The 56,160-nt window shown below is 51.9% G+C and carries 59 protein-coding genes and 2 tRNA genes (1 of these 61 only partly in view); 45 read left to right on the forward strand and 16 right to left on the reverse strand.

What is annotated here, in order from left to right:
* Positions 1 to 618, reverse strand: partial view of an agmatine deiminase family protein gene (locus U6B65_12960; protein ID WRS27225.1) — the 5' portion only. It extends 375 nt beyond the left edge of the window; only the first 618 of its 993 coding nucleotides appear in the window; it begins with the start codon at positions 616 to 618; its stop codon lies off the left edge, out of view.
* 381 nt (positions 619 to 999) lie between these two features.
* Between U6B65_12960 and U6B65_12965 the strand changes: the two genes are divergently transcribed.
* The 7 genes from U6B65_12965 (at position 1,000) to U6B65_12995 (ending at position 8,428) form a co-directional block, all read left to right on the forward strand.
* Positions 1,000 to 1,344, forward strand: coding sequence for a P-II family nitrogen regulator (locus tag U6B65_12965; protein WRS27226.1), 345 nt, complete (start codon positions 1,000 to 1,002; stop codon positions 1,342 to 1,344).
* A 162-nt stretch (positions 1,345 to 1,506) separates the two neighbouring features.
* A complete protein-coding gene (locus U6B65_12970; GenBank protein WRS27227.1) occupies positions 1,507 to 2,640 on the forward strand; it encodes an ABC transporter ATP-binding protein in 1,134 nt (377 codons plus the stop codon).
* Positions 2,641 to 2,657: 17 nt separating this feature from the next.
* Entirely contained in the window at positions 2,658 to 3,536 is an 879-nt protein-coding gene (locus U6B65_12975; protein ID WRS27228.1) for an ABC transporter permease subunit, read from the forward strand.
* A gap of 7 nt (positions 3,537 to 3,543) precedes the next feature.
* A complete protein-coding gene (locus U6B65_12980) occupies positions 3,544 to 4,356 on the forward strand; it encodes an ABC transporter permease subunit (protein ID WRS28957.1) in 813 nt (270 codons plus the stop codon).
* Positions 4,357 to 4,373: 17 nt separating this feature from the next.
* A complete protein-coding gene (locus U6B65_12985; GenBank protein WRS27229.1) occupies positions 4,374 to 5,477 on the forward strand; it encodes a spermidine/putrescine ABC transporter substrate-binding protein in 1,104 nt (367 codons plus the stop codon).
* 31 nt (positions 5,478 to 5,508) lie between these two features.
* Complete coding sequence (locus U6B65_12990) at positions 5,509 to 6,984, forward strand: aldehyde dehydrogenase family protein (protein ID WRS27230.1); 1,476 nt, start codon at positions 5,509 to 5,511, stop codon at positions 6,982 to 6,984.
* Positions 6,985 to 7,072: 88 nt separating this feature from the next.
* Positions 7,073 to 8,428 carry a putrescine aminotransferase gene (locus tag U6B65_12995; protein WRS27231.1) on the forward strand — a complete coding sequence of 452 codons (1,356 nt, stop codon included), beginning with the start codon at positions 7,073 to 7,075 and terminating at the stop codon, positions 8,426 to 8,428.
* Positions 8,429 to 8,600: 172 nt separating this feature from the next.
* Here U6B65_12995 and U6B65_13000 read toward each other — a convergent pair whose 3' ends face one another.
* Entirely contained in the window at positions 8,601 to 8,780 is a 180-nt protein-coding gene (locus tag U6B65_13000; protein ID WRS27232.1) for a hypothetical protein, read from the reverse strand.
* A 348-nt stretch (positions 8,781 to 9,128) separates the two neighbouring features.
* Between U6B65_13000 and U6B65_13005 the strand changes: the two genes are divergently transcribed.
* From U6B65_13005 to U6B65_13015, 3 genes are all read left to right on the forward strand, one after another.
* A complete protein-coding gene (locus U6B65_13005; GenBank protein WRS27233.1) occupies positions 9,129 to 9,578 on the forward strand; it encodes an Lrp/AsnC family transcriptional regulator in 450 nt (149 codons plus the stop codon).
* A gap of 80 nt (positions 9,579 to 9,658) precedes the next feature.
* Positions 9,659 to 10,129 carry a low molecular weight protein-tyrosine-phosphatase gene (locus U6B65_13010; GenBank protein ID WRS27234.1) on the forward strand — a complete coding sequence of 157 codons (471 nt, stop codon included), beginning with the start codon at positions 9,659 to 9,661 and terminating at the stop codon, positions 10,127 to 10,129.
* A 134-nt stretch (positions 10,130 to 10,263) separates the two neighbouring features.
* Positions 10,264 to 11,616 carry an aspartate aminotransferase family protein gene (locus U6B65_13015; GenBank protein ID WRS27235.1) on the forward strand — a complete coding sequence of 451 codons (1,353 nt, stop codon included), beginning with the start codon at positions 10,264 to 10,266 and terminating at the stop codon, positions 11,614 to 11,616.
* 83 nt (positions 11,617 to 11,699) lie between these two features.
* Here the strand turns inward: U6B65_13015 and U6B65_13020 are convergent, their stop codons facing one another.
* Positions 11,700 to 12,365: a rhomboid family intramembrane serine protease gene (locus U6B65_13020; GenBank protein ID WRS27236.1), complete on the reverse strand. Its 666-nt coding sequence runs from the start codon at positions 12,363 to 12,365 to the stop codon at positions 11,700 to 11,702.
* 398 nt (positions 12,366 to 12,763) lie between these two features.
* Here U6B65_13020 and U6B65_13025 point away from each other — a divergent pair, with 398 nt between their 5' ends.
* Positions 12,764 to 14,926, forward strand: coding sequence for a M28 family peptidase (locus U6B65_13025; protein ID WRS27237.1), 2,163 nt, complete (start codon positions 12,764 to 12,766; stop codon positions 14,924 to 14,926).
* Positions 14,927 to 15,288: 362 nt separating this feature from the next.
* Here U6B65_13025 and U6B65_13030 read toward each other — a convergent pair whose 3' ends face one another.
* Positions 15,289 to 16,173, reverse strand: coding sequence for a MurR/RpiR family transcriptional regulator (locus U6B65_13030; GenBank protein WRS27238.1), 885 nt, complete (start codon positions 16,171 to 16,173; stop codon positions 15,289 to 15,291).
* 480 nt (positions 16,174 to 16,653) lie between these two features.
* Here U6B65_13030 and U6B65_13035 point away from each other — a divergent pair, with 480 nt between their 5' ends.
* The 15 genes from U6B65_13035 (at position 16,654) to U6B65_13105 (ending at position 28,922) form a co-directional block, all read left to right on the forward strand.
* The gene (locus U6B65_13035) at positions 16,654 to 17,916 is read left to right on the forward strand and encodes an ABC transporter substrate-binding protein (GenBank protein WRS27239.1); all 1,263 of its coding nucleotides are present in this window, start codon (positions 16,654 to 16,656) and stop codon (positions 17,914 to 17,916) included.
* Between the two features lie 115 nt (positions 17,917 to 18,031).
* Positions 18,032 to 18,928 (forward strand): branched-chain amino acid ABC transporter permease, encoded by an 897-nt coding sequence (locus U6B65_13040; GenBank protein ID WRS27240.1) that lies wholly within the window; start codon positions 18,032 to 18,034, stop codon positions 18,926 to 18,928.
* 11 nt (positions 18,929 to 18,939) lie between these two features.
* Positions 18,940 to 19,950, forward strand: coding sequence for a branched-chain amino acid ABC transporter permease (locus U6B65_13045; protein ID WRS27241.1), 1,011 nt, complete (start codon positions 18,940 to 18,942; stop codon positions 19,948 to 19,950).
* Positions 19,947 to 20,702, forward strand: a complete 756-nt coding sequence (locus tag U6B65_13050) for an ABC transporter ATP-binding protein (protein ID WRS27242.1) — start codon at positions 19,947 to 19,949, stop codon at positions 20,700 to 20,702. Before U6B65_13045 ends, U6B65_13050 begins: the two co-directional genes overlap by 4 nt.
* A complete protein-coding gene (locus U6B65_13055; protein WRS27243.1) occupies positions 20,695 to 21,438 on the forward strand; it encodes an ABC transporter ATP-binding protein in 744 nt (247 codons plus the stop codon). The genes U6B65_13050 and U6B65_13055 overlap by 8 nt, the downstream gene beginning before the upstream one ends.
* A gap of 23 nt (positions 21,439 to 21,461) precedes the next feature.
* The gene (locus tag U6B65_13060; GenBank protein ID WRS27244.1) at positions 21,462 to 22,298 is read left to right on the forward strand and encodes a transketolase; all 837 of its coding nucleotides are present in this window, start codon (positions 21,462 to 21,464) and stop codon (positions 22,296 to 22,298) included.
* A complete protein-coding gene (locus U6B65_13065; protein ID WRS27245.1) occupies positions 22,295 to 23,242 on the forward strand; it encodes a transketolase C-terminal domain-containing protein in 948 nt (315 codons plus the stop codon). The genes U6B65_13060 and U6B65_13065 overlap by 4 nt, the downstream gene beginning before the upstream one ends.
* Before the next feature lie 16 nt (positions 23,243 to 23,258).
* Entirely contained in the window at positions 23,259 to 24,011 is a 753-nt protein-coding gene (gene fabG, locus U6B65_13070; protein ID WRS27246.1) for a 3-oxoacyl-ACP reductase FabG, read from the forward strand.
* 22 nt (positions 24,012 to 24,033) lie between these two features.
* Positions 24,034 to 24,990, forward strand: coding sequence for a D-2-hydroxyacid dehydrogenase (locus U6B65_13075; protein WRS27247.1), 957 nt, complete (start codon positions 24,034 to 24,036; stop codon positions 24,988 to 24,990).
* A gap of 285 nt (positions 24,991 to 25,275) precedes the next feature.
* Entirely contained in the window at positions 25,276 to 26,211 is a 936-nt protein-coding gene (locus U6B65_13080) for a metal ABC transporter substrate-binding protein (GenBank protein ID WRS27248.1), read from the forward strand.
* A gap of 11 nt (positions 26,212 to 26,222) precedes the next feature.
* On the forward strand, positions 26,223 to 26,963 hold the full coding sequence (locus U6B65_13085) for a metal ABC transporter ATP-binding protein (protein WRS27249.1): 741 nt from the start codon (positions 26,223 to 26,225) through the stop codon (positions 26,961 to 26,963).
* Positions 26,956 to 27,765: a metal ABC transporter permease gene (locus U6B65_13090; protein ID WRS27250.1), complete on the forward strand. Its 810-nt coding sequence runs from the start codon at positions 26,956 to 26,958 to the stop codon at positions 27,763 to 27,765. The genes U6B65_13085 and U6B65_13090 overlap by 8 nt, the downstream gene beginning before the upstream one ends.
* 110 nt (positions 27,766 to 27,875) lie before the next feature.
* Positions 27,876 to 27,951: transfer RNA gene (locus U6B65_13095), tRNA-Ala, on the forward strand.
* A 41-nt stretch (positions 27,952 to 27,992) separates the two neighbouring features.
* Positions 27,993 to 28,069, forward strand: a tRNA-Val gene (locus U6B65_13100).
* A 313-nt stretch (positions 28,070 to 28,382) separates the two neighbouring features.
* Entirely contained in the window at positions 28,383 to 28,922 is a 540-nt protein-coding gene (locus U6B65_13105) for a GNAT family protein (GenBank protein WRS28958.1), read from the forward strand.
* Between the two features lie 286 nt (positions 28,923 to 29,208).
* Here U6B65_13105 and larE read toward each other — a convergent pair whose 3' ends face one another.
* The 3 genes from larE to U6B65_13120 form a co-directional block, all read right to left on the reverse strand.
* On the reverse strand, positions 29,209 to 30,036 hold the full coding sequence (gene larE, locus U6B65_13110; GenBank protein ID WRS27251.1) for an ATP-dependent sacrificial sulfur transferase LarE: 828 nt from the start codon (positions 30,034 to 30,036) through the stop codon (positions 29,209 to 29,211).
* Between the two features lie 205 nt (positions 30,037 to 30,241).
* Entirely contained in the window at positions 30,242 to 30,862 is a 621-nt protein-coding gene (locus U6B65_13115) for an ImmA/IrrE family metallo-endopeptidase (protein WRS27252.1), read from the reverse strand.
* Positions 30,859 to 31,218 carry a helix-turn-helix transcriptional regulator gene (locus tag U6B65_13120; protein WRS27253.1) on the reverse strand — a complete coding sequence of 120 codons (360 nt, stop codon included), beginning with the start codon at positions 31,216 to 31,218 and terminating at the stop codon, positions 30,859 to 30,861. The genes U6B65_13115 and U6B65_13120 overlap by 4 nt, the downstream gene beginning before the upstream one ends.
* A gap of 397 nt (positions 31,219 to 31,615) precedes the next feature.
* On the opposite strand from U6B65_13120, the gene U6B65_13125 reads away from it, so the two are divergent.
* The 5 genes from U6B65_13125 to U6B65_13145 are packed head-to-tail and all read left to right on the forward strand — an operon-like array spanning position 31,616 to position 34,395.
* Positions 31,616 to 32,818 carry a hypothetical protein gene (locus tag U6B65_13125; GenBank protein WRS27254.1) on the forward strand — a complete coding sequence of 401 codons (1,203 nt, stop codon included), beginning with the start codon at positions 31,616 to 31,618 and terminating at the stop codon, positions 32,816 to 32,818.
* 11 nt (positions 32,819 to 32,829) lie between these two features.
* The gene (locus U6B65_13130; GenBank protein ID WRS27255.1) at positions 32,830 to 33,042 is read left to right on the forward strand and encodes a hypothetical protein; all 213 of its coding nucleotides are present in this window, start codon (positions 32,830 to 32,832) and stop codon (positions 33,040 to 33,042) included.
* A 17-nt stretch (positions 33,043 to 33,059) separates the two neighbouring features.
* Positions 33,060 to 33,425 (forward strand): hypothetical protein, encoded by a 366-nt coding sequence (locus U6B65_13135; protein ID WRS27256.1) that lies wholly within the window; start codon positions 33,060 to 33,062, stop codon positions 33,423 to 33,425.
* Positions 33,413 to 33,721, forward strand: coding sequence for a phage holin family protein (locus tag U6B65_13140; GenBank protein ID WRS27257.1), 309 nt, complete (start codon positions 33,413 to 33,415; stop codon positions 33,719 to 33,721). Before U6B65_13135 ends, U6B65_13140 begins: the two co-directional genes overlap by 13 nt.
* Complete coding sequence (locus U6B65_13145) at positions 33,718 to 34,395, forward strand: N-acetylmuramoyl-L-alanine amidase (protein WRS27258.1); 678 nt, start codon at positions 33,718 to 33,720, stop codon at positions 34,393 to 34,395. Before U6B65_13140 ends, U6B65_13145 begins: the two co-directional genes overlap by 4 nt.
* Before the next feature lie 214 nt (positions 34,396 to 34,609).
* Here the strand turns inward: U6B65_13145 and U6B65_13150 are convergent, their stop codons facing one another.
* The 3 genes from U6B65_13150 to U6B65_13160 are packed head-to-tail and all read right to left on the reverse strand — an operon-like array spanning position 34,610 to position 36,536.
* A complete protein-coding gene (locus U6B65_13150; GenBank protein WRS27259.1) occupies positions 34,610 to 34,996 on the reverse strand; it encodes a DUF1284 domain-containing protein in 387 nt (128 codons plus the stop codon).
* Positions 34,993 to 35,532, reverse strand: coding sequence for a biotin transporter BioY (locus U6B65_13155; protein WRS27260.1), 540 nt, complete (start codon positions 35,530 to 35,532; stop codon positions 34,993 to 34,995). The genes U6B65_13150 and U6B65_13155 overlap by 4 nt, the downstream gene beginning before the upstream one ends.
* 14 nt (positions 35,533 to 35,546) lie before the next feature.
* Positions 35,547 to 36,536, reverse strand: a complete 990-nt coding sequence (locus U6B65_13160; GenBank protein WRS27261.1) for a biotin--[acetyl-CoA-carboxylase] ligase — start codon at positions 36,534 to 36,536, stop codon at positions 35,547 to 35,549.
* Positions 36,537 to 36,743: 207 nt separating this feature from the next.
* Here U6B65_13160 and U6B65_13165 point away from each other — a divergent pair, with 207 nt between their 5' ends.
* The 4 genes from U6B65_13165 to mutY all read left to right on the forward strand — a co-directional run bounded on the left by U6B65_13165 (position 36,744) and on the right by mutY (position 41,628).
* Positions 36,744 to 37,007 carry a metal-sensing transcriptional repressor gene (locus U6B65_13165; protein ID WRS27262.1) on the forward strand — a complete coding sequence of 88 codons (264 nt, stop codon included), beginning with the start codon at positions 36,744 to 36,746 and terminating at the stop codon, positions 37,005 to 37,007.
* 26 nt (positions 37,008 to 37,033) lie between these two features.
* Entirely contained in the window at positions 37,034 to 39,442 is a 2,409-nt protein-coding gene (locus tag U6B65_13170) for a heavy metal translocating P-type ATPase (protein ID WRS27263.1), read from the forward strand.
* A gap of 236 nt (positions 39,443 to 39,678) precedes the next feature.
* A complete protein-coding gene (locus U6B65_13175; GenBank protein WRS27264.1) occupies positions 39,679 to 40,125 on the forward strand; it encodes an Rrf2 family transcriptional regulator in 447 nt (148 codons plus the stop codon).
* 360 nt (positions 40,126 to 40,485) lie between these two features.
* Positions 40,486 to 41,628, forward strand: a complete 1,143-nt coding sequence (gene mutY, locus U6B65_13180; GenBank protein ID WRS27265.1) for an A/G-specific adenine glycosylase — start codon at positions 40,486 to 40,488, stop codon at positions 41,626 to 41,628.
* 299 nt (positions 41,629 to 41,927) lie between these two features.
* Here the strand turns inward: mutY and U6B65_13185 are convergent, their stop codons facing one another.
* Positions 41,928 to 42,767, reverse strand: coding sequence for a pyridoxamine kinase (locus U6B65_13185; GenBank protein ID WRS27266.1), 840 nt, complete (start codon positions 42,765 to 42,767; stop codon positions 41,928 to 41,930).
* Positions 42,768 to 42,853: 86 nt separating this feature from the next.
* Positions 42,854 to 43,075, reverse strand: a complete 222-nt coding sequence (locus U6B65_13190) for a hypothetical protein (protein WRS27267.1) — start codon at positions 43,073 to 43,075, stop codon at positions 42,854 to 42,856.
* Between the two features lie 88 nt (positions 43,076 to 43,163).
* On the opposite strand from U6B65_13190, the gene U6B65_13195 reads away from it, so the two are divergent.
* From U6B65_13195 to U6B65_13220, 6 genes are all read left to right on the forward strand, one after another.
* Positions 43,164 to 43,973 (forward strand): QueG-associated DUF1730 domain-containing protein, encoded by an 810-nt coding sequence (locus U6B65_13195; GenBank protein WRS27268.1) that lies wholly within the window; start codon positions 43,164 to 43,166, stop codon positions 43,971 to 43,973.
* Between the two features lie 82 nt (positions 43,974 to 44,055).
* Positions 44,056 to 45,105, forward strand: coding sequence for a peptidoglycan bridge formation glycyltransferase FemA/FemB family protein (locus U6B65_13200; GenBank protein WRS27269.1), 1,050 nt, complete (start codon positions 44,056 to 44,058; stop codon positions 45,103 to 45,105).
* Positions 45,102 to 46,433, forward strand: coding sequence for an aminotransferase class I/II-fold pyridoxal phosphate-dependent enzyme (locus tag U6B65_13205; GenBank protein ID WRS27270.1), 1,332 nt, complete (start codon positions 45,102 to 45,104; stop codon positions 46,431 to 46,433). The genes U6B65_13200 and U6B65_13205 overlap by 4 nt, the downstream gene beginning before the upstream one ends.
* A 42-nt stretch (positions 46,434 to 46,475) precedes the next feature.
* The gene (locus tag U6B65_13210; GenBank protein ID WRS27271.1) at positions 46,476 to 46,799 is read left to right on the forward strand and encodes a cyclic-di-AMP receptor; all 324 of its coding nucleotides are present in this window, start codon (positions 46,476 to 46,478) and stop codon (positions 46,797 to 46,799) included.
* A 6-nt stretch (positions 46,800 to 46,805) separates the two neighbouring features.
* On the forward strand, positions 46,806 to 47,627 hold the full coding sequence (locus U6B65_13215) for an ATP-binding protein (protein WRS27272.1): 822 nt from the start codon (positions 46,806 to 46,808) through the stop codon (positions 47,625 to 47,627).
* A gap of 188 nt (positions 47,628 to 47,815) precedes the next feature.
* The gene (locus U6B65_13220) at positions 47,816 to 48,751 is read left to right on the forward strand and encodes a stage 0 sporulation family protein (protein ID WRS27273.1); all 936 of its coding nucleotides are present in this window, start codon (positions 47,816 to 47,818) and stop codon (positions 48,749 to 48,751) included.
* Positions 48,752 to 48,857: 106 nt separating this feature from the next.
* Here U6B65_13220 and U6B65_13225 read toward each other — a convergent pair whose 3' ends face one another.
* Together U6B65_13225 and U6B65_13230 are read right to left on the reverse strand one after the other, a co-directional pair.
* A complete protein-coding gene (locus U6B65_13225; protein WRS27274.1) occupies positions 48,858 to 49,646 on the reverse strand; it encodes a biotin--[acetyl-CoA-carboxylase] ligase in 789 nt (262 codons plus the stop codon).
* Positions 49,643 to 50,125, reverse strand: a complete 483-nt coding sequence (locus U6B65_13230; GenBank protein ID WRS27275.1) for a metallophosphoesterase — start codon at positions 50,123 to 50,125, stop codon at positions 49,643 to 49,645. The genes U6B65_13225 and U6B65_13230 overlap by 4 nt, the downstream gene beginning before the upstream one ends.
* A 193-nt stretch (positions 50,126 to 50,318) precedes the next feature.
* On the opposite strand from U6B65_13230, the gene U6B65_13235 reads away from it, so the two are divergent.
* From U6B65_13235 to U6B65_13250, 4 genes are all read left to right on the forward strand, one after another.
* Positions 50,319 to 50,570 (forward strand): hypothetical protein, encoded by a 252-nt coding sequence (locus tag U6B65_13235; GenBank protein WRS27276.1) that lies wholly within the window; start codon positions 50,319 to 50,321, stop codon positions 50,568 to 50,570.
* A gap of 65 nt (positions 50,571 to 50,635) precedes the next feature.
* The gene (locus U6B65_13240) at positions 50,636 to 51,781 is read left to right on the forward strand and encodes a hypothetical protein (protein WRS27277.1); all 1,146 of its coding nucleotides are present in this window, start codon (positions 50,636 to 50,638) and stop codon (positions 51,779 to 51,781) included.
* Positions 51,778 to 52,323 carry a hypothetical protein gene (locus U6B65_13245; GenBank protein ID WRS27278.1) on the forward strand — a complete coding sequence of 182 codons (546 nt, stop codon included), beginning with the start codon at positions 51,778 to 51,780 and terminating at the stop codon, positions 52,321 to 52,323. The genes U6B65_13240 and U6B65_13245 overlap by 4 nt, the downstream gene beginning before the upstream one ends.
* A gap of 210 nt (positions 52,324 to 52,533) precedes the next feature.
* The gene (locus U6B65_13250; protein WRS27279.1) at positions 52,534 to 53,547 is read left to right on the forward strand and encodes an inorganic phosphate transporter; all 1,014 of its coding nucleotides are present in this window, start codon (positions 52,534 to 52,536) and stop codon (positions 53,545 to 53,547) included.
* A gap of 317 nt (positions 53,548 to 53,864) precedes the next feature.
* Here the strand turns inward: U6B65_13250 and rsmI are convergent, their stop codons facing one another.
* Entirely contained in the window at positions 53,865 to 54,710 is an 846-nt protein-coding gene (gene rsmI / locus U6B65_13255) for a 16S rRNA (cytidine(1402)-2'-O)-methyltransferase (GenBank protein ID WRS27280.1), read from the reverse strand.
* A gap of 19 nt (positions 54,711 to 54,729) precedes the next feature.
* Positions 54,730 to 55,464, reverse strand: a complete 735-nt coding sequence (locus tag U6B65_13260) for a methyltransferase (GenBank protein WRS27281.1) — start codon at positions 55,462 to 55,464, stop codon at positions 54,730 to 54,732.
* Between the last annotated feature and the right edge of the window lie 696 nt (positions 55,465 to 56,160).

The following is a 56,160-nucleotide window of genomic DNA, read 5'->3' on the forward strand; positions in this document are numbered from 1 at the left end:
ATCCACATGCCCATCGGTTTCATCCAGATGCAGCCCGGTGGGCAGCCACACAATTCGCTGTGCACCAAGATAGAGCCTCAGGCGTTTTTCAATGTCTTTCTGGGTTAGTTCAGGGTTGCGGTTGGGGTTGAGCAGGCATTCTCTTGTGGTTAGCAGGGTTCCCGCTCCGTTGCTGTGAACCGAGCCGCCCTCCAATATCATAGGGATTGAAATGCGCAGAAAATCCATTTCCCAGCACAGCCGCCGTGGAACTGTGTTATCCAAAGCGTAGGCCGGGTATTTGTTGCCCCATGCGTTGAATTCCCAATCCAGCGCCACCATCTGGCGGGTATCCAGCCGATGCACAAAAATAGGTCCGTTATCCCGCATCCAGCAGTCATCGTGCTCCATTTCCAGAACCTTTACAGTGTCGCCGCAGAGGCAAGCGGCGTCTTCGGCCAAAGCGGGGTTGGCCAGCATGGTGACCGGCTCGAATTTCGCAATCGCTTTGGCGGTTTCGGCAAAGGCAAGGCGCGCCTCCGCAAGGCCCTCTCCCCAAACTGCAACCGAAACCGGCCATTCCATCAGTGTTCCTGCATGGGGTTTCCATTCAGCAGGCATTTGGTATATACTGGCCATACTGCTCACTTCCTTTTAATACAACGCAAAAAGGGGCTGGCTCTAAAGCCAACCCCATTGTTGTAGTGGTTTTGAATTTTATAAAAGAATTAGTTTCACTTTCGGCGCTTGCGATTCTTTATCTAAAAGATAACGCAGATTAAAGATTTCGTCAAGTGTTTTGCGAAAAATAATATATTGCCCTATTTGGCGCTAGAAAAAACATATTTAATGTGAAAAACTAATAAAATTAACTGTGGAAGGCTAGTTTTGCGTTGACAGATAGTGGCGCAGGGTATAATATAAAGCACAAGATGATCAGTACCATTAATTTTCAGATTGCAAGTTTTATAGATACAGCTTGCGTAAAATGTCTGAAAATGTGGAAAAGGAGGCGGTACCGTGAAAAAGCTTGAAATTATTATTCGGCCCGAAAGTCTGGAAGATTTAAAGAACATTCTCAACAGCCACACGGTCGGCGGCATGACTGTAGCCAGTGTAATGGGGTGCGGTCAGCAAAAGGGAGATGTTCACAGTGAATTCAAAGGCCTGCAGGTCATGAACATCAACCTTCTTCCTAAAATTATGGTAATCGCCGTGGTGCAGGATGAAAAGGTAGAAGATTTGCTGACCCGGATTCAGGAGACAATCTCCAGCGGACGTGTGGGAGACGGCAAGGTTTTTATTTACGATGTGGTGGATGCCATGCGCATTCGAACAGGTGAGCGGGGCGCAAAGGTAGTCTGAGTAACTTCCTCCGGTACTGATCATACAATGGAATAAAGTTGCCGCCTTCGGGCGGATCGAGCAGACAATGACGTCTTGAAGCGTCGCTGTCTGCTCTTTTTTATGCCGTTGCAGATGCAGCCGGCCGTGGAACGGTAACCAAAGCCGAAAGGGAATGAGCCTATGAATCCTATTATTGTAAATTTGAAAAATGTGGTGAAATGCTACGGCGATAACTGTGTCGTCAAGAATCTTAATATGGAGATTCTGGAAGGGGAGTTCCTTTCCATTCTTGGTCCTTCAGGCTGCGGAAAAACCACAACACTGCGCATGATTGCCGGATTCGAGCAGCAAACCGAGGGGATTATCACAGTGGAAGGCGAACGGGTGGAAAATAAAGAGCCCTTTGAGCGCAATGTCAACACTGTATTCCAGAACTATGCCCTGTTCCCTCACATGACCGTGTTTGATAACATCGCTTTTGGCCTTAAAATGAAGCGGGTTAAAAAAGGCGAGATTCGTGAAATGGTTATGGAGGCTCTCTCGCTGGTGCAGATGGAATCCTTCTCCAAGCGGTATCCCTCTCAGCTTTCCGGCGGCCAGAAGCAGCGTGTGGCCATTGCACGGGCCGTGGTTAACCGGCCCAAGGTTCTGCTGTTGGATGAACCGCTGGGTGCTTTGGATATGAAACTGCGCAAGCAGATGCAGATTGAACTCAAGCGCCTGCAAAAGCATCTGGGAATCACCTTTGTGTATGTCACCCACGATCAGGAGGAAGCCCTCACCATGAGTGACCGCATTGCCGTTATGAATGGGGGTGTGCTGGAGCAGCTGGATGCACCCAGCCAGATTTATGAGCGGCCCCGCTCCAAGTTTGTGGCCGATTTCATCGGGGAATCAAACCTGTGGGATGCAGTGGCACATCCGATGGAAAACGGTCTGGTGGCCCTGACCGCTGAATCCGGTAATTCGATTGTGCAGGCAGAGGGCTTTGTGGAAAACGAGCTGGTTAACCTTTCTATCCGCCCCGAAAAAACCCGGCTTTCCACTGAGCCGGTGGAAGGATTTACCCTCTGTGGTGTGGTGAAGGATACCATTTATATCGGCAACCTGATCAAAAGCATCTTGGTTTTGCCCACCGGCCATGAAATTAAGGTGAACACCTTGGCGGGCAACCCCATTCCCTCTCAGGGCAGCCGGCAGTATATTTATTGGGAGCCAGAGGATGCGGTTCTGATGCATTCGGTCTCCAACACCATCTTTACCGCTGTGGAGGATGTGGATTACGGGCAGTATGTCGAATGCGCACAAGAATAACGAAAGGAGTCAGCCTTATGCAAGCAACAAAAAAACGAGGGCCCAAGGGCAGCTTTACAGCACCCTTTGCTATGCTCTCGCCGGTGGCCACATGGCTGATCCTGCTGGTGGCGGTTCCGCTGCTGTATATACTGGCCATCAGCTTTTTTTCCACCGATGAGGCCCACAACATTGTCATGGGCTTTTCATTTGATAACTACACAAAGCTTTTCAATCCAACCCTGCTCACCATTTATGGGAACTCGCTGGTTATCTCGTTTTTAACCACCCTTTTCTGTATTCTCATTGGGTATCCCTTTGCTTACATTATGGCAAGAACTTCACCCTTTCAGAAGACCCTGATGATGGTGTTCCTGATGCTCCCTTTCTGGACCAACTCGCTGGTGCGGCTTTATGGCTGGCGAACCATACTGGGCACCAACGGCTATCTCAACAGCATGCTCCTTTCTCTTGGCCTCATTGAAAGCCCGCTCCAGATTATGTTTACCCGTGAGGCGGTGGTGCTGGGCATGGTTTATGTGTTCCTGCCTTATATGGTGCTTCCCATTCATTCGGTGGTGGATAAACTGGATAAAAGCCTTCTGGAAGCCGCCGGTGATCTGGGAGCCCGGCCGGTGCGGCGGTTTATACATGTCACTCTGCCGCTGACAGCCTCGGGTATTTTTGCCGGAGCCATTATGGTGTTTATTCCCTCGCTGGGCGCCTTTTTCGTGGCGGATCTCATGGGCGGGGCCAAAAGCCAGCTAATCGGCAACGTCATTTCCCGGCAGTTTAAAGAGGCCTTTAACTGGCCCTTCGGCGCTGCACTTTCTATTATTCTGATTCTCATCACCTTGCTGCTGGTAAGAGTTTATACCAAGCTGGGCGGTAATGTGGATGATTTGGGGGTGGGCTGATATGCGGATTTCAAGATCGACAAAGGCTTCTATTCAAAAAATAGGCGGCCGCTTCTTTTGCAGCTTGGTGTATCTGTTCTTATATGCCCCCATTGTGGTTGTAATCCTTTTTTCCTTTAACACCTCCAAGCGCAACATTGTGTTCGAGGGCTTTACCTTTGATTGGTACGGAAAAATGCTGCAAAATTCCTCTTTGCTGGAATCTTTTCGCAACACCATGATTGTGGCGGCAGGCAGCACAACCATTGCTATTCTGGTGGGAACGCTGGCGGCAGTGGGCATGTTTCGGTATAAATTCCGGGGCAAAGGTGTCATCGATGCCTTGCTCTATATCCCGGTGGTTATCCCGGAAATTATTCTGGGCATTTCATTGCTTTCTATTTTCTCGGTGTTCCGTGTGCCGTTGGGGCTGGTCAGCTTAATTATTGCCCACGCCACCTTCTGCATTCCCTTTGTGGTGTTCTCGGTGCGGGCAAGGCTTGCAGGCTTTGACCGCTCGGTGGAGGAAGCCGCCATGGATTTGGGTGCAAACCGCAGACGGGTGCTCTGGCATGTGACCCTGCCCATGATTGCCCCGGGCATTCTGGCAGGCGGCATTTTGGCCTTTACTCTTTCTATTGATGATATCATCATCAGCTTTTTCACCACCGGCCCCAAAAGCACCACCTTTACCCTCAAGGTTATGGAGCAGGTTCGTTCCGGGGTCAGCCCGGATGTATACGCGCTTTCTACTGTGATTATTCTGGTTACCTTTACTGTTGTAACGGTCAGCCAGACCTTAGCCTACAAAAGACAGCTTAAACAGCCCGATTCCAACTGAAACGAAAGGGGATCTATATGAAACTTTTCAGTCGTATCCATCGCCAACGCTTGAGGGTGATGCTTCTGGCAGCGGCCTTGGTTTTTGCTTTTACAGGCTGCTCAGGCGGAGGTTCTGCCACTCCGGCTAGCTCCGGTGCAGCCTCCGGCTCCGATAAGGCGGGTGAGCTGAACCTCTTTGTTTGGACAGAATACATGCCTGGCTCGGTTTTTCAAGCTTTTACAGAAGAAACAGGAATCAAGGTGAATGTCCAGACCTATTCCTCCAACGAAGATATGCTGGCCAAGGTGAAAGCCAGCAATGAAGGGCTTTATGATGTGGTGGTGCCCAGCGATTACATGGTCAAAATGATGGCGGCTGCCGGGCTTCTCGAAAAGCTTGATCACGAAAAGCTGCCCAATATGGCCAACATCGGCAAGGCTTATCTGAATCAGTCCTTTGATCCCGGCAACGAGTATTCGGTCCCCTATATGGGCGGTGTGGCGGCACTGGTTGTCAACAAATCGGTGGTAACCGAAGAAATCACTTCCTACAAACAGCTGTTTGACCCTAAGTATGCTTCCTCCATTGTGGCCCTCAACGATTTCCGTGCGGTAATCGGCATGACAGCTAAGAGCCTCGATTATTCCCTGAACACCACCGATGATGCCGAGCTGGCGCAGGTTGCCTCGGCCATGGAACAGCTCAAGCCCAACATCGCCATGCTGGATAGTGATTCTCCCAAAAGTGCTCTGCTCAGCGGCGAAGCCAGCATTGGTTATGTGTGGAATGCGGAAATTGCCATTGCTATGAACGAGAGCGAGGATTTTGATGTGGTGTTCCCAGAGGAAGGCTGCTATCTCTTCCTTGACAATCTGAGTGTGCTCAAGGGCGCTAAGAACCCTGAAAATGCCTTGGCCTTTTTGGATTTCATCATGCGGCCGGAAATCAGCAAAATGGTTTCGGAGGAATTCCCATACCTGAACCCCAATGAAAAGGCTGTGGAACTTCTCCCGGATAGCTACAAAAACAGCAAGGCTTCCAACATTCCCCCCGAGGTTATTGCCAACGGCGAATATGTGGAGGATATCGGTGAGGATGTAGCCAAATACGATGAAATCTGGACTTCCTTCACAAGCTGACACACCCAAACAAACCGGAAGGAGATGCTATATGGAAACACTAAAAATGTACATTGACGGGGAGTGGGTGCTTTCCTCCGCAGGCGGAACCCGGGAGGTGCGCAACCCCGCCGATGGCTCCCTGCTGGCGGTGGTCACCGAGGGCACGGCACAGGATGTTTGCACAGCGGCGCAGGCGGCGCATAAAGCCTTTTATGAAGGGGGCTGGGCCAATATTTCAGTCACTGAGCGGGCGGCCTATCTCTATAAAATCGCCGATAAGCTGGAAGCAAGGCTTTCGGAATTTGCAGAACTGGATACAAAAGACAACGGCAAGCCTCTCCGGGATAGCGAAGGCGATATTTCCGATTCCATTGCCTGCTTCCGCTACTATGCCGGGCTGGTTGATAAACCTCTGGGCCAGACCTACTCGGTACCCGATCCTTCCAACCACGCTATGGTGGTGCGGGAGCCCATCGGTGTATGCGGGCTGATTGTTCCTTGGAATTACCCGCTGATGATGGCCGCATGGAAGCTGGCCCCCTGTCTGGCGGCAGGCAACACGGTGGTGTTTAAGCCATCCGAGGTTACCCCACTGAGTGCCATCAAGCTGTTTGAAATCTTTGAGGAGGTTGGCCTCCCGGCGGGTGTAGCCAATCTGGTGCTGGGCGCAGGCGACCCTGTCGGTCAGGAAATCGCCGACAGTTCCATCATTGAAAAGGTGGTTTTTACCGGCGGTACTGCCACCGGCCGCCGGATTATGCAGTCGGCGGCAGGCAATCTAAAGGGTATTTCTCTTGAGCTGGGCGGCAAATCCCCTTGCATTGTCTTTGAGGATACCGACTTTGAAGCCGCTGTGGATTGGGCCCTGTTTGCCATTTTCTGCAACCAAGGGGAGGTTTGCTCCGCAGGCTCCCGCCTGATTTTGCAGGATACCATCTACGATGCCTTTCTGGGGCGCCTTGCCCAGCGGGCGGAAAAAATCAAGGTGGCGAAAGGGGATACCCCCGGTGCCGAAATGGGGCCTCTTATCAGCGAGGCCCACATGAACAAGGTTCTTTCTTACATTGACATCGGCAAGGCGGAAGGAGCGCGGCTTCTCTGCGGCGGCTATCGTCTCACCGGCGAGGACTATGAAAAAGGCTGGTTTGTGGCTCCCACCATCTTTGCGGACTGCACCCCGGGTATGCGCATTGTGCAGGAGGAAATTTTCGGGCCGGTGCTGGTGGTGCAAAAGTTCCACGATGAGGCAGAGGCCATCCAGCTTGCCAACGATACGGTCTACGGCCTTGCAGGCGGTGTTTTCTCCAACGATATTTTCCGTGCCATGCGGGTGGTTAAAGCTCTGCGGGCCGGAATTACATGGGTGAATTCCTATCACCCCACCTTCACACAGGCACCTTGGGGCGGCTACAAGCAAAGCGGCATCGGCCGTGAGCTGGGCACCTTTGGCCTTGAGGAATACACCGAGATCAAGCAGATCAACATTAACCTTCAATCCGGCCCTGTGGGTTGGTTTGCGCAGTAGCAGGAAGATATCAACAAAGCAGTTCCCCTAAGTGAACAATGCGCAGGGAACCCCCCTGCGCAAAATGAAATAAAGGAGATTGTTATTCATGAGTTCCCAAAAAGCACAGCAAGTATTGGATCAAGTACTGGGGTATATCCAGTCCGACAAGCTCAGCGAGCAGGATAAAACGCAGCTTGTGCAGGATAGCATCGAAAACTACAACCAGTATATCAACCCGGGCTGGCTGAAATACCGCAAATCGGTCTCCACCAACGAGGCGTTTGTGGAATGGGAGGATTACGGTTCCTGCTTCACCGATGTGTATGGAGAGGAATTTATCGATTGCCTTGGTGGCTTCGGCATTTACACCTTTGGCCACCGGAACCCTGAAATTTTGCAGTATGTGGAATCTCAGCTGCACCGGCAGGCGCTCCACAGCCAAGAGCTGCTGGATCCCCTCCGCGGTTACCTTGCCAAAGCGATGGCGGAAATCACCCCCGGCGATTTGCAGTATTGCTTCTTTACCAACGGCGGCGCCGAGGCGGTGGAAATGGCCCTCAAGCTGGCTCGCATTGCTTCCGGCAAGAAATGGTTTATTTCCACCATTGGCGGCTTCCACGGCAAAACCATGGGCGCTATCTCGGTGGGCGGCAAAGCTACTTACCGCACCCCTTACATCCCCATGGTGCAGCAGGTAAGCCATGTGCGCTACGGCGATATTGACGATTTGCGCAGCACGGTGAAAAAGCTGACCGCTGTCGGCGAGGAAATCGCCGCTGTGATCATGGAGCCTTTGCAGGGCGAAGCCGGTATCATTCTGCCGCCTCCCGGCTATCTGAAAGAGGTTCGGGCCCTGTGCGACGAATACGGCATCTTCCTGATTTTTGACGAAATCCAGACCGGTATGGGCCGCACCGGCAGTTACTTCCGCTGTGAGGCAGAGGATGTTGTTCCCGATATCATGACCTACGGCAAGGCTTTCGGTGGCGGCATTATGCCCATCACCGGCATCATCGCCCGGCCCCATTTGTGGACTGAGGAGCTGGTGGAAAACCCGTGGCTGCTGGGTTCACCCACCTTTGGCGGCAACCCGCTGGCCTGCTCGGCGGCGCTGGGTGCTATCCAGTTTATGATCAAGCATGATGTTCCCAAGCTGGCCCGGGAGAAGGGCGAATATCTCATGAAAGGCCTGCGGGCTTTGCAGGAGAAATACCCCTCCATCATCATGGATATACGCGGCATCGGTCTGATGATCGGCGTGGAATTCCCCAAGACCGACATCGGATATTCGGTGGCAAAGGGGATGTTTGCCCGCAAGGTTATGACAGCGGGAACCCTCAACAACGCCACCACCATTCGCTTTGAGCCTGCGGCTACCACCAGCTATGAGGATTTTGACAAGGTGCTGACTCGTCTGGACGAGGCATTGGCAGATACCCAGAAGGAATTCGGCTTGGCTTAACAAGCCTTTGGTTGCAGTGGAATAGAAGTAGAGAAAGAGCTCCTTCGGAAAGCCGGCAGTTCGAAAACCACCGCAGAAACGATTCAGCGGTGGTTTTCCTGAGCCAAAGGCAGCAGCTATTCATTCCAATAAAAAAGGGCCGGCATAGGCCGACCCTTGGTGTATCAAAATATTATGCGGATGGCAGACGCCGATAGTAGCGGCTATCCGGTTGGAATCCCCGAGGTGAAGAGGATGTGGAAATTTCACTGGCTGTGTTTTCCCGGATACCGGAAATCCGATCCTTTCTATCAATCTCCTTCCGGTATTTTGGCAGACCGCCCAGACTGTCGTTGTTTGCTTGGAAAAGCATAATGAACCTCCTTGTTATACGCATTCTCAATCAAGAGTGCGGAGCGAATGAATTATGGATAAAATGTGTTTCTGTTTTCTGTTCATGTTGCCAGAATAGCACGAAAGGAATGCGCTGTAAATGGTTTTGAACCGGATACGAAGAAACCAATATAATACCCTTTATCGCTTAAAATAATAAAGAGAAAGGCAAGTTTTATTTATTATATTAAGCGTGCAAGAGGCAACAAAAAGAAATATTCCTGCCCATACTTTAGAAAATATAGCGCTTCGGTTTTGCCCCTCTTGCGTTTGATATGGGGTGCACGCATGGTTAATGCATGGGCAAAAACTACAGGGAGGTTATCGGATGGACACTATTGATGCAAAAATAATATCAATCCTGCAAAAAAATGCCAGAACCCCTCTCAAACAGATTGCAGAGCAGGTTTATCTTTCATCGCCTGCGGTTTCCGCCCGGATTGATACGCTGGAGAAAAAGGGAATTATCAATGGTTATATGGCGGTGGTGGATCATTTGCAGTTGGGTTATCATATAACCGCCTTTATCAATCTGGAGATGACCCCCAAGCAAAAGCCGGAATTTTATCCGTTTATCCGCAAATATCCCAATGTTTTGGAATGCAACTGTGTTACGGGAATGTATTCCATGCTGATCAAGGTGGCCTTCAGAAGCACCATGGAGCTGGATACCTTTATTGGCCGCCTTCAGCATTTTGGCAACACCTCCACCCAGATTGTATTTTCCACCTCGGTTTTTCCCCGGGGCATTGAGATCGCCCCGGACGACTGCACCTAAGTCTTTCTTTTTTCCTGCGCAAATGGTATGCTGATCATACAGGCTGCTTTGCACAAAGCCTTGGATAAAGGAGGCCGCTTATGTTCAGGATATTATTTGTCTGCCACGGCAACATTTGCCGTTCCCCTATGGCAGAATTTGTAATGAAGGATATGGTGGAAAAACAGGGGTTGGAGGATCAGTTTTCCATTGCCTCGGCTGCCACCAGCCGGGAGGAGTTGGGTAACCCGGTGCATCGTGGAACCCAAGCCAAGCTAAGAGAGTGTGGTATTTCCACCAAAGGGAAATACGCTACCCAGCTGACCAAGCAGGATTATTCCCAATACGATTACCTGATCGGAATGGATAGCCGCAATGTTGCCAATATGCATAGAATTGTCGGTGAAGACCCGGAGCACAAGATTTTCCGTCTGCTGGATCTTTCCCACCAGCCACGGGATATTGCCGACCCATGGTATACCGGCGATTTTGATGCTACCTACGCAGATGTAACAGAGGGCTGCGAACTTCTGCTGGATTTTGTGCTGAAAAAGAACCCTTTAATGCATTAGATAAAAGCGGATGATTAAAATCCCTGCATAGTTTTTGAAGAAGCACAAAGGCGTGTATTACCAAGGGGGTAATGCACGCTTTTTCTTATTTTCGTGAAAAACCAATTCTACTTTTTAAAAAGGAGAGACCTAAAATGCTGATGGAGGAACTGCCCAGAATTATTACAGAAACGGTTCCCGGCCCCAAGGCCAGCGCCATTATTGAGAGAAGAGCCAAGGCCACGCCGGCAGCCCTCCGCTGCCTGTATCCCTGTGTGATCAATCGGGGCGAAGGTGCAATGGTAGAGGACGTGGACGGCAACTATTTTCTGGATTGGATTGGCGGTGTGGGTGTTCTCAATCTGGGTTATTCAAGGCCGGAAGTAGTGAAGGCCGTGCAGGAGCAGGCAGAGCGGTATTTTCACTGTATGCTCAACATTGTCACCCACGAAGGCTACATTGAGCTGGCGGAAAAAATCAACTCCATTGCCCCTGTTCGTGGAGAAAAGAAGCAGACCTTTTTTGTCAACAGCGGGGCAGAGGCTGTGGAAAATGCTGTGAAGGTGGCCAAAGCTTATACAAAGCGCCCCAATATCATTGTTTTCACGGGGGCTTTTCATGGAAGAACCACCCTTGCCATGGCCATGACTGCCAAAAAAGCCTATGCCAAGGATATGGGATCGCTTCCTGGCGGGGTTTTTCGTGCACCTTATCCCTATCTTTACCGCAAGCCCACAGGCATGACCGATCAACAGGCCATTGATTACTGCATTGAGAAGCTTCGGGATGTTTTTGAAGAAGCAACCCCTGCAGATCAGGTGGCCGCCATTGTTTTTGAGCCTGTACAGGGTGAAGGCGGCTTCATTCCGGCGCCGTTGGAATGGGTGCGGGAGGTTCGCAAAATATGCGATGAATACGGCATCCTGATGGTTGCAGATGAAGTGCAGAACGGCTTTTGCAGAACCGGCCGCATGTTTGCCTCCTGTGAATGGGCTGAGGGCGGTTTTGCTCCCGATATCATCACCATGGCCAAATCCATTGCGGCCGGGCTTCCTCTTGGAGCGGTCTGCGCTCGGGCGGAAATCATGGATGGTGTGCCTGCCGGTGTCATCGGAGGAACCTATGGCGGCAACCCCCTTGCCTGCGCCGCCAGCCTGAAAACCATTGAAATCATGGAAAAAGAGGACTATGCCGGCAAAGCCAGAGCCATTGGGGATAAGCTGAAAAGCGTATACGAGGGCTTGAAAGCACAATACCCGGTGATCGGCGATGTAAGAGGCTTGGGAGCTATGGTGGGCGTTGAGATTGTCAAGGACCCCATAACCAAGGAGCCTTACCCCGAGCTGGTCAACCGGCTCATGGCCTATTGCGCTCAGCATGGGCTTCTCATCGAGAATGCGGGCCGATATGGGAATGTCCTCCGCTTTCTTGCGCCGCTCATCATTACACCGAAGCAGCTGGATGCAGGTCTTGCCATTGTGGAGAATGCGCTGCAGGAATGTCAATAACCCCAATGTCAACCAGCTCGAATAAAATGGAAATGCCCCTGCCTACAGCGTCAAGCTGCCGACAGGGGCATATGTTTTATGAACTAATAGTTAAAGGGATTGTCACGGTTCTGCTGGCGGAATTTCCGGCGAGCGGGGCCGTATTTTCTGCGGGTCTGGAAGCGCCGCCAGATATCGGGGCCAAAAAAGACAAAGAAATGCACCATAGACATCAAAATGGCAGCACGGGAAGACCAACCGCCGAAGATAAAGGATAAGGCGAAGAGGCCCCAATCCAGATAGGCCAGATATTTTACCTTGAGGGGGAAGAGGAAGAAAACCCGCACCTCAAAATCCGGAAAGAGCTGGGCAAAAGCCAGAAACAGTGAAAGGTTCAGGTAGGTATTGTCGCCGATGCCGCTGATAAATCCGGCTATAATGGCTCCCACAGCGCCCAGGAGGTAATAAACGGTAAAATAGAACCGCCCCCATGTATCCTCCAGCGAGTTGCCGATAAAATAAAAGAAATAGAGCGAAATGAGCACCAGCAGGAAGGAACTGCTCACAGGAGGCAAAAACAAAAAAGTAACAACCCGCCAGATTTGCCCGGAAAGAATAAGCGGCCGGGAAAAATAAAGATACTGGTAAATGGGAATATTCAGAATCCATTGGGTAAGATAAATGGCCAGCATAGTCACCGTCACATAAATCATCAGGCTGTCAATGCCATAGCGGCCCCATTTTCGATTCAGTCGATTAAGCCAGTTCATACAATGTCATCTCCCTAGGTCAGGTTTCCTTTTTTATAAGTATTGCCTTGCAATCGGCCCGCCAATCAGTTGGTATGCATGGGCAGGGAGCTTAAAGGCAAGTTATATGCGAATTAAACTAAATTGTACCACAGCTCTTGGCCGAAAACAAGATAACAGCGCCCAGACAGCAGGATATTAAGGAAATGGACATATTTGGGCCTTCCCCTTGCAACATCCCCCGAAAAAGCACGCAAAAACTCAGTCCTTCCGCTGAGGGAAGGGCCTGCTTTTCCTGATAATTTGGAGGAAAATACAAAGAATTGAAAATGAAGGATAAATCATTGCATTGCAAGAATGCTTATGCTATGATTCGTCTTGCACAAATTCTGTGCAACAATTTGAAAGGATGTTGATAAATGAAAAAGCTTCTACAATGCATGGCATTGACCACAGCCCTGCTGCTTGTGCTCACCTCGTGCGGCACCCAAGGCAAGCAGGAAGAACCCAAAGAGGTGCAGACCCAGGCGCTGACACTGGCCCAAGCGCAGGATACCTTTTTGCAGAATGTGGATGTAGACTACTCCTTCGCGCTGGCGAAAAAAATGGAAGAAATCCGATCCAACAAGGCGCTTGGCTACCGCACCGCAGGCTCACAGGCCGAGCTTGAAACAGGCGATATGCTCAAGGCCGAAATGGAAGCCATTGGCCTTTCCGACGTTACCAAGGATGCATTCACACTGGATACCTGGACTTTTGAAACAGCACAGCTTACTTATCCCACAGCCGACGGTACAGAAAAAACCGTGGAGCTGGGTGGGTATCAAACCAATTTTAGCACAGGCGACCCCAAAACCTACACCATTGTTGATGGCGGTCAGGGGACAGAGGCAGACCTGAAAGAGCTGGATGTAAAAGATAAGCTGGTGCTGATTGATATAAACCAGCGGGAAAACTGGTGGATTAATTATCCCGCTTACGAAGCCTCACTGCATGGCGCCGCCGCAGTGGTTGCCGCTCAAAATAGCGGTTACGCTGAAATCAGCGGCGATGCCCTCAATGCGCAGGATATTTGCGGCCCGGAGGATGCCCCGGCCTTCTCAATCAGCCGCAACGATGCCAATGCCATTCGGGCCATCATGCAGGCACAAAATGTCAAAGAAATCACCGTCACCCTCAACGCCAAAAGCAAGGTGGAGCGGGATGGCACATCCTATAATATTGTGGGCACCATCCCCGGTAAAGACCCGGATTCCATCGTGCTGATGAGTGCACATTACGATTCCTACTTTGCGGGTTTTCAGGATGACAATGCCGCAATTGCCCTCATGATGGGGATCGCCAAGGCTATGGTGCAAAGCGGCTACCAGCCCGAGAAAACACTGGTGTTCTGTGCCATGGCGGCCGAAGAATGGGGTGTGGCCAACACCCGTTACGATTGGTCTACCGGTGCTTATAACCAAATCTTCCGCAATCGGCCCGAGTGGGTGGGCAAGGTGGTGGCGGATATTAACTTTGAGCTGCCCGCTATGAACGAAGGAGAAACCGATCAGATTCGCACCTCCTATGAGCTGAAAACCTTTATTGAGGAATTCAAAAGCGTTGTTCCGGCTGTAGAGGGCGTGTTTCCCGGCGGAATCGAGACAATTGTTCCCATTCAAACATGGTCGGATGATTTCTCTCTTTCCATTGCCGGTGTCCCTTCTTCGGTCACGGCTCTGCGGGGCGGCTTTGCCCAAACTCATTATCACAGTCAATTTGATAATGAGGATACCTACAGCAAAGAAGCCTTTTTGTTCCACCATAATATGTATGGATTGCTGATGCTGGCTTATGACCGCTGTGCCATATCGCCGCTGGATTTTTTCACCCGCCTGAATGCCTTGCGGGAAAGCTTGAATTCTGAGCTGCTTTCTGCCGCGAAGCTTGAGGGAGGCGCCTCTGCCGCCGAAGCGCTGACCAGTGCGCTGGATCAGGCAGACAGTGCCGCACAGGCCGCTTGGGCCAAGGTGAAAGAAACCAATCAGGCCTATCTGGCCGCTTTGGATGCCGGTGATGAGGCCAAGGCAGCTGAGCTGTATACCCAAAGCCGTACCCGCAATGCACAGGCCCTTGCCGCCTTTAAATATGCCGAGGATCAGCTTGTGCGCCTGACATGGGAGGATGTTTCCATTTTCCCCCACGAGCACAGCCAAAACAACCTGCAGGCTCTGGATGCGACTATTGCGGCACTGGAAAGCGGCGATGCAACCACCCCACTGGATGAATACCTCTATTTGGTTGACAACAACTGGTATGCCTATGACTGGAGCCGCCAAACCTACAATTACTTCACGGATTATGCGCTGAATCAGCCTGCCGACCGTCTGATGTGGGGTGCAGGCCGCCTGCAGGGGCATGTAGACCTCTTTGATTTGATTCGCTCCCTGATGGAAAAAGGCGACGGCGCAGACTATACCCGAGAGCTGGAGACTCTCAAAGCGGCACGCAGCAGCGAGAGCGAAAACCTTGTGCAGCAAGTCTCTCAGGAGCTGGCCGCTTTGGAAGGGCTTACCGCACGGCTCTCGGAAATGGCCCAATAATGTCCACTGAACAAGTGCGCTTTGCGAAGCGCATTTGCAAACAGAGCAATTTTCGCTCTGTTTGACGGCAAAACAGGCTTGATTTGCCGTTTCAGAACCATTGATTGACTGCCTGAAAAGATTGGCGGACACACGCTGCCAATCTTTTGTGCAAGGTTTTTTGCCATATTCGGAGAAAAACCTTGTACCTAAACAATTCAAAAATACCGTCAGAGTATTGCTGTTGTTACGTTTTTGAATTGTTTAGCAGACATTAAATAACCTTGCCCAGTTTTTAAGATCATAATAGAAGATTTAACCTTGGTGCGTATACGAAAGAATCCCCCAGAATGCTTGCCAGCATTCTGGGGGATTCGCTGTTTTTATCGGGAAGGCTTTATACGCTTCATTTCATAAAGATGATGAATCTTACTTTCACTGGCAATATGGCTTTCCGAACGCTGCAGCAGTGCACTGTGCAGAATTGAAATCACGCTGATCTCGCAGATTCTGGCAGCGGCGGTGTTGCTGAAGTATTCCTGCTCCATACTGCTGGTATAAAGGATAATATCGCTCAGCTTAGCAAGCGGCGCATTGACAATGCTTGTAATTCCGATAACAAAGATGCCCCGCTTCTTCGCATATTTCACCAGATCAATGGTATTGGAAGCCCGCCCGCTGTGGCTAATGGCAATCATGACATCCTTTGTGGCCAACTGGTTTGCATACAGTATTTGCAGAAATCCATCCTCAGGATATTGACAATTCAGCCCAAGCTGCATAAACATCAGCTCCGCCAGTTTGGCAGAGCAGCCGGAGCCGCCTTCGGAAGCCATGAGAATTTGCCTGGCCTCGGCGATCTTCTCCACGGCAAGGCTTAAATCCTTGTCATCCAGCAGGAGAATGGTATCATCAATGGCAATTTTGTTGGTGTTGCCCACCTTTTGGCGCACCACGCTCATGGAATCATCGGCTGTCAGGGGTTTGCCGCGGCGGTGGGGAGACAAAATACCTTTGTTGATATAATACTTGAGCTCAGTGAGCCCTTTAAAGCCCAAAGCACGGCAGAAACGGATAATGGTAGCCGAGCTGGTAGCGGTGGCTTCGGCTAACTCCACTGCAGACATGGATGAAATCTGTTTCATATTTTCGGGCTGAACATTCTCCAAAAAGAAGTCTGCTATTTTTTTTTCGCTTTCGCTGTAAACAGGGTAGTGCTCTTTGATTCTGTTTAAATATTCATAGTCGTAAATAGTTTGTTCCAACATGATAGGCTCCTTTATAAAAACAAAACATCATTTTCGCCGCCTTATGTTGTTTTCATTATAGCATAACATCATAAATATGTAAAACGTTTTATTATTTAGGGTATTAATTAGACAGCGTTTCAATCTTTGAAATTCTGAAATTAAAATAGGATTAATTCTGTTTTCGTGATAGATAAGCCATATATTGTGAATAAACTAACAAAATCCACTTAGAATTGTAGGGGATTTTCGTTATTATTCATGTAATTAGATATAGTTATTTGTGTAATGTATTTCAAATTATAAAACAGGTATTGACACAATGAATCAAATAAGATACTATGCAACTAATCCTTTCGAGGCATAGTACTTAAAAAAAACTTACAGTAAAACAATATTTTATTGTATTTAACGAATGGTTGCGTTGGGGGAGAAAGGAGGTCAAATGCCATACGCAATGGGTGAAACGCTGAATAAAACAAGAAATGAGGAGAGGAACTTATGAATAAAAACAAAAAGTCAACTTTACTTTTGGTCGTTCTATTGTCTCTAGCTCTGCTGGTTTCCTTAACAGCCTGCGTCTCCGGCGGTTCCCCATCTCCGGCAACAAGCAGCACTCCCGCCCCAAGCTCCAGCGCAGGTTCCAGTGCAGGTTCCAGTGCAGCTGCCAGCTCACAAGTGCCTGTCGCCAGCGGCGAACCGGTGAAGATCGGCCTGATCGCAGCCAAAACCGGTGTTAATCAGGCAGTCGGTATTTTCTCACAGGAAGGCGCACAATACGCTGTAGATGAGATCAATGCCTCCGGCGGTATTCTGGGCCGCCCGGTGGAACTGGTGATAGAAGATGAGGTTGATAACCTGCAGGCCTCGGTAAATGCAGCCACCAAGCTGATGGAACGGGATGATCTGGTTGCTATTATCGGGTCTCCTTACTCCCAGAATACATTGGCCATTATGCCGCAGATCGCAGAGGCCAAGGTGCCGTTTATTACGGGTGGTTCCGGCGATGCCATTGCCGCAGAAGGCAATCCCTATGTTTGGCAGCCCCGCAACCATGACAGCGTAGCGGCCGGTGCCATTGCCAAATATGCCCACGATACCATTGGCATCAAAAACCCGGCTATCCTCTATTGCACACTGCCCACCACACAGGCTGGCGGATTCGACATCCGCACAGCGTATAAAGAAAAATTTGGCATCGATGTTCCCGACAATATGATGTTTGGCTACACAGAGGATGAAAAGAACTTTGGCCCTATCATTGCACAGGTTATGGCTTCCGGGGCGGATGGCATTCTTTCTTTCTCCAATGAAAATCCACATACACTGCTCAGCCTTGCCATTGCCGATGCAGGCTGCACCCTGCCTCGGGTCGCAAGTTCCACCGTTACCTCCAGCGTGGTTATCAAAAATGCAGGAAAAGCTGCAGACGGCTGGATCGCTGTGGCAGACTGGTCTCCCTATTTGGGAACCCCGGCCGCATCAAAGTTCCAAGAAGGCTTTTTGGCCAAATACGGCCACGATACCGAGCGCCCCATTGCTGTATCCTATGATTCTGTTCATTTGATTCGGCTTGCCTGTGAAAACGCCGGCACAGTTGACGATCTGGACGCCATCAATAAAGGCTTTGAAAAAATTGAGGGTTATCAGGGTGTGCTGGGTGATATGACATATAAAGAAGATCACGGCTTCCTTTCCGCTATCTTCTTTGTGGAAATCAAAGATAGCAAGGCAACTATGATCGACGCTGTAAAATACCGCTGACCGAAAGACCGGATAAAGCGTTTTGAGGAATGGGCAGCCTGCTCCGGACCGGCACCGGCTGCCCTGCCTTCAAAGGCTATAAACATTGCCGAATGCAAAACGTGAGGTGAAAAGTTTGAGTTTTAATGTAGTTTTAACGGTTTTTCTCAATGGGTTGGCCATGGGTATGGTGTATGCGTTGGTGGCGATGGGTATTATCCTGCTGGTGCGGGCAATCGGTGTTTTGAATTTTGCGCAGGGTGAGCTTCTGATGTTGGGTGCTTATATCACCTTTGCTCTGCAAGTTCAAATGGAGCTGCCGATCTGGGTTGTAGTCCCCGTTGCGCTGATTTCCTTTGCTGTGATCGCACTGATTTTTATGTTTACAATCTACTGGCCACTGCGGGACGCCAGCTATCCCACTGCTATTATTATTGCCACCATGGGTGCTTCGATTGTCATTAAAGAGATTGCTATGCTGGTTTGGGGCGGGCTGCCGCTGCGCATGCCTCCGCTGTTGGAAAACGAAGCCACCGGTGGTGCTCTGCTGGTGAACATCGCTGGGGTAAATGTTTCCTGGCAGCTGATTCTGACCGCTGTGGTAGGTATGGTGATTATCGGCTTGGTATTCTTTATTTTCGAAAAACTCTATGCGGGAAAAATGATTCAGGCGGCTTCTCAGGATAAATTTGCTGCCGAGTTGATGGGCATTCCCACCATTGTGACCACGGCGGCCACCTATATTATTTCCATTACGTTGGCGGGTGTTGGCGGATTTATGGTCGGCCCCATTTTTACCGTGAATGTAACACTGGGAACTCTGCTGCTGCGGGCCTTTGCCGGTGTTATTATCGGGGGGCTGGGCAACATCAAGGGAGCCATTATCGGCTCGGTTCTGGTGGGGTTGATTGAATCTACAGCGGCTGTTCGCTGGTCAACCTACAAAGACGCTGTGATTTTTCTTGTGCTGCTGGCGTTTCTTGTGGTGCGTCCGCAGGGTCTGTTTGGAATGAAAATTAAAGATAAGGCATAGGGGGAGAAAAAGTGAAATCACAGAAGAAAAAGATCAAAATATCCGCCCTGGTGGTTTTGGCAGTCAGCCTTATGTTTGCTATTTTTATTCCGGTTATGTTTCAGGGTTATTCGCTGATGGTGGTGAATATCTCGTTGATTTATGCCATTATCACGCTGGGTATTTCCATCATGCTGGGCATGGGTGGGCAGCTTTCTTTCGGTGGGCTTGCGTTTATGGGCTACGGCGCTTATTTTGTAGCCAATGTTTGCACCGGGCGGCTGGGCTTTAAAATCCCAACACTGCTGGCACTGGTGCTGGCGCCCATCTTCTGCGCAGTGCTTGCCTATATGATCGGGCTGATTCTGCTCAAGCTCAAGGATACATATTTCACTTTTGCCACCATTGCGTTGGTGCAGGTGAGCTTCTCCTTCTTTATGAACTATCGCCCCCTCTTTGGTGGGCCGGATGGTATTTCCGGTATTCCCAACCTTTCGGTGGGTGGGTATGAACTCAAGGATAACAACCACTGGTTCTATTTTTTGATCGGGGTATTGGTGGTGCTGGCCATTATTGTGGAGCGCATTCGCACCAGTGCCTTTGGCAGGGCGCTGGCCTCGGTGCGGGATAACGATACGGCGGCGCTCACTTTGGGTGTGGATGTATATAAAACCAAGGTTAAGGCCTTTGCTATAGCAGGGATGCTGGGCGGCTTTGCTGGTGCACTTTATGTTATGCAGGGGAATTTTGTTGCATCCGATCTGTTTGCTTACAACAACGCCACACAGTTTATTATTATGGCAATGGTGGGCGGCATCAACAACACCTTTGGCAGTATTGTAGGCTCTGTTTTAATCACAATCCTGCCGGAAGCCTTCCGCAGTCTGGAACGGTATTTGCAGCTGTTCTATGGCCTTGCCGTTATTCTGCTGATGGTGTTTATGCCCATGGGGCTCAGCGGAATGAGCCAGCAGCTTGGTAAATGGCTGCGCCGCCTTATATGGAACCCATCTGCCAAAAAAGCAGGAGGTGCAAAGCAATGAGCGAAATACTGCGCCTTGAGCATGTCGACAAGCACTTTGGCGGCCTGCATGTTACAAACGATGTTTCCTTCAAGGTGGAGACCGGACATGTGACCGGGCTTATCGGTCCCAACGGCGCCGGCAAATCCACCCTGATGAATATTATCAGCGGCATTTACATTCAGGATTCCGGCAGCCTGTATTTTGATGGCACCGAGGTAACCAAGGTACCGCCCTTTGCCCGGGCACGTATGGGGATTGGCAGAACCTTTCAGACACCGCGGTTTCTAAAGCGCTCCAACATCCGGGATAATCTGCTGCTTGGATGTGATCTGGCCGAGCAAAAAAGTTTTCTCAAGAGCTTTTTCTCCCATCAAAAAATGGATTTTGAGGAGGAGCTGGAGCGGTATATGAAGGTGGCTGGTTTCACGCTGGATTTGGACAGCGACATCACCTCGCTGACCTATGGTCAGCAAAAGCTGCTGGAAATTGTTCGCTCTCTGCTGGCACATCCCCGCCTGATCTTGGTGGATGAACCGGCGGCGGGGCTCAACGATAAGGAAAAAGAGGATGCTATGGCGTTGATCAATATTGCCGCCGAGCAGGGGATGGGTGTTCTGCTCATTGAGCATTCCATGGATATGATTATGAACATGTGCGCCGATATTGTGGTGATTAACTTTGGGCAAATAATTGCAACAGGGTGCCCCGAGGCCGTTTCCTCCAATGAGGAAGTGATCGAGGCATATCTGGGAAAGGATATCGATGGTTAAGATTGAAAATCTGCACGCCTATTACGGTGCAATCGAAGCAATCAAGGGCATCAGCCTGCATGTGCGGCAGGGAAGCATCACCAGCTTGATCGGTTCCAACGGAGCGGGAAAAAGCTCTCTGCTCAAGTCGATATCCGGCATGATTAAACGCAGCGGCTCCATTGTAGTGAGCGACGAAACCGATATCATTGCCAAGCGGCCCACCGAGATTGCCAAAATGGGGCTTGTCCATGTTCCGGAGGGGCGGCACATCTTCCCCGGATTGACAGTGGAAGAAAATCTGGAGGCCGGGGCAATCAACTGGCATGGCTTTTTTGGCAGGGAATCCTATCAGGATGAGCTGTGTGAAGTATACAGTCTGTTCCCCCGCCTTAAAGAACGCCGCAAACAGCTGGGCTGGAGCCTTTCCGGCGGAGAGCAGCAGATGCTGGCCATCGGCCGGGGCATTATGGCCCGCCCCCGTATGCTCATGTTGGATGAACCCTCTATGGGGCTTGCACCGGTTATTGTGGCGGAGCTGTTTGAGAAAATTGTGGAGATCAACGCCCGCATGGAGGTTCCTATCCTGATTGTGGAGCAAAATGCCCGTATGGTTATGCGCATTTCCCAATACACCTATGTGTTGGAGCAGGGCAAAATCCTTACCCACGGCCCCTCGGAAGAGATCAAGAATAATCCACAGGTTATACAGGCATATCTTGGCAAGTTCGCAAATAAAAAACAGTCCGATTGCTAACAGATTAAAACGAGGTGAAAAAGTTGAAAAACCTTTCGGCAGAACAGCTTAAAGAAAAAGCAAAAGAGCTGCGCATCAACACCATTAACATGATTCACGAGGCTCAATCCGGGCATCCGGGCGGATCGCTTTCGGCGGCAGACCTTGTGGCAGCCCTGTATTTTGGTGAAATGAACGTAGACCCCCAAAACCCCAAGTGGGAGGATCGTGACCGCTTTATCCTTTCCAAAGGGCATGTGTGCCCCATTCAGTATTCTGCTCTTGCCATGCGGGGATTTTTCCCATGGGAAGTGGTACATACCCTGCGTCAGGAAGGCTCCATTTTGCAGGGACACCCGGATATGAAAAAATGCCCGGGAATTGATATCTCCACCGGCTCGCTGGGGCAGGGGCTTTCCTGCGGGGTCGGTATGGCTCTGGCCGGTAAGCGTGATAATCGAGATTACCGTGTATTCGCCCTGTTGGGTGATGGCGAATGCCAGGAAGGGCAGGTTTGGGAAGCGGCGCAGACCGCTGTGAAATACAGGCTGGATAATCTGGTGGTGTTTGTGGATAACAACCGCCTGCAGTGCGATGGCTGCTGCGATGAAATTATGCCCAGTGGCGATCTTGCCGAAAAGTTCCGTGCCTTTGGGTTTGATACCCACCGTATCAACGGCCACAGCATGGAGGAAATTGTGGAAACACTGGATAAAATCCGCGATAAAAAGGATGGGCTGCCCACCTGCGTGGTACTGGATACCGTGAAGGGCAAGGGTGTTTCTTATATGGAAGACGTAGTGGTTTGGCATGGAATGGCACCAAACGATGAGCAATACCGGCAGGCCATCAGTGAGCTGGAAGGAGGGCTTCGTGCATGAGCAAGACAGCGGTCATGGAGAAAATTGCCACCAGAGACGCTTTTGGCGCCGAAATTCTGGCTCTGGGCAAAGAGAATGAAAACATTTTTGTGGTGGATATTGACATCGGCAAATCTTGCAAAACCACCGATTTTTCCACCCAGCTGCCCCAGCAGCATGTCAACGTGGGCATCGCCGAGCAAAACGGCTGTGGTGTTGCGGTGGGGCTTGCCACAACAGGCAAGATTCCTTTTGTTAGCACCTATGCGGTGTTTGGCTCCTTGCGCATGGCCGAGCAGATTCGGCAGGAGGTTTGCTACCCCAACCTGAATGTAAAGATTGCCTGCTCCCATGGCGGGCTTACCCCCGCCAACGACGGTGCCAGCCACCAGTGCATTGAGGATATGGGTGTGCTCCGCACTCTGCCCAACATGACTGTGATTATGGGTGCGGATTATTATTCCACCCGCAAGCTGGTGCGTGCCGCGGCCGAATATAAAGGGCCGGTGTATTTGCGCTTTACCCGGGATGCGATTCCGGTGGTTTACACCGAAGAGGATTCCTTTGAAATTGGCAAGGCTAAAAAATTGCGGGATGGCACCGACCTTGGCATCATTGCCAACGGCGATACTCTCCACCTTGCCATAGAAGCTGCCAGAGAACTGGAAGAGCAGGGCATATCGGTAAAGCTTTATGATATGCACACCATCAAGCCGTTGGATACCGAGGCAGTCAAAGACTGTATGACCACAGGCAAAATTATCACAGTGGAAGATCATAACATCATCAATGGTCTTGGCAGTGCTGTCAGTGAAGTGGTGGCCGAGCTGGGAAGCTGTGTTGTGCGCCGCATTGGTGTGCAGGATCAATTTGGTCAATCCGCCCCTTACGAGCGCCTGCTGGAAATGAACGGCATCACCAAAGAAAATATAATTGCTACAGCCCAAGGGCTTTTGGGCCGATAAAAAGGAGAATAACAGCATGAACGAGAGAAGAGTGGCTTTGATTACAGGGGCAGGCTCCCCCAAGGGAATCGGCAGGGCAATCGCCTTGTATCTGGCAAAGGCAGGCTATGATATAGCGGTGGCCGATATGGATGCCGCCGGTGCCGATGCCGTGGCAGAAGAGGTTCGGGCACTGGGCAAAAATGCCGTGGGCATTGAGGCCAATGTTACCAACGAAACCAGTGTGTCCGCCATGGTGGAAACCGCTATTGAAAAGCTGGGGCAGGTGGATGTTCTGGTGAACAATGCAGGCATCACACAGCCTGTGACCGTGCTCAACACCACCTTGGAGGATTGGAACCGGGTTCTCACCGTTAACCTGACCGGCACCTTCCTTTGCTCAAAGGCAGTGCTGCCCCATATGCAAAGCCGCAAATACGGGCGCATTGTCAACATCAGCTCAGTTTCCGGCAAGCGGGGCGGCGGTGTTTATGGTGGCGCACATTATTCCGCAGCCAAAGCCGGTATCTTGGGTTTTGCCAAAGCACTGGCAAGAGAATGCGTTTTGGATGGCGTTACAGTCAACAGTGTATGTCCGGGGCTGATTGCCACCGAGATTCGCAAGGGTTTGCCCGAAGAAAAGGAAAGAGCCACTTGGAAGACTATCCCCATTGAGCGTCCCGGAACGGTGGAAGAAGTAGCTGCTGCTGTGGCCTTTTTGGCAAGCGAGGATGCCGGATACATCACCGGTGAGGATATCGATGTCAACGGCGGCTCCCACATGGATTAACCAACCCAGAGGAGGCAGTATATTGAAGATCGTCATATTGGACGGATATACATTAAATCCCGGTGATTTAAGCTGGGCAGGCTTTGAGAACTTGGGCGAGCTTTGCTGCTACGATCACACCCCGGAAAATGAGATTGTCAGCCGCATTGGCGGGGCCCAGTGTGTGATCACCAACAAGACCCCCATTACCCGTGCAACCTTGGAAAGCTGCCCCGATATTCAATATATTGGGGTGCTGGCTACCGGTTACAATGTTGTTGATACACTTGCGGCCAAGGAGCGGGGCATCCCTGTCACCAATATTCCTATTTACGGCACGGCGGCGGTTTCCCAATTTGCGTTTGCCCTGCTGCTGGAGCTGTGCCATCATGTGGCTCATCATGCCCAAACTGTTGAGCAGGGGCGCTGGGCGGGGAGCCGAGATTTTTGCTACTGGGATTATCCTCTCATAGAGCTGAGCGGAAAAACCATAGGCATTATCGGGTTTGGAAGAATTGGCCGTGCAACCGCCAAAATTGCGCAGGGCTTTGGCATGCAGGTTCTGGCCTATGATGAATATATCGACAAGACATTGGAAAACGAGAGTCTTCGGTATGTCAGTCTGGAAGAAATTCTGCGCTGTTCCGATGTGGTTTCTCTTCACTGCCCGCTGATGGATTCCACGAAAGGCATGATCAACAAGGATACCATCGCCAAAATGAAAGATGGTGCACTGCTGATCAACACCTCCCGTGGGCCGCTGATTGTAGAGGAAGATTTGAAAGAAGCGTTGGAAAGCGGAAAAATTGCGGGTGCGGCGGTGGATGTTCTGGAAAAAGAACCGCCCCGGGATGGAAGCGTTTTGATTGGTGCTAAAAACTGTATTGTCACCCCCCACATTGCATGGGCGCCCCGAGAAGCCAGAACACGGCTGATGGCTGTGGCGGTTGAAAATTTAGCCGCCTTTTTGCAGAACAAGCCACAAAATGTTGTGAACTAACTCTTATTCAACCGGTCCGGAAAACTCAAACTCCTTCATAATAGGGAAAAAGCTGTCCAAACTGGGCGGCTTTTTCTCTGTTTAAAGGAGATGATAGAAGAGAATACAGGCGGCAATCTAAATATACTCAAACCTACCTGTTGTGATAGGACTTTGGACACACTGGGTTATATGGTAGAAAGCCCACCAAAGGCATGGGAAATTCTTGACAAGATGGCCGGACATGCAGTAGACTGGGAATACCCTTTCGGGGGTTTTCCATGAAATGGATACCATAGGAGGCACATGGTTTTGAAGCGTTTTCTTAGTATACTGGCCGCAGGGCTGGTTTTTCTTACCGGTGTAGGGTGTAAAGGGGCGGATCAGCCCCCGGAGCAGTCGGATAAGCTTTCTGTTTGTGTGAGCTTTTACCCCATGTATGATTTTGCCGCCAAAATCGGCGGGGAGCATGTCTCGTTGACCAATCTTGTCCCCGCAGGCACCGAGCCCCACGATTGGGAACCTCGGCCGGCGGACATAGCGGCTTTGGAAAAGGCCGATGTATTCATTTATAATGGTGCCGGCATGGAGCATTGGGTGGATGGTGTGCTGGATGCTCTTTCAACCGAAAAGCTGGTGATTGTGGAAACTTCCCACGGGCTGACACAGGCCACAGAGCAGAAGGACGAGCATTCGGACGAAGAAGAGGATGATCACGGTGGCTTAGACCCTCATGTGTGGCTGGACCCGGTGCTGGTCAAGGAGCAGGCGGTGGCCATCCGGGATGCCTTTGTGAAGGCTGACCCGGAGCATCAGGCGGATTACGAAAGCAATTACCAGACCTTTGTGGGGCAGCTGGACGAGCTGGATCAGGAGTTCCGAAAGACTTTGGAACCCCTGCCAGGTAAAGATATTGTGGTGGCCCATGCGGCCTTTGGCTACCTTTGCCGTCGGTATGGGCTCAATCAGGTGGCGGCTGAGGGCTTTTCCCCGGATTCCGAGCCGGGGCCTGCCCAGCTTTCCAAGCTGATCTCTTATGCCCGGGAGCATCAGATTCGGGTGATCTTTTTTGAAGAGCTGACCTCGCCCAAGGTGGCGGAGGTTATAGCCCGGGAGATTGGGGCCGAAACAGCGGTGCTCAACCCGCTGGAGGGGTTGACCCCTGAGCAGGAAGCGGCGGGGGAGGATTATTTTTCGGTGATGCGCCGTAATTTGGAGGCACTAAAGCTTGCCTTGGAATAGAGGGAAAATCGATGCAGCCTGTTGTGAATATAGAAAAGGTTTCCTTTGATTACAGCGGCCGTTCGGTGCTGGAGGATATTGATTTGGCGCTGTATGCCGGGGATTTTGCGGCCTTGATCGGCTCCAATGGTGCGGGGAAAAGCACCCTGTTCAAGCTGATTTTGGGGGAGCTGACCCCAAAGGCGGGCCATATTTCCATTTTGGGGCAGGATACCGAACGCTTTCATGATTGGCCTAAGATCGGGTATGTCCCCCAGAGCGGGCTTTCCGGTATGGCGGATTTCCCTGCCACAGCGCTGGAGTTGGTGCAGGCCAATCTCTATGCCAAAATCGGCTTTCTGCGCCGGGCGACCCGCCAGCACCGGGAACTAGCCCTAGAGGCGCTGGAAAAGGTGGGCATGCGGGACTATGCGGGGCGCATGATCGGCCAGCTCTCGGGCGGTCAGCAGCAGCGGGTTCTCATTGCCCGGGTGCTGGTGAACAACCCGGCGGTTCTGCTGCTGGATGAACCGGTCACCGGCATGGATGATAATGCTGCCCGCCAGCTTTATGCCCTTTTGCAGGAGCTGAACCGGCAGGAGGGGCTGACGATCCTCATGGTGACCCACGATCTGGAAAAAGGCACCCGCATAGCGGGGCGTGTTTTTTGTTTGGAGTGCGGTTCGGTGGTGGAGCTGAGCCGGGATCAGTTGGAGCATGAGCTGAGCCACCGGCATACCCATCCGCAAAGAGAGGGAGAATGCAATGCTTGAATTTGAATTTATGCGGCGGGCCTTTTTGGCCGGTTTGCTTTTGGCGGTGATCATTCCCTGCATTGGAATTATAGTGGTGCTCAAGCGCCTTTCCATGATTGGGGATGCTCTCTCCCACACCTCTCTGGCGGGGGTGGCGGCGGGGCTGATTATGGGCATCAATCCTATTGTGGGCGCTATGACAGCCTGTGTGGCGGCGGCTCTGGGAATTGAGGCCATCCGCAAAAAAATTCCCCGCTACAGTGAAATGGCGGTGGCTATTGTCATGTCGGCCGGGGTGGGGCTGGCCGGGGTGCTTTCTGGGTTTGTTTCCAATTCCTCCAGCTTCAACAGCTTTTTGTTCGGCAGCATTGTAGCCATCAGTGATTTTGAGCTGGCTTTGGTGGTGGGTGTCAGTGCCGCTGTGCTGCTCGGCTTTTTTCTGCTTTTTAAGGAGCTTTTTTATGTAACACTGGATGAAAAAGCCGCCCGGTTGGCCGGTGTTCCGGTTAAGCTTGTCAATTTCATCTTCACCATCCTCACGGCTGTGACCGTTTCGGTGGCGGCTCGGACTGTGGGGGTGCTGATTGTCTCCTCCATGATGGTGATTCCGGTGGCCTGTGCTATGCAGGTGGCGGGCAGCTTTAAAACAACGGTATGGGCCTCTGCGGGCTTTGGGGTACTGTTCACCATGATTGGGCTTACGGTTTCTTACTATGGCCAGCTTCGGCCGGGTGCCACCATTGTTTTGGTGGGTGTTGCGGGGCTTTTGCTGGTCTTTTCGGGCAAGGCGCTTTTCCGGGTGGCCCGAGCCAAAAACTAGAGAAAGCCCCATGCGGGGAGCAAAATTTTCGTTACCGAAAATCCCCGCAGGCAATTGACAGGCAGGTGGTTTTAGGGTATACTGTTAAAGCAACAGCAAGTCCGCTGTATGGGCCCATAGCTCAGTTGGGAGAGTGCCGCGTTCGCAATGCGGAGGTCGAGGGTTCGAACCCCTTTGGGTCCACCATCGTCTTTTATGGATGCCTTACAGATTTTGCTTTGATAAATGGGGATATAGCTCAGCTGGTTAGAGTGCTCGCTTCACATGCGAGAGGTCGTGGGTTCGAGCCCCTCTATCCCTACCAAAAAGATTGCTTAAACATTGTGTTTAAGCAATCTTTTTTATGTATTAACTAAGCCATTTATTTGTGGGTAAGATAGAATCGCTGGTGTTTGCTTGGGTTGAACAGGCACTCTCTGAAACACACATTATAACACGTTGACCCTCAAATTGCCCCCCAAAGCAAGCGGAAAAAAGTTCTCTCAATGGCACTTCTCAAATCTTGAGTCTTGTTTTCGGTGGTGTGAGTATATATTTTTAGCGTGATGCGTCAATTGAAGTTTCTTTCTCTCGATCAAAACCCCATTCTCTTAAAAGGAGGCCGATCCGCTTTGCAGATGATGACCCCCAGACTGCTGCTTAGAGAATACAAACCCGAGGATTTCCCCTTTTTTCGGGACGTTTATATGGATGAAGAAGTCATGCGATATGCCTATATGGATGCTTATAAAACCGAGCAGGAGGCTCGGGAGGGCTTTGAAAAGCTTTTGCCGGGTGCCGCCGGAGAAAAGAGTTTTTATGAATGGACCATTGTTGAGCAAGCCACCGGCCTTTATGTCGGCTCCGCCATGATGGAAGTGCAGATGAAAAACCAGTATGGCGGGTTCGGCGAGCTGGGGTATTTTCTGCTCAAGGAATTCTGGGGCAAGGGCTATGCCACTGAAACTGCCCGGGCTTTGATTGCCCTTGGATTTGATCAGCTGGGATTTCATCGGGTTTGCGCCAGCTGCAACGCCGCCAATAACGATTCGGCTCATGTTTTGGAAAAAGCGGGTATGCGCCATGAAGGCGTTTTGAGAGCTGTCCGCTGTAAAAACGGCCTTTGGCAGGATGAAATCCGCTATAGCATTCTGGCGGAGGAATGGGAAAAAGCCTAAGGGTAAAATAAAGAGAAAACCGGGTTAAGCGTCTCCTGCTTAACCCGGTTCCAGTTTATCAAACAAGTCCCGCTGGGACTTGTTTGAGGGAAGAAAAATTTGAAATAAAAGGTAGTTCTTTCTTTTCCCTTGCAAAAGAAAGAACCAAAGAAAACGGCTCTTATATCAAAGCATTCCGCTGGATGCGTCCAGCGTCCAAAGACGCTGCCTTTGGAAACCGCAAACCTTTTGAAAAGGTTTGATCCAAACGTTGATTTTCTTGACAGCCTAGCCTGATTCTGTCTATTCAGGCATGTATTTCTTTTTGCTTCCCCAGTGTTTCGTTCATACTGCCGGTGCGGTAGCCCTGCATATCCAGTGTCACATAGCTGAAGCCGTATTCCTTCAGCTTGGTATACACCGTTTCACGGGCAGAAGGCTCCATGATTTTCTCAAACTCTGCCGATGCAATTTCAATCCGGGCCAAATCCCCGTGAATTCGCACCCGCACCTGCCGAAAGCCCATATCCAGCAGAAGCTGTTCCGCCTGATCCACCCGGTGGAGCTTCTCTTCCGTGATGGATTGCCCATAGACAAAGCGGGAAGAAAGGCAGGCAAAGGATTGCTTATCCCATGTGGGCAATCCCAACTGCCGGGATAAAAAGCGAATCTCCTCCTTGTTCAGCTCGGCATACCGCAATGGGCTTTTAACCCCCAGCTCAGCCACCGCCTGCAAGCCGGGGCGGTAATCCCCCATATCGTCCATATTGGAGCCCTCGGCAATATGCAGAATCCCATTTTGCTGGGCGATCTCGCCGATCTTGGTGAATAGCTCCTGCTTGCACATATAACAGCGGTTCACCGGATTGCTGGAAAAGCCCTCGATGTTCAGCTCCTCGGAATCGCAGAGTATATGCCGTATGTTTTTGGCGGCGGTAAACGCCATGGCCTCTTTCAGCTCCCGCTGGGGAAAGGAGCAGGAACGGGCTGTAACGGCAATGACCCGATCCCCCAGAGTATCGTGGGCCACCTGCAACAAAAAGGTGGAATCCACGCCGCTGGAAAAGGCAACCGCCACGCTGGAAAGCTCCCGCAGATAATTTTTGAGTTTTTCTAATTTTTCCAATGCATCCATTTTCAGCACTCCTGACAAAACAGCTATGAAGGCGGGCGCTTTTAGCACCATGACGCTTTCATAGCTGTCTTTTTTTCTGTATTTTTATGGGCTCATTGCTGTTTGATCCATAGGAAAAGCCCTTCTGCGGGCTCTGTGGAGTGCTTCGTGCAAACTCACAGCCTGTCAATAGTATACTATACCCATAGGTTTTGTGTCAAGATGACTAATCCAACATGGAAACACTGATGCTCCTGCGGCGGCAGCTCAGAAGATACTGATTGAGAGCGGGCATACAGCGCTGAAGCAGAAACTGCTCCTCGCCGGAGCAGGAACCCGCAGAAGGGCAGAGGCTATCCAGCCGCTTCTGGGCTGCCAGATTGGAAACCCCAAAGCAAGTGGTCAAATCTCGCCGAGTCAGGGTATTCTGCTGGGAGCGGGGGTGATGGGCGGCAAGATATTGCACCAAAACCTCCGGCATCAAAAGCTGAGCGGCAAAAAAATGGGCCTCAATCTCCTGCAAAGGGCCATCCTCGGTGTGTTCCAGATAGATATGCCCGATCTCGTGAGCCAAGGTCCAATTGATGCGCCGATCGTTTTTTTGTGTATGGTCATAAAGAACAACCCGTGTGTTCCCCCATACCAGCGTTCCCCCATCCAGCCAATGAAGCGAGCTGGTGAGCAGGGAACAGGGTGTGTGGGTCAGGCGGGCATAGTTTTGAAGGGAATCAATGAGAACAGGCCGGTCAAAGGTGAGAGAACGCACGTCAGTTTGCAGGGCAGCTTTATTCTGTCTGAGCAGAAGCTGTGTTGCCAGCCTTCTGCATCTTTCAAAGTCAGGCTTCATTCATCCTTTTCCTCCGGCATTCCTTTAGCTTTGAGATAAAGGTCAATGGTTTTCTCAAAAAGGTCAATGATTTCCTGCCGCTGCTGTGGCGGAATATCCACGGCCTTGCGGGCCAAAAGCAGCAACTTGCGTTCATCGCCGGTCATAGGCGAAGCCTCTTCGCCGGAATGCCCCAGCAGATAGTTGGGGTCAACCTCAAAGATGCCGCAGAGCCGGGTGATCATCTCCATATTGGGCTGGGCACTGCCCTTCTCCCATTTGGCCACCGACTGCTGGGTGACTTGGAGTTTTTCGCCTAATTCCGTTTGTGAAAGGCCTTTTTCGATACGAAGCTGTTTAATTTTGGTACCAAGCATGTGATACACCCCCAGCACAGTATACAACTAAACGGAGTAAATTGCAAATAGAAAAACAACAAATATATGTTTTTATACTTGAAAACAACTTTAGGTTGTTGTATAATAGAAATATAAAAAGAACGTTTGTTTCGATAAGGAGCTTGCTATGTGTCAGCAGTGCCAGAAAACGCCCTGCGCCAATCGATGCCCCAATGCACCCAATCCGGCCGTGCTTCTCCGGTGTGGTCGTTGTGGGGAAAGCATTGGAGCAGGGCAGCGGTATTACGATTTTGCCGATCAATGGATTTGCACCGGGTGTTTGGAGGAATGGGCGGCCACATACCTCCGTTGTGCCGGTTCTGAAATGGGGTACAAAAAGAGGAAGGCATTCGGCGAAGAATGAGGGAGGAAAACCATGGAAAATCACTGGATACGGTATGTCAACAGCGCCCGGGTAACACCGGCTTTTTCCCGCCGGGGCACGGTAGCCTTGGCTTTGGAGCTGGATTGGGGCCAGCAGCAAAGTATACTGGAGCTTGGTGCAGAAGAATTCCGGGAAAGGGCCATGCCTCTTTTGGGCTATCCCAGGGAGCACCCACGGCTTACCCCGCTTCGGGAGCTGTTTTGCCATGGGCAAAGGGTATTGCTCTACCGGTTGGGTGAAGGGGGGCGGGCAGCCCAGTGCTCCTTTGGATTTGCCCGATATAAAGGAGCCCGGGGCAACGCTCTCAGTGTGACCGTGGTTCGTTGGGGGGAGGAGCATCCGGGGTTTTGTGTGGCAACCCGGCTTGAAAATAAGCTGGTGGATTTTCAAACGGTTCTTTCTGCTTCCCAGCTGGAGGATAACGATTATGTTCTGTGGAACCGGGAGGCTTTGCTCCAGCCGGTGGAGCGGCTCCCCTTTATAGGCGGAGAAAACCCTCCACCAGCCGGAAAAGGCGAGTATCGGGCTTTTTTGGAGGAGGTGGAAAGCCATCCCTTTCACATTCTGGGGTGCTGTTCCCCTGTGAGAGAGGTGCAGGATTTATTCATCCGCTTCACCCGTTGGATGCGGGAGCGGGAGGGCGCGCTGTTCCAGACCGTTTTGCCGGGCAGAGAAAAGGCCACACTGGGGGTTTTGCCGGTGAAAGCAAGCAGGCAGGGGCAATCTCCCGATTTGCTGGTTCCGTGGATCAGTGGGATTTTGGCCTCCTCTTCTTATGGGAAGAGCTGTGAAGGCTTTGCTTATGATGGAGAGTATTACCCCGACCGGCCGCTCTTTCTGCACTGTGATTCTGTGGGGCTTATGCTGGCACCTGAATCGCCACAGCCCGCAAGGGGGCCAAGCAGTCTGAAAAGCAGTGCGGCTCTGGGGCTGGCAGATCAAATCGCCAATGACATGGGTGTTCTCTATAACCGCTGGTATCTTGGCGGCGCCCATGCCCATAAAAGGGATAAGCAGTTGGAAGAAAAGCTTGGGCACTATTTGTGTGAGCTTGAGGAACAGGGTGTTCTGGAGGCGGGCCTTCACACAAGGCTTGTTCTAAGCCGGGGCTATGGAGAGGATACCCCGGAGATAACCTTTCCGGTGCAGGCCCCGGGAGAAGAATGCTTTTGGATCACCATGATTATTTATTGAGGAGGGATAACATGCCTGGAATTGGAGCCATGCAGGATACCATTGAGGAATATGAAGCAAGCTGCCGGAGTGTGCAGCAGCGCATACACCAGCTTAATGAGAAAATTGCGGCCTGCCCTGTTGGGACAACCCAAAAGCTGCTCATTTCCCGCCGGGCAAGGCTATATTTGTGCCTGTGGGATATGCAGTATGCCATCCGGGAGATGGCGGCCTATATCCGCTAAGCATATGAATCTAAAAAATGGGGGAATGCGTTCTGCGCACTTTTATTGTCAACTACTGGTTGGAGCTGGTGTTTGGAATGATCACTTCTTGGATGGGGCTTGCATATCATAAGCTGATAAAAAAGTTTCAAACAGCGAAAACCGAGCAGGAAGCCATGCAAAATGGTATGCAGGCCTTGCTGCGGGATCGGATTATACAGACCTATAACCATTATACCGCCGAGGGCAGATGCCCGATTTATGCCCGGGAGAATCTTTTGGATTTGTACAAGGGGTACCATGCTCTGGGCGGCAACGGAACCATCACACATTTGGTGGAGGAGCTGCAAAAGCTGCCCACTGAAATACGAAATGGAAAGGACGATGCAGAGTGGTTGATCTAACCCAATTTATCCATCCGGAGCTGCTGATTTTGGTTCCGGTGCTTTATATCATTGGCCATTTTCTCAAGAAATCCAGCTTTTTGCCCGATCACTACATTCCCTTGGCCTTGGGTGCGGCAGGTATTGTGCTTTCGCTGCTGCGGGTGCTCTCCACAGAAAGCATCACCGGTTGGCAGCAGGGCATAGCGGCTGTATTCAATGGCATCGTGCAGGGCATTCTTTGTGCAGGGGCCAGCGTTTATGCCAATCAGCTGATCCGCCAGCAGGAAAAAGGGAAGGAAGAACAGAAAAAATGAACCCTATTGTGGTATTGGATGCCGGTCACGGCGGCAAAGACCCCGGCGGGCTCAGTGGAAGCCGCTTGGAAAAGGACGATACCCTTCGCTTGGCACTGGCGGTGGAAAAGGTTCTGGAAAAAAGTGATGTGCAAGTTCTCCAGACCCGGAACAGTGACCAAGCGGTTTCATTGGAGCAGCGCAGTGCCTTGGCCAATAAAGCCGGGGCGGCGCTGTTTGTATCCCTCCATCGGAACAGCTTCTCCCACCCCCAGGCCCACGGGAATGAAGTGTGGATTTACCCCGGGTGCCCCGAGACAACCCGGCAGTTTGCGCAGAATATTCATCAAGCCTTATGCCGGGTAGGCACCACGGCGGATCGTGGTGTAAAAGAGGGGAACTACCACGTTCTGCGGGAAACCCATATGCCTGCCATTCTGGTGGAATTGGGCTTTATCTCCAACAGTGAGGATAACAGCCTGTTTGACCTGCATCTGACAGCTTACGCCAAGACGATAGCGGAGGAAATCTGCCGCTATTTTTCCTTGGAGACAGCTCTGCCGGAGAAAGAGCAGCTGCTCTACCGGGTGCAGGCAGGTGCCTTTGCCAATAAAAGCAACGCTTTGAATATGCAAAGGCTATTGCAGGAAAAGGGATTCCCGTCCATTGTTGTGCAGGATGTAAAGCCCTCCTAACCCAAAATAAGGCCCCCTTTCAGAGTTTTATACTCTGGGAGGGGGCTTTCGGCTGTGTGAAAACTAAAAGTGTTAAGAGGCACAGTCGTTTTGTTCCATAATTTTTCCTGAATCGAATTCATTTGGACCCAGGAATACCATTTATTGTGCCGCTTCGGCACAATACGGGGGGAAAATGGGGGCATGGGATGCTCCCCATAGAGCTTGTTGATTTTTATAGAGCCAGCAGGTTTTTTCGGCAGGCGCTGACCGGATACCATGCACAGTCGGCACAGATATCATCCATAACGGTGCCGGTGATTCGGGAGCGGATTTCCTCGATAAGCGCATCGTAAGTATAGGTCTTTTCCTGCAAAGCAAAGTGAGAGGTCACTTTGCTGTCGTAGCGCAGGACTTTTTCCTGATAGCGGCAAAGCCCTTCGCCCAGCTTGTGTGGGCAGGCGGAGCAGATATCATCTGTGGAAAAAGTCAGCTTAATTTCGGTGCCCCGGTGGTTTCGGAGGCGGTCTGTTACCCGGTTCATGTTGGCTACAAATTCTTCGCTGTAACCCCGGCCGCTGTAGCCTTGGGTACAGAGCAGATGATGTGGTCTCAGCTTCATGCCGGTACACGCTTTTGTAGGAGTGTTTTGCATTTTACTCCCAGCCAGCCGGATAGCAATATCTTGATGGCAGCGGTGGGCAGAAAGGGAAGAACAGCCTTGGCAAAGGCGGCGGCAAGCCCCAGCCCGGTCACAGCGCTGAACATGAACATACCGCAGAGATAATTGACCACCGCACCCAGCACAAGCCCCGACCACAGCCAGACCTTGCCACCCTTTTCAGCGCCGATTCCGGCTAAAAGGGCCATAAGGGGGAAGGATAAGATAAATCCGCCGGTGGGCCCAAACACAATGCCGAGGCCGCCGGTAAAGCCGGCAAAAACCGGGAGCCCTACAGCGCCTAACAGTGCATAAACCAGAGCGGAGAAAGCCCCCCGTTTAGACCCCAGCACAATCCCCACAAATGGGATACAAAAGGTCTGCATGGTCATGGGAATCAGAGGCAGAGGAATGGTAACCTGAGCCATAGCGCAGGTGAAAGCGGTAAAAATGCCAATCAGGCAGAGATCGCGGGTGGTAATTTTCTGTTTCGACATGGGTTGTCTCCTTTTTATGGTTTGGTAGTATCGGTTAGAGGTGAGAGAGAAACTTCCCCGGCTCTTACAGCGACGGTTTGTCCCTGCCGATTGCGCACCAGCAGACTACCAGCGTCATCTAGGCCCACTGCGGTTGCCTCAAAGCTTTCCCGAGGCAGATGAACCACGATCTCCTTGCCAATGATAAACAGCCTTTGGGTGTAGGCCTCTAAAATTTCCTGCCGTTTACCAGAGAGAAAATCCAGAACCACGGCTTCCAACTGATTGAGAATTTCCGCCGCCAGCTGGTTTCGTATGCCACGGCCTGCACGGAGCGGTGCCAAGGTGGCGGCAATGCTCTCCACCTCCTCGGCCACAGCGCCGGTATTGACGCCGATTCCCACAACCACACTTTCCACCGTTCCCATTTCGGCCGAAATCAAACCCTCAGTGAGAATCCCGCAAAGCTTTTTTCCCTCATAAAAAATATCGTTGACCCATTTGATGTGAGTTTCCAGCCCGCAGACCTGCCCAATGGCCCGATATACCGCTAAAGCGGCGCACACAGTCAGCAGGGGAACCTCCTCCAAAGCAATCTGCGGCCGGAGCAAAACGCTCAGATAAATGCCCTGCCCTGCCGGGGAATGAAAGGTTCTGCCCAAGCGCCCTCGGCCCTGGGTTTGCTCGTTGGCAATTACGGTATGCCCATCCGGGAGCAGGGCGGTATCCAGCGCCTTGAGGTAAGCGTTGGTGGAATCCACTGTATCCAGCAGAACAAGGCTTTGGCCGATTTTTTCGGTTTTCAGAGCGTCGGCAATGCTCTGGCGGGATAAGCCGTCGCTCCCAGCCAGCAGCCGGTAGCCGCTGTTTGGCAAAGCCTCAATTTCATGGCCTTTTTCCCGAAGGGTATTAATCCCTTTCCAAATAGCTGTTCGGCTGACACCCAAGGCTTTTGCCAGTTCGCCGCCGGTTATCAGCTGCCCTTTGCTTTGCTCCAAAAGATATAAAAGCTTTTCCTGAAGCATGACCCAGTCTCCTTTTGTTTTAACTGGGCTTTATGATAAAGGAAAAAAATAGAATTGTCAACTTTAAATTTATTTTTAGTTAACAATTCTATGGGGATATTGCAGCTGCTTTATAAATTCAAACTTTTGGCACTTGACAGAGTGGTGAAGAATGCATATACTGAAATCATAGCCACCCCTCCGGGGTGTAGTGGTAAAGGAGCCAATATGAATACAGAACAGAAGAAAGCCATTACCGCACTGAAAACCTGCCGTGGCCAGATTGAAGGCATCATCGCCATGATTGAAGAGGGCCGCTACTGCATTGATATCTCCAATCAGATCATGGCTTCTCAGGCGGTTTTAAAGCGTGCCAACAAGCTAATTCTGGCACAGCACATGTCCCACTGTGTGCTCAGTGCTATGCAGAATGAGGATCAAGCCCAGCATAAATTAGAAGAAATTCAGGAAATTATCAATAAGCTGCTGTAACAGGCGGCTGTGAGGAGGCAGATGTTATGAACGAAGTTAAAACCCTGAAAATAGCCGGGATGACCTGTGCCGCCTGCTCGGCCCGGATTGAAAAGAGCCTGGGCCGGAAGGAAGGCGTTTCCAAGGCAACGGTTAATTATGGCTCGGAGCAGGCTGTGGTGGAATTTGACAGCACAGTGGTCACACAGGAGCAGTTAGAGGAAACAGTGACTAAGCTGGGCTATTCGGTGGTGCACCAAACCGCAAAGGCCACTCTGCGCATCACCGGGATGACCTGCGCCGCCTGTTCCTCCCGGCTGGAAAAGGCATTGACACGCCGTGAAGGGGTGCAGTCTGCCTCGGTTAATCTGGCCAGTGAAAAGGCCGTGCTTGTATACGACCCGGCTGTGGTGGATACCGCCGCACTGATCGAAACAGTGCGCAAAACCGGTTATGGTGCGGCTCTGGATGAAATGGTCAGCGAGGATGCCGTAGCGGCCATCAAGGCCAAAGAAGCCTCTTCTCTGCGCCGGGATTTGATTATCAGCATTGTTCTCAGTGCCCCGATGCTGCTGGGCATGATTCTTTCCTTTGCAGGTATTCACAATGACTTTGCAAAATTTTTGCACACGCCGTGGGTTCAGCTGGTTCTGACCACTCCTGTGCAGTTCTATATTGGGCGGCGCTTTTACCGCAGTGCCTTCAACGCTCTGCGGGGCGGCAGTGCCAACATGGATGTGCTTGTCTCCATGGGCACCACGGCGGCCTATCTTCTTAGCGTTTACAACGGCTTTATCGCCCCCACCGATATGACCCACATGGGCATGAAGGAAATCTATTTTGAATCCGCCGCCGTGATTATTACCCTGATTCTGCTGGGCAAATATTTGGAGCAATCCGCTAAGGGCCGCACCGGCGAAGCCATTAAAAAGCTCATGAGCTTGGGGGCCAAAACCGCACGTGTATTGCGTGAAGGCAAAGAATACGACATTCCTTTGGAGGAGGTCGCCGTTGGGGATTTGCTGGTGGTTCGCCCCGGTGAAAAGGTTCCCGTAGATGGTGTGATCACCTCTGGACATTCCAGCCTCGATGAATCCATGCTCACCGGTGAGAGCATCCCGGTGGATAAAAGCGTGGGTGATGTGGTTGTTGGCTCCACCATCAACAAGTTCGGCGCTTTCCAGTTCAAGGCCACCAAAATCGGCAAGGATACCGCTCTTGCCCAGATTATCCGCATGGTGGAAGAGGCGCAGGGCAGCAAGGCTCCAATCCAAAAGGTGGCGGATACGGTTTCCGGTATCTTTGTGCCGGTGGTGATCGGTATCGCCATTTTGACCTTTATTCTCTGGTGGGCTTTTACCGGCGATGTGCAAAGAGCGCTGATCAACGCTGTATCGGTGCTGGTTATTGCCTGCCCCTGTGCGCTGGGTCTGGCCACGCCTACAGCCATTATGGTGGGTACCGGGCTGGGAGCGCAGAATGGTATTTTGATTAAGGGCGGCGAATATCTTGAAAATGCCGGCAAGGTGGATACTGTGGTGCTGGATAAAACCGGTACTATTACCAAGGGTAAGCCGGAGGTCACCGACATACTTCCTGTGGGGGATATATCCTCCCAAGAGCTTCTGCGGTTGGTCGCAGCTGGTGAAAAGCCCTCCGAACACCCATTGGGTCAGGCTATTGTGCAGGGAGCAGGCGAGGAGCCTCTGCCGGAGGCTGTGGATTTTGCCGCTATACCCGGCCGTGGTGTTTCCGCCACAGTAGAAGGCCGTGCACTCCTGATCGGAACTCGTGCGCTTATGGAAGATAGAGGCATTGAGGTTGCTTCCATTGAAGAAAAGCTGACCGGCTTGGAAGATCAGGGCAAAACCGCTATGCTGATTGCAGGGGATGGAGCCCTTTTGGGCATCATTGCTGTGGCCGACACCATCAAGGCCAGCTCGGCTAAGGCTGTGGCACAGCTTAAAAAGATGGGCATCGAGGTTTATATGATGACCGGCGACAATGCCCGCACAGCACAGGCCATTGCCGCTCAGGCAGGAATCGATCATGTAATGGCACAGGTTCTGCCACAGGATAAATCCGCCCGGGTGGAGCAGCTCAAAAGCCAAGGCAAGATGGTGGCCATGGCGGGTGACGGCATCAACGATGCCCCGGCTCTTGCCGCTGCCCAAATTGGCATGGCCATCGGAACAGGTGCGGATGTTGCCATTGAGGCGGCGGCAATCACCCTCATGAGTGGTGAACTGACTGCAATCCCGGCGGCCTTGCGGCTTTCCAGACAGACGATGCGTAAAATTAAACAAAATCTGTTCTGGGCTTTTATCTACAATGCAATAGGCATTCCCTTTGCCGCATTGGGGTATTTAACACCCATTATTGCAGGCGGTGCCATGGCCTTTAGTTCGGTTTCTGTGGTGACCAATTCCCTCAGCCTGAAAAGATTCAAGCCTTGACTTGATGGTATCTTAATGTTAATATATAAACAAAACAAGTCTGCAAAGCAATCCGAATTTGTTCAAAATTGGTATATAAAGCAAATGTAATTATAGCGTTGTGAAATATTTGGGCAATGTTTACTGAAATCTGCCAATTTTTCTCTCCATAAATTGCGACTCCTACTCATTTACATGCTTAATTTCATATGGTACAATATGAAATAGGAATGGATAGGAGATTGGAGGAGATTTTGGTGAAAATTTCGACAAAGGGCCGGTATGGTTTGCGTATTATGCTGGAATTGACTTTGGCTTACCAGAAGAATCTGGTAACGGTTCGCCAGATTGGCAGAAATCAGGAAATTTCCGAAAAATACATTGAGCAGATCATCAGCATGCTCCATAAGGCTGGATTGGTTCAAAGCCAACGAGGTGCCCAAGGGGGTTACCGGTTGGCAGCTCCGCCAGAAACTATTTCGGTGGGTGCCATTCTGCGTGCAACTGAGGGAGGCCTTGATCCGGTTAAATGCACCGATGCCCAAAAAGGCTGGATTTGCGAGCGGATGGGCCTTTGCTCCACCGAGCAGGTATGGCGTGATATCAAAAATGCTGTGGAAGATGTGGTGGATAACATCCAGCTTTCCAGCCTGATTGAGGATGAAGCCAGAGAGGAACCGTTCGAGCTGGGCTATTTGGCCTGACCCCGTATCCCCCAAGTATATCCCACAGATAGGCAAAAGCAGGCAGCGATCTGCGCAGGCTGTAGACATAACTGCCTTAGCTTGAAAATTTTATGGTTTTGATGCGTAATTCTTCCGCAGTCGAATTAATTTCGACGCAGGAATCCCACTTTTTGCGCCGGAGCGGCGCAATCCGGGGGGAATATGGGGGCATTGGATGCCCTCCATAGAGATATGGACTTTTGTTTACACTCTCAGTAGGCAGCACCCTGTGGCCTTAAATAACCCCTAAGCCTCCCGTTTCCCTTTTTGGGGAACCGGGAGGCTTTCTTAGAGAGCATTGTGCTGTTTGAGCCTCAACTGAAAATGGAGGAAAACCCTTTGAAGCAATCCCAGAAAATATCGGAAGCTCCCTATGCGCTCTCCCCGCAGGAAAAGGAGGTGCTGCAAGCATTCCCGGAACCTTTGCTGAACTGGTACGATAAGAATGCCCGGGTGCTTCCTTGGCGGAGCGATCCCCAGCCCTATTGGGTTTGGATTTCGGAGATTATGCTCCAGCAAACCCGGGTGGAGGCAGGCCTACCTTACTTTATCCGTTTTGTCCGGGAGCTGCCGGATGTTGCGGCGTTGGCGGCGATTCCTGAAGAACAGCTTTTAAAGCTGTGGGAGGGGCTGGGGTATTACAGCCGGGCCCGTAATCTCCAGAAAGCAGCCCGTATGGTCATGGAGCAGCATGGGGGAGAGCTGCCGGGGGATTTTCAGGCGCTTGAGGCCCTGCCGGGAATCGGCACTTATACAGCGGGAGCCATTGCCTCCATTGCTTTTGATAAGCCTGTTCCCGCAGTGGATGGCAATGTTTTGCGGGTAGTGCTTCGATTGCTGGATAACACAGCCGATAGCTCATTGCCTGCCGTGAAAAAGGCCGTGGGAGAATGGATTACCCGCGTGATCCCACACGATCGGCCGGGGGATTTCAACCAAGCCATTATGGATTTGGGGGCTGGGATATGCCTGCCCAAGGCTCCGAAATGCCTTGCCTGCCCGGCATCCGCTTTTTGCCAGGGTTATGCCAATGGCACAGCCCCTTCCTTGCCGGTAAAGCCGGAAAAGAAGCCGAGAAAGCAGGTTGCCAGAACGGTGTTAGCGGTGGTCTGCAAGGGGCGTATTCTCCTGCAAAAGAGGCCGGACAAAGGATTGCTGGCAGGGCTTTGGGAGCTGCCCGGCTTTGAAGAACCGCTGGATAGCGGGCAGGTGGAGCAAAAAATCGGGGAGTGGGGGCTTGCTGTTTCTGCACCCCAGCTCATAGGGCAGGCAAAGCATGTATTCAGCCATGTGGAGTGGCATATGACTGGTTGGCTCCTTGAGCCGGAGGAGCCGTGGGAGGTTCCACCCGGCCTTTTCACAGAGGAACCACTCCAAACCGTGTGGGCCGATTCCCGGGAGCTGGCGGAAAACTACACCCTGCCCAGTGCTTTTGCCGCCTATCGGCAGGCAGTGGAAGAGGCGCTGGAAGAACGCCTGTAAGGCAGCACAACAATAGCCCCGGCACAGATTATCGAAGAAGGTGGTTGAAGTTTGAGTCAACCCTTTTCAAAGGTTTGTGGTTTTCAAAGGCAAAGCCTATGGCCGCTTGCTGCAGTAAGTGGAATTCCCTGATAGAAAGGCTGTTTTCTTTGGTCCTTTCGTTTGCAAGGGAAAAGAAAGAATAAGCGGGCGATTCCCACCAAGCTTCCCTCAAAAAAGTCCCGGGGGACCTTTTTGATAAGCTAAACCCCGGCACAATTCTGTGCCGGGGTTATTCTGTCAGAATAGATTCAGCCCATTTACACAAGCTGGCGGGAAAGCTCGCCCAAGCCTGCCTCAAAGTTAACGCCGCAGCGGTCATCTGTCTTGGCGGCGTAAGTGCGCTCAATGGCGGCAACGGTAAAATCAACGGCAATCTGCCCGGCGGCTTGCAGCGGTTTTCCGGCCATGAGAGCGGCCAGAAGGGCACTGCCGAAAACATCTCCGGTACCGTGATAATAGCCGGGAATCTGGCCTGCCATGGCATAAGCGATTTCACCGGTAGCCTTATCAAAAGCGGCGGTTCCCACCTGCTCCTCATCAAAATACACACCGGTGAGGAATACCTTGCCGGGGCCAAGCTCCGCCAGCTCCTTCAAAAGCTTTTCAATATACGCTTTGGTATAGGGGCCGGGGGTGTATTCACGGCCAAGGAGCAGAGCGGCTTCGGTAAGATTGGGCACAATCACATCCGCTTTGGCGCAGAGCCGGGCCATACCCTGTGGGAATTCCGGCGCAAAGGAGGCATACAGCTTGCCGTTATCCGCCATGACCGGGTCTACAAACAAAAGATTGCCTCCGGTTCCAAAAGTGTCAAACAGCCGGGAGACAAGTTCAAGCTGCTCAAAAGAGCCGAGATAGCCGGTATAGAGGGCATCAAAGGTGAGCCCAAGAGATTGCCAATGCTGGGCTATAGGGAGAATATCCTCGGTGAGATCCCGGTAGGTATAGCCGGAAAATCCCCCTGTATGAGTGGATAAAATAGCGGTGGGAATCACGCTGGCTTCAATGCCTGCTGCGGAAAGTATAGGCAAAGCCACAGTCAGAGAACACCGGCCGAAGCAGGAAATATCATGAATCGCCGCAATACGCTTTTGCATGGTAGTCAACTCCTTTTTCCAGAGGTACCTGTAAAAATAGTATATACCGCCCAGAGCGGAAAAAACAAATTTTGCTTTCAGGCACTTTAGAGGCATACCCTTGTGCAGTTTGTGTCATTATTAAAGGGAGCAGAGGCGGTGTGCTGGGCAGTATCGCTGTAAAGGAGCAGGCGGGAAAGTGCCTGCAAATGAAGCCCTTCGTCAATTTGAATAGGCCGGGTGGCTGTTTTGCTCTGTGACCACAGCTTTTTACTGATTTGGGGGATACGAGCCGAAATAACCTTTGCCGCCTGCCTGCAATGGGCCATGCCCTTGTAAATCCCCCAAAACTTTGATACACTAAATATAACTACGTAATATAGTGAACAAAAAACACATGAGGTGGGAAGGGCATTTATGAAGGAGCGGATTGATGACCTGCTGGCAGGCTTCGGGCTGGATCAGTGGGGTGTCTGTTCCTTTGAGAGCCTCCCGGTTTTGCTCAACTGCCGGGCCAAAAGCCGCCTGCCTCAAAATGCCGCCACCGTTCTGGTGTTCCTTTTCCCTTACTATGTGGGGGAATTCCCCCAGCGCAATGTTTCCCGTTATGTGCTGGCCGATGATTACCATCACCTGACTGGTCAGCTGCTTACACAGGTGACCGAAGGGCTTGGCCATATTTTCCCCCAGGAGCAATGGGTATGGTTTGTAGATAATTCCCCCATTCCCGAGGTGTCCGCCGCATGGCTGGCGGGGCTTGGGGTAATCGGGCGCAACGGCCAGCTCATCAACCAGCGGTATGGCTCCTACACCTTTATTGGCTGTGTGGTCACAACCCTCGCCCTTGAGCCGGGAAGTCCCTTGCAGGGGAGTTGCTTAAACTGCGGGAAGTGCTTTGCGGCCTGCCCCACCGGGGCACTGCGTGCCGAGGGCTTTGAGAAAGAGCGGTGCCTTTCCCACATTACCCAGAAAAAAGGGGAGCTGACCCCGTGGGAGCAGGAGCAGGTGGCGGCGGGCGGCTTTATCTGGGGTTGTGACCGTTGCCAGGATGCCTGCCCCCACAATGCTTCCCCCCTATTGACCCCCTTACAGGGCTTTCGGGAGAACATTCAGCCGGTTCTCACCGAAGAAAACCTCCCCCGGCTTGTGGAACAGAAAGCTTATAACTGGCGGGGCGAATCGGTTCTGCGGCGCAATGCCAAGCTTATAGCGGATAAAAATGGATAAATATACCTGCCCATAGCTTGTGCTTGGGCGGGATAACGAATGATTACAGCAGGTGCATACTACTTAACAGGAGTGACATATTTTGGAGATACTAAACCCAAGGCAGTATCAGGAATACGAGGAATTTGTCAGTCATCATCCCCGCAGTGAAATCACCCAATCCACCAAATGGCATAAAGTTAAATCCAATTGGGATAACGCCGTGGTGGTCTCACGGGATGCACAGGGTAAAATTATAGGCGGTGCTTCGGTGCTGATCCGCAAGGTATCTTTTCCGCCTACCGCTCTGCTTTATTGCCCCAGAGGCCCGGTCTGCGATCCTTATGACAAAGAGGTTCTTGCCGATCTAAAAAAGGGCTTTGACCTGTTGGCTAAAAAGCATAGAGCCTATAGTTTTAAAATGGATCCGGACATTCTGGAATCGGACGAGCGCTTTTTCTCGCTGGTTACCGGCATGGGCTTTACCCAGTTTCTGGGGGAGGGCGGCTTTGAGACCATTCAGGCACGTTTTAACTATCGCCTTTATTTAGATGGACGCAGTGAGGATGAGGTCTTTGCGGCTCTGACCCAAAAAACACGCTATAACATCCGGGTGGCTATGAAGCATAAGGTGACAGCCAAACCCGTAGGCAAGGAATATCTGGATGATTTTGTTCGCCTGATGCAGACCACCGGTGAGCGGGATGGCTTTACTGTGCGCCCTCGTTCCTATTTTGAAAAGATGCTGGATGCCTTGGGCAAGAATGTGCGGCTGTATATGGCTTTTTATGAGGGCCAGCCGGTTTCGGGAGCCATCACCAGCAATTATGGTGGCAAGACCTGCTATATTTACGGCGCATCGGATAACGCTCATCGGAATGTGATGCCCAATTATCTGATTCAGTGGGAAATGATTCGCTGGGCCATCCAGACCGGCTGTTCGGTATATGATTTTCAGGGGGTTTCTGGGAATCTCACTGAGGAAGATCACCTTTACGGCCTTTACCGCTTTAAAAAGGGCTTTAACGGCACATTGGATGCGCTGGCTGGGGAATTCGACTACTTCTACCGCCCCACCATGGCCAAGCTGGTGGATAAGGCCATTGACCTGAACGAGACCTTGCGGGGGCTGCGCCGCAAGCTTTCCAAGTGAGTGGGAACACTCCCCTGCGGGAGGCTCTGGAAGAGTATCTAGCCAAGGATTTTTCCCGCCTGCATATGCCGGGGCATAAGGGATTGCCTCTTTATCCCTTTGGGGAGACCTTCCGGTATGACGTAACCGAGGTGGAGGGAACCGACAGCCTCTATCAGGCAAGCGGTGCCATTGCCGAGACTGAAAAGCGCTTTTCAGCCCTTTACGGTACAGCCGCCAGTCTGCTCAGTGCAGGTGGTTCCACCCTGTGCATTCAGGCTATGCTGGCCTTGGCCGTTGGTGCCGGGGGTAAAGTAATTGCTGCTCGGAATGCTCACATTGCGGCGGTTAGTGCTATGGCTCTGCTGGATATCCAGCCGGTATGGGTCAGCCCCCGTTACGATGAGGCATATTCTTTTCTGGGTGCAGTGGAGCCTGCGGCTGTAGCAGCCGCTCTGGCAGAAAACCCGGATGCTAAGGCCGTTTACATCACCAGCCCCAGCTACTTTGGTATTCTCAGCGATATCCCGACGCTGGCCGCTCTTTGCCACAGTAAGGGTGTTTTTCTATTGGTGGATAATGCTCATGGCGCACATCTGCCGTTTGTGAAAAGGAATCTTCACCCCATTGCCCAGGGGGCCGATCTTTGCTGTGATTCTCTGCACAAAACGTTGCCGGTTTTAACGGGCGGCGCATTATTGCATATTGGCAATCCCCGGTTTGTGGCGGGAGCCAAGGCGGCGATGGCTTTGTTTGGCTCCACCAGCCCCAGCTATCTGATTATGCTTTCCATGGATGCAGCTCTCCCTTATCTGGAGCAAAAAGCGGCTGGGGATTTTGCGGCGCTGGTTCAGCGAACTGCATCCTTGCAGCGGCTGGCCCGGGCGAGGGGCTTTTTTATCCCCGATGAGCCATGCGACCCCACTCGCCTGACGATAGGCTTTGGGGAAGTCGGTATGACCCGGGAGGCTTTTTCCCGCCATCTAAGGGAATACAAAATTGAACCGGAATATCTCAGCCACAACATGGCGGTGCTTCTCCCTGCACCCCAAAGCCCTCTGCGGGATTGGGGCCGCCTTTACCGTATGCTGGATGTGGTAAGCCCTGCACCCTCCCTAACCTTTGCGCCCCCGCCCACGCTGCCTCAGCGGGCCTGCTCACTGCGGGAGGCAGTCTTTGCCCCCAAGGAGAGCATTCCGGTGGATGCGGCACTGGGCAGAGTGGCCGGGGAGCTCTATGCCCCCTGCCCGCCGGGGGTGCCTTTGGCTGTGGCGGGAGAAATTCTGGATGAGTTTGCTCTATATTGTCTAAAAAGTGCTGGATTACTGCACGTGAATGTGTTACAATAACATAATACAATTATTTTTTAACCCCTGAAAGGAGTTGTCGATATGAAGCTGGTTTTGGCCATTGTATCCCGGGATGATACCAACAAGGTTTCCAAAGAGCTGACCAAGGAGAATTATTCAGTCACCAAGCTAGCCACCACCGGCGGCTTCCTGATGGCTGGGAATACCACCTTTCTCATTGGAACGGATGACGACCGGGTGGAGCACTTGATTTCCGTCATCGGTGAAAACTGCAAGACCCGCACCAAGGTGGTTTCCTCCTCTGCTTCTTATGGCGTAGGCTCTTTTGCTTCTATGCCGGTGGAAGTAACGGTTGGCGGCGCTACGGTTTTTGTATTGGATATCGAACAATTTGTGAAGTTGTAAAAAAGGATGCGCAATGAATCCGCAACAACTGAAAAAATTCAGCAGACGCTCACCGTTCTGATGCGGGGTGGGCGTTTGTTTCATGCTGTTTTGGCGGAAGGCCCGGGGCGTGAGCAACTTGCCCGCCGGCTTGCGCAGGCGGCTCTGTGTGAAGGGGAGCCTAAGCCCTGTGGCCAGTGCTCTCATTGCCATAAGGCGGAAAAGGGCGTTCACCCGGATATTCTGGTTTATGGCGGGAGCGGCAGCTTCCCGGTGGAGCAGGTGCGGGAAATCCGCACACAGGCTTTTGTCATGCCCAATGAAGCCCGGGGCAAGGTTTTTATTCTGGAGGAAGCCCAGAACATGACCATACAGGCCCAGAATGCCCTGCTGAAAATTCTGGAGGAGCCCCCATCTGGGGTGGTGTTTGTGCTGACCTGTGATAACAAGGCAAGGCTTCTGACCACCATTTTATCCCGGGTTACCGTTCTCTCGCTTGAGGAAGATATTTCCTCACAGGAGGGGCTGGAGCAGGCGGCTAGCTTTCTTCGGGAGGCCTGCATCGGCAGTGAATACACAGCATTGGCGCAGCTTGTGCCCTATGAGCGGGATCGGGAGGGTTTTGGCTCCTTTTGCGGTGGCCTTCGCCGGGCGGCAGAGAGTCTTTTGCTGGGGCGTTTGCAGGATCAGCCGGAACTTGCCCGCCGCCTGACCCGCTTGCAGAGCGCCCGCATCGTTGCTATAATAGAAGAAATGGAATACACAGCGGCCCGAGGAGGCAACATGCTGCTGTTAACCACAGCGCTTCCCGGCCGGATACGTCAGGTATTGGAGCGGGGAGCAAGCTGACCCTTAAGAACCTATTTAGGATCTTTATTGCACCTGTGATTTCGGCAAAGTTTACCGCCTTTTAGGATTGTCGTCCTTGCCGGGCGTCAGCCCGGCGGTGTCCTCCGCCCCGAAAATTCGGCAAACTTTGCTCTTATAACAAGGCACAAAAAGATGCCAAATAGATTCTAAAAGAACAGGAGGCCGTTATGGCACAAATTATAGGCGTACGCTTTAAAAGTGTAGGCAAGATATACTATTTTGATCCTGTGGAACTGGAAGTGACCAAGGGAGACCGTGTCATTGTGGAAACCGCCCGGGGCGTGGAATGCGGTGATGTTGTGCTTTCCAACCGGGAGGTTGAGGATGATAAGGTGGTTCAGCCCCTGAAACGGGTGCTGCGCAAGGCCAATCAGGAGGATTTGCTCCAGCTGGAGGCCAACCGGGAAAAGGAAGTCTTTGCCCTTGCAGTCTGCAACGAGAAAATCCGCAAGCATAAGCTGGAAATGAAGCTCATTTCGGTGGAATACACCTTTGATAACAACAAGGTGCTGTTTTATTTCACGGCCGAAGGCCGGGTGGATTTCCGCAATTTGGTCAAGGATTTGGCGGCGGTGCTCCGCACCCGCATTGAGCTGCGCCAGATTGGTGTCCGGGATGAGGCCAAGATTTTGGGTGGGCTGGGCATCTGCGGCAGACCCTTCTGCTGTGCTACCTTTTTGGGTGAGTTCCAGCCGGTATCCATCAAGATGCCTAAGGAACAGGGGCTTTCCCTCAACCCTACCAAGATTTCCGGCACCTGCGGGCGGCTGATGTGCTGCCTGAAATACGAGCAGAATGCCTATGAGGATTTACTGCGGACAACCCCTCGTGTGGGCGCGCAGGTCACCACGCCGGAAGGCCCGGGTGTTGTCACCGAAGTGAGCCTTTTGACCGGTATGCTCAAAATTCGCCTGGATAAAAGCACCTCCGGGGGAAGCAGCCCTTTCCATAAGGATACCATCAAGGTGATTAAGGATGGTTCCCGCAGCAAAGGCGGGAAATCCAGACCCGCAGGTGGCAAAGATAAAAACAATGAGAACAAAGCATTTGCCTCAGGAGACGAAATGACAGAAGAAGAGCTTTCAGCTCTTGCGGATGAATAAAACCACTTAAAATTTTTCGCGCCTGCTTGGCAATTTACAAAATATTTATAGTAAAGAACGCCCGGATCGCTTACTCAAAGCTTTCCCGGGCGTTCTTTTTGTTTTATCAGGTATATCCATACAGGCCGCGGACAGAGGCCTCTCCGCTTCGGATAATTTTTTCCTGCCCGTCAACCCGGCAGATCAGCCCGCCATCCTCTGCAATGCCCAGTGCTTCCCCAAGGGTTTCCCGGTCAGCGTCCACAATACGGACCTTTTTGCCCAGTGTGACACACCGTTCCGAATAGGCTGTCTTTAAAGCAGAAAATCCGCTTAAAGCGTAGATATCCAATATTTCTTCCAGCTTATTGAGAATTTCTCCCCCAATTTGAGCAATATCCCAATATTTTTGTGTAGCCAGAAACAGCGAAGTTGCATATTCTAGATTAAGGCCGCACAGCTGCTCTGCTGTTTGCTGTGTATTGACGCCGATCCCCACCACAGTCCAGACCTGATTCCCTAGTATGCGGCTTTCGCACAGAATGCCGCACAGCTTTTTTTCGGCAAGGATGCAATCGTTGCTCCACTTCAGGCCGATTTGCAGACCGGTCAGACCTTCCAGCCCTTGGGATACGGCAAGCCCCACCAACAGCGGGAGCTGGCCCAGTTGAGCGGGAGTATACCCAGCCAGCAGCACCGATAAGGCCAAGGCTTTATCCGGCAGTTCCAGCCATTGCCGACCCAGCCGACCCTTGCCCGCTGTTTGCAGCGAGGCGGTAGCACTGGCACCGTGGCAAAGCTCCCCAGCCCTGCGCTTGAGATAATCGTTGGTGGAATCCACCGTTTCCAAGTGGATGTGACAGCGGCCCAGCTCCCGGGTTTTCAGGCCGCTCAGCCCCTTAACTGCCCCGCTCACAGAAGCTTTACCACGTTGCAGAAAATCCCTTGATCTGTGATGTCCACAATCCCATAGGAGGGCCAATCTCCCTCACGGGGGCGGCTGACACTGCCGGGGTTAAGCAGATAAATTCCATTTTCATAGGTGGAGAGCGACTGGTGTGTGTGGCCGAACAGGGCGATCTGGCAATTGTTTTCTCTGGCGGCGGCCACCAAATCGTAGGTAGAATCTTTCACATGATACAGGTGACCATGGGTGCAGAGAATGCGCACCGAGCCCCAGTTGAGATACACCGTTCCTTTCAGCTCCGGGTTCCAATCGCAGTTTCCCCGCACCTGAACAAGACGCTTATCCGTTTTAGCCGAGGCGGTAATCTCAGCCCAATCCCCATCGCCGTCCCCCAAAAAAATATAGCCATCTGCCAGAGGCTGTTGAAAAAAAGCCTCCCGCAAAGCGGAAACTCGCCCATGACTATCCGAAAAAACAGCTAAACGCATGATTATACATTCCTTTACTTGTCCCTTAATTCCACAGGAGCCGAAAAAATACCAGCTCCCCGTGTTCTGGGATGCCGGCAGCTTTAAGAGTGTTGTGAAAATCCCAGCAAAATGGGATGAACAGGCCCTTGACCGGCATATTGATTCTTACTTTATCATAAAAATTAATTAAATGGAATAGGTGGTGCTTCTTTTGAACAACAATATGGGATTATCCCCCGACAAGATGAACGCCCTCATCAACATGGCCAGCAAACAGCTGGGAACTGACCCAGAGAAGCTTAAACAACAGATCGAATCCGGCCAGTTGGATAGTCTGACTAAAAATATGAATCCAGCGGCGGGCAGCCAGCTCAGTAAGATGCTGAGCAACCCCAAGGCCGCTGAGGCTATGCTCCAAAACCCACAGGTGCAAAATATGCTCAAAAAGCTTTTAGGGCAATAAGGCATATTCAATTGGGTTAAGATACATGACGCAACACCTAAACTCACCGTGAAAGGAAAAGGCCAATGGATGATCTTTCCGCTGCCCTCGGCAGCATTTTATCCGATCCTCAAAGCGTTGCCCAGCTCCAAGCCATGGCAGCGTCTTTAGGGCTTGGAAACACAGCCTCCGGCGGTGAGAGCACAAACAATTCACCTCCGCCTCCGGCACAGCCGCCAAAGGCGCAGACCCCGGATTTATCCGGCCTTCTCTCTATGTTGGGGGGAGGCGGAAACTCCACCGGCACCGGCTTTGATGTTTCCAAGCTGACTGCTTCGCTGAACAATCAAGCGACCCAAAATTCTGCCTCCGGGCTTTCTCTTTTAGCCTCGATGCTGGGAGGCAACAACCAGCGGGCCCCGGCTCTCCCTCCTGCACCAGCCAATAACAACGCCCCGGATCTGTCGGGGCTTTTGGCTCAGCTTGCCGGTGGACAACCGGGCGCCTCACAGAACAAAGGAACCCCTGATCTCTCTGGTCTTGCCTCCATGCTTAGCGGCGGCGGGCAGGGCGGTGGAACCCCCGATCTTTCGGGCCTTGCCTCGATGCTTGGCGGCGGCAATCAAGGGGGCGGAACGCCCAATCTCTCCGGCCTTGCCTCTATGCTGGGTGGCAGTGGGCAAGGTGGTGCAGCCCCCGATCTTTCCGGCCTTGCCTCCATGCTTAGCGGCGGCGGGCAGGGCGGTGGAACCCCCAATCTTGCAGGCCTTGCCTCGATGCTGGGCGGCGGCCAAGGTGGGGGGAATTCCCAGGCACCTGCTTCAGGCGGCGGGTTGGATCTCAGTGCATTGACCGGCCTGCTCAACCAGAGCAGCCCTTCCAACGGTCAGAGCAGTGGTTCGGGAGGAGGCGGGCTGGATCTCAACATGCTGATGATGATTCAGAAGGCCATGTCCGCTTTTACAGCCGGGAACCAGAATGTGGAATTTATGCGGGCGCTCAAGCCCCATTTAAAGACCGAGCGTGCCAAAAAGGTGGATGATGCAGTTCGTGTTCTCCAGCTTCTCCAGTTTTACCCATTGATTAAGGAATCCGGTTTGTTTGGTGATGGCTCCGGTGGCCTGTTTGGTGATGGCTCCGGCGGATTGCTGGGCGGCCTTTTCGGAGGCGGCGGAAATGTTTTGACCAACCTATTGGGGAAATTCAATCCGTTTGGTGGTGAGAGGCGATGAACGAGACAGGGCGCAAGAATTACAGCGGTTACAGCGAACGAGATATGATGCGCATGCAGCAGGAGGCTGAGGCAAGGGTTCGAGAAATGCACCAGCGTGCTCAGCAGACTGTCAACGAGGCCAACTCACGCAGCGGCAATCAATCGAGCGGTTCCAACCGGAATACCATGCGCAACTGGAACCCGGGGCCCAATACCCAGCGCCGCATGGCACCAAACATGAGCGCCGGGAATTCACCCGGGCAAAACACCTCTCAGCAGTCCGGCAGAGGGAGCCAGCCCAATTCCACAGCGCCCAATCAATCAAGGCCAAAGACCGGGCAAGAACAGCCGGGTTCACAAAATGAAGCCAATACGCGGGAGCAAAGCCCGCCTCAAGCCGAGGCAGCCGCCCCAAAGGCGGAAAAAACACTGATTCAGGGCCTTTTGGATTCCATTGGCATTGATGACGACCGCTTGACCATTTTGGGGCTGATGCTGATTCTGCTCAACCAGAAAGCCGATTATACTCTCATTCTCGCTTTAGGATATCTGCTGTTCTAAAGCTTAGTATGGACATATTTCCTGTCGTTCTATCCTGAAAAGGCCGCTTAGCGGTCTTTTCTTTTTTGCTGTTCTACAGAAAGTGGAATTTCATTTTATTGGAATAAGTCTTTTTTCTTTTAGGACAGCATTACTATATAGTAATCGGCCTTTGTAAAAAGCGGCTGTATTAAAGGCACTTGCTGACAGTCTTATGCGGGAGGGTATACAATGGGGTTTCTGATCAGAGGAATTGTGCTGGTGCTGGTGATGGGAGCGGTGTTTGTCAACGGCTGGACCGATGCGCCCAATGCGATGGCCACTGCCGTTACAACCGGTGCAATTTCCTTTCGGAGGGCGGCGGGGCTGTGTGCGGTGTTTAACTGCTTGGGCCTGCTGGTTATGGGGCTTTTCAATTCCTCTGTAACCACAACCATTACCCAGCTCATCGATTTCGGTGACACCCAGCGGGAGGCCTCTTTGATCGCTCTTTGTGCCGCCATGATAAGCATTGTGCTTTTTGCTGTGGGGGCATGGCTTTTTTCTATCCCCACCAGCGAAAGCCATGCCTTGATTGCGGGCATTACCGGGGCTGTGCTGGCTCTGCGGGGCACCCAAGGCATCAATAGAGTGGCTTGGGGAAAGGTTCTGACAGGGCTGATTTGGTCACTGCTGCTGGGTGCCCTGTTGGGATGGCTTGCTTTTAAGGGACTGGGCTTTTTATTTGCAGGCTGGCGGAAAAAAACGGTAGCAAAGGCACAGATTGCCTCCACCATGGTAACCGCTTTTCTTCACGGGGCGCAGGACGGCCAAAAATTTCTGGCTATTCTGGTAGTGGGGGATGCTCTTGCAAAGCATCTTTCCCCCGGGGGGCCGGTACACCCCTTAGATCACTGGCCGCTGCTTTTGCTGGTGGGGCTGACTATGGCGCTGGGAACGCTGGTAGGGGGAGAACGCATTGTTTGGGCAGTGGGGGAAAAGATGGTTTCCCTCACCCCGGTGCAGGGAATCTGCTCCGATCTGGGTGCGGGGCTGGGGCTTTTGGCGGCCAGCCTGCTGGGGATTCCGGTCAGCACCACCCACATCAAAACCGCCGCCATTATGGGTGCCGGAAGGGCTGGTGGCGGGCGGTTGGATAAAAGCGTGGCAGGTGGTATGCTGCTGGCTTGGGCTATTACCTTTCCTGTATGCGGCCTGCTGGGCTTTTGGGTCACCCGGCTGATGCTTGTACTTTTAGGGGCATAGACTGTATAGAGAAAAAATCCCCCCAAGCGGATGAAGCCGCTCAGAGGGAGAGAAACTTTATTTAATGCCTGCTAAACAATTCGAAAACGTAACAATAGCAATACTTTGACGGCGTTTTTGAATTGTTTAGGTGCAAGGTTTTTGGCCGAATAGGGAAAAAACCTTGCACAAAGGATTTGTGGCGTGTGCCTGCAAATCCTTTCAGGCAGCCAATCAATGGTGCTGAAACGGCAAAACAAGCCTGTTTTGCCGTCAAACAGAGCAAAAATTGCCCTGTTTGCAAATGCGCTTTGCAAAGAGGATTTGTTCAGTGGACATTATTCATCGGAAGAGGCGGCAAACTGCTCCAAGGCCGCCTTATAAAGGTCGCCCTTTTTATAGCCTGTTTCCTTGGCAATCTCCTTAGCCGCCTGACTGGTGGGAAGTCCGCCCTTTTGCAGTGAGCAGACCATAGCCACTGCCTCCTCAAAGGAGAGGGGTGTTTCCTCCTTGGGCGGGGCACCCTCCACCACCAGAACGTATTCGCCTCGGGGGCTTTGGCTGGTATAGAGGGCTACGGCCTCGGCCAGTGTGGTGCGGATGACCTCCTCGTGGAGCTTGGTCAGTTCCCGGCAGAGGGCCAGTGGGCGATCACCCCAAACCGCCAGCATATCCTCTAAGGTGCGGAGCAGCTTGTGAGGGGCCTCATAAAAAATGAGGGTGCGGGGATCGTTTCGCACCTCTTCCAGATGCGCCAGCCGCCCGTTGCGGTTCACGGTCAGAAAGCCTTCAAAGGTAAAGCGCCCGGTGGCAATTCCGGAAAGGCACAGAGCGGAAACCACAGCCGACGGCCCGGGAACCACCACCGTTTCAATGCCCGCTTCGGCGCACTGCGCCACCAGCCCTTCCCCGGGATCGGAGATACAGGGCATACCGGCATCTGTTACAACGGCACAGCTTTCTCCGGCTAAAATCCGGGCGACAATCTGCTCCCCCCGATACTGCTGGTTGTGCTCGTAGTAGCTGACCATAGGCGTCCCAATGGAAAAATGCCGCAGCAGCTTCAGGGTGACACGGGTATCCTCAGCGGCAATAAAATCCACCGTCTCCAGAGTTTGCAGAGCACGGGGGGAGATATCCCCCAAATTGCCGATGGGGGTTCCCACCAAATAAAGCTTGGACAAATTCCTCAACACCTTTTGGTTAAATTTTCGCTGTATAAAAAGGAAACAGCTCCTGAAGCTGACGAGAAGGGGAGTCCCCCTCCCAGCAGACAAAGGGCGCTTCTATCTGTAAAAAAGGCTTGGCCCCCCGCTTGCCCTCCACCAAAAAGAGCCATGGAGCAGTATCCCCCCGCTTTTGGACAAGCTGCAAGCGCTTGGGCTCCAGCTTCCAGCGGCGCATAGCCTCCAGTGCATCCACCAGACGCTCCGGGCGCTGGCACAGGCAAAGCCGCCCGCCAAAGCGCAGCAGACGGGCGGCCGCCTTGCAGACATCCTCTATGGTGCAGGTGACCTCGTGACGCGCCAGCCGCTGGTTTTCACCTTGATTCTGAAAGCCGGTATCCACTGCCTTATAGGGCGGGTTGCAGGTGATGATATCCAGACTGCCCGCTTCAATTTCCGGGAGGCCCTCACGCAAATCGGCAAGCAGGGGCAGAACCCGGCCTTCCAATCCGCTTTGGGTAACCGATTGGCTCAGCTGGCCGATGGCCTGCGGCTGAATATCCACCGCAAAGGCGGATTGGGGAGCACTATCCGACCGGGCCCAGAGAAAAGGAATAATCCCACAGCCGGTTCCCAGATCGCAGGCTTTATCTTTGCGCCGAACCCCCGCAAAGGAGGCCAGAAGAAAGCTGTCCGTTCCGAAGGTGTGCTCCGGCGAAACCAACAGCCGGATACCGGCGCCAAAATCCTCCCAATGTTCGTTGTTTTCCAAAAGAGAGCCTCCTAATAGCTGGTTAAAATCAAATAGCCGACAATCCAAGCATCAAGCAGTATAATATCGCCTTTTGCCGATATTATACCATGAAAGCGAAGCGTTATGGTATAATTGCCCGTGGCCGTAGGCCGGGCATAAAAATGGAACGTATAATAAGCGCTTTGCGGTTATTAAACCATGAGATTTGATGCCATGGCTTAATAAAGAGAATATTTTTCACTTCCGCACTCATGCCGTGCGGCTGGCACATCCTTTCTCTACGATGAGAAAGGATGCAAAGAATCGCCAAGGGGGCGCTCCCCCTTGGTACCCCCCAGATCCAAAATTCAGCTGCATTTAAATCTTAGGCTCGGCTCTTGGTTGTGTCCGTCACGGTTGTCCCCCAATTCAGGATTTTGCCAGAGGATGCGGTTATTATGCCATAAAAGCGAAGCGTTATGGTATAATTGCGCATATAGGGCGGCAGCGAACGAAGTGAGCGAATCGCCCTGCGCATCAAGCAGTATAATATCTGGGTTTGCAGGTATTATGCCATAAAAGCGAAGCGTTATGGTATAATTGCGCATCTAGAGCGAATCGCCCTGCGCATAAAGCAGTATAATATCTGCGTTTGCAGATATTATACAATAAATAGCCTGTTCCTTCAACTTGCCGGAATGAACCCCTTGTATTTTTCCGATACATAGGTATATA

The organism is Oscillospiraceae bacterium MB08-C2-2, assembly GCA_035621215.1.
Classification (GTDB): domain Bacteria; phylum Bacillota; class Clostridia; order Oscillospirales; family Ruminococcaceae; genus WRAV01.

Coding starts and splice junctions, on each gene's coding strand:
- U6B65_12970 (WRS27227.1), top strand. CDS start 1,507: ATGAATCCTATTATTGTAAATTTGAAAAATGTGGTGAAATGCTACGGC.
- U6B65_12975 (WRS27228.1), top strand. CDS start 2,658: ATGCAAGCAACAAAAAAACGAGGGCCCAAGGGCAGCTTTACAGCACCC.
- U6B65_12985 (WRS27229.1), top strand. CDS start 4,374: ATGAAACTTTTCAGTCGTATCCATCGCCAACGCTTGAGGGTGATGCTT.
- U6B65_12990 (WRS27230.1), top strand. CDS start 5,509: ATGGAAACACTAAAAATGTACATTGACGGGGAGTGGGTGCTTTCCTCC.
- U6B65_12995 (WRS27231.1), top strand. CDS start 7,073: ATGAGTTCCCAAAAAGCACAGCAAGTATTGGATCAAGTACTGGGGTAT.
- U6B65_13000 (WRS27232.1), bottom strand. CDS start 8,780: ATGCTTTTCCAAGCAAACAACGACAGTCTGGGCGGTCTGCCAAAATAC.
- U6B65_13005 (WRS27233.1), top strand. CDS start 9,129: ATGGACACTATTGATGCAAAAATAATATCAATCCTGCAAAAAAATGCC.
- U6B65_13010 (WRS27234.1), top strand. CDS start 9,659: ATGTTCAGGATATTATTTGTCTGCCACGGCAACATTTGCCGTTCCCCT.
- U6B65_13015 (WRS27235.1), top strand. CDS start 10,264: ATGCTGATGGAGGAACTGCCCAGAATTATTACAGAAACGGTTCCCGGC.
- U6B65_13020 (WRS27236.1), bottom strand. CDS start 12,365: ATGAACTGGCTTAATCGACTGAATCGAAAATGGGGCCGCTATGGCATT.
- U6B65_13025 (WRS27237.1), top strand. CDS start 12,764: ATGAAAAAGCTTCTACAATGCATGGCATTGACCACAGCCCTGCTGCTT.
- U6B65_13030 (WRS27238.1), bottom strand. CDS start 16,173: ATGTTGGAACAAACTATTTACGACTATGAATATTTAAACAGAATCAAA.
- U6B65_13035 (WRS27239.1), top strand. CDS start 16,654: ATGAATAAAAACAAAAAGTCAACTTTACTTTTGGTCGTTCTATTGTCT.
- U6B65_13050 (WRS27242.1), top strand. CDS start 19,947: ATGAGCGAAATACTGCGCCTTGAGCATGTCGACAAGCACTTTGGCGGC.
- U6B65_13055 (WRS27243.1), top strand. CDS start 20,695: ATGGTTAAGATTGAAAATCTGCACGCCTATTACGGTGCAATCGAAGCA.
- U6B65_13065 (WRS27245.1), top strand. CDS start 22,295: ATGAGCAAGACAGCGGTCATGGAGAAAATTGCCACCAGAGACGCTTTT.
- fabG (WRS27246.1), top strand. CDS start 23,259: ATGAACGAGAGAAGAGTGGCTTTGATTACAGGGGCAGGCTCCCCCAAG.
- U6B65_13080 (WRS27248.1), top strand. CDS start 25,276: ATGGTTTTGAAGCGTTTTCTTAGTATACTGGCCGCAGGGCTGGTTTTT.
- U6B65_13085 (WRS27249.1), top strand. CDS start 26,223: ATGCAGCCTGTTGTGAATATAGAAAAGGTTTCCTTTGATTACAGCGGC.
- U6B65_13090 (WRS27250.1), top strand. CDS start 26,956: ATGCTTGAATTTGAATTTATGCGGCGGGCCTTTTTGGCCGGTTTGCTT.
- U6B65_13105 (WRS28958.1), top strand. CDS start 28,383: ATGATGACCCCCAGACTGCTGCTTAGAGAATACAAACCCGAGGATTTC.
- larE (WRS27251.1), bottom strand. CDS start 30,036: ATGGATGCATTGGAAAAATTAGAAAAACTCAAAAATTATCTGCGGGAG.
- U6B65_13115 (WRS27252.1), bottom strand. CDS start 30,862: ATGAAGCCTGACTTTGAAAGATGCAGAAGGCTGGCAACACAGCTTCTG.
- U6B65_13120 (WRS27253.1), bottom strand. CDS start 31,218: ATGCTTGGTACCAAAATTAAACAGCTTCGTATCGAAAAAGGCCTTTCA.
- U6B65_13125 (WRS27254.1), top strand. CDS start 31,616: ATGGAAAATCACTGGATACGGTATGTCAACAGCGCCCGGGTAACACCG.
- U6B65_13130 (WRS27255.1), top strand. CDS start 32,830: ATGCCTGGAATTGGAGCCATGCAGGATACCATTGAGGAATATGAAGCA.
- U6B65_13135 (WRS27256.1), top strand. CDS start 33,060: ATGGGGGAATGCGTTCTGCGCACTTTTATTGTCAACTACTGGTTGGAG.
- U6B65_13145 (WRS27258.1), top strand. CDS start 33,718: ATGAACCCTATTGTGGTATTGGATGCCGGTCACGGCGGCAAAGACCCC.
- U6B65_13150 (WRS27259.1), bottom strand. CDS start 34,996: ATGAAGCTGAGACCACATCATCTGCTCTGTACCCAAGGCTACAGCGGC.
- U6B65_13155 (WRS27260.1), bottom strand. CDS start 35,532: ATGTCGAAACAGAAAATTACCACCCGCGATCTCTGCCTGATTGGCATT.
- U6B65_13160 (WRS27261.1), bottom strand. CDS start 36,536: ATGCTTCAGGAAAAGCTTTTATATCTTTTGGAGCAAAGCAAAGGGCAG.
- U6B65_13165 (WRS27262.1), top strand. CDS start 36,744: ATGAATACAGAACAGAAGAAAGCCATTACCGCACTGAAAACCTGCCGT.
- U6B65_13170 (WRS27263.1), top strand. CDS start 37,034: ATGAACGAAGTTAAAACCCTGAAAATAGCCGGGATGACCTGTGCCGCC.
- U6B65_13185 (WRS27266.1), bottom strand. CDS start 42,767: ATGCAAAAGCGTATTGCGGCGATTCATGATATTTCCTGCTTCGGCCGG.
- U6B65_13190 (WRS27267.1), bottom strand. CDS start 43,075: ATGGCCCATTGCAGGCAGGCGGCAAAGGTTATTTCGGCTCGTATCCCC.
- U6B65_13195 (WRS27268.1), top strand. CDS start 43,164: ATGAAGGAGCGGATTGATGACCTGCTGGCAGGCTTCGGGCTGGATCAG.
- U6B65_13210 (WRS27271.1), top strand. CDS start 46,476: ATGAAGCTGGTTTTGGCCATTGTATCCCGGGATGATACCAACAAGGTT.
- U6B65_13215 (WRS27272.1), top strand. CDS start 46,806: ATGCGCAATGAATCCGCAACAACTGAAAAAATTCAGCAGACGCTCACC.
- U6B65_13220 (WRS27273.1), top strand. CDS start 47,816: ATGGCACAAATTATAGGCGTACGCTTTAAAAGTGTAGGCAAGATATAC.
- U6B65_13230 (WRS27275.1), bottom strand. CDS start 50,125: ATGCGTTTAGCTGTTTTTTCGGATAGTCATGGGCGAGTTTCCGCTTTG.
- U6B65_13240 (WRS27277.1), top strand. CDS start 50,636: ATGGATGATCTTTCCGCTGCCCTCGGCAGCATTTTATCCGATCCTCAA.
- U6B65_13245 (WRS27278.1), top strand. CDS start 51,778: ATGAACGAGACAGGGCGCAAGAATTACAGCGGTTACAGCGAACGAGAT.
- U6B65_13250 (WRS27279.1), top strand. CDS start 52,534: ATGGGGTTTCTGATCAGAGGAATTGTGCTGGTGCTGGTGATGGGAGCG.